The sequence below is a fragment of the Pantoea sp. nfd-35 genome (assembly GCF_056892255.1).
Genome location: NZ_CP122403.1, coordinates 745,318 through 802,988 on the forward strand (window position 1 = coordinate 745,318; position 57,671 = coordinate 802,988).

The following is a 57,671-nucleotide window of genomic DNA, read 5'->3' on the forward strand; positions in this document are numbered from 1 at the left end:
ACAATAATCCGTTCGCCGATGGGTAAACCCTCTTTGGCGTAATTGAGGATAAGGTCACTGTCTCGTGGTCCGAGCTCCTGCTGGGTGAACACCGGTGCCGTGATTTCGGATAGCGAATTCTGCAAAGAAATCAGCGCATTGCGTGGCGAGCGTAGCAGACTTGTTTTATACAAAGGCGCAAGCGCCGGTGGGTGATCACGATAGTCACGATGAACCAGTTCGCGGGCGGGCCAGTCATTTTTCATCCAGGCATCCTTATTATTTTCGGTACAGAGCGGGAAGTGTAGGAAGCGCAACTTGTAAAAGAAAAGTGAAAAATCGTCGGCTTTGTCATAACCAAAAATCATGACCAGTTACACATTGACGAAATGTTCCAACTGGTTCATAACAATTGCCAATCTCCGTTAGCAGAATGCCTCGCTGCTGACCGGCTGCTTTAAGGTCACCCCGTGACCGCTTATCAGGAGGCAACAATGAAACGTTCTGTCGCTACGGTCTCGGTATCGGGCACGCTGCCGGAAAAACTGCGAGCAATTGCCGCCGCAGGCTTCGATGGCGTTGAAATTTTCGATAACGATCTGGTCTATTATCCCGGCTCACCCGTGGAAATCCGCCAGCTGTGTGAAGCGCTCGGGCTGGAAATCTTGCTGTTTCAACCTTTTCGCGACTTCGAAGGCGGTCCCCGTGACAGGCTGGCGCAAAACCTGGCGCGCGCGGCGCGCAAGTTTGAGGTCATGCAACAGCTGGGCTGTCAGCGGATGCTGGTCTGCAGCAATGTCTCACCCGACTGCAGTGACGACTTCGCCACACAGGTCAGCGATCTCACCGCTCTGGCAGAGCTGGCGGCTGAGCACGGTATTACTCTCGGTTATGAGGCGCTGGCCTGGGGACGACACGTCAGCCTGTGGCGCGACGCCTGGGCCCGCGTCAAGGCCGTCAACCATCCCGCGCTGGGGATCGTGCTCGACAGTTTTCATATTCTGTCGCGCGGCGACAGCCTGGACGGGCTGGAAGCAGTCCCGACGGAGAAAATTGTGTTCGTACAGCTGGCGGATGCACCGCTGCTAAAAATGGATGTGCTGTCGTGGAGTCGCCACTTCCGCTGTTTTCCCGGCCAGGGCGAATTCAATCTGACTCAGTTTATGACGCAACTGTCGGCGCATGGCTACCGGGATGCCTGGTCGCTGGAAATTTTCAACGATGGATTCCGCGCCTCGCCGGTGGTGCCTACCGCGCAGGATGGTTACCGATCGCTGCTGTGGCTGGAGGAGCAAACCCGTGACTGGCTGGTCGGACAGCCGCTGCTGCCGAGCGCGCTGGCCTCCCTGGCCGGGGAAGGGCTGTTCCACTCTGCGCCCCAGCCGCCGCTGTTGTCGCTGGAGTTCATTGAGTTTGCCGTCAGCCACAATGACGCTTTGGCACTCGGACAGTGGCTGACGCAGCTTGGCCTGGTTCATGCGGGCGATCATCGCTCCAAGCAGGTGTCGCTGTATCGTAACGGCAAGGTGCATGTGATTCTGAATGCGCAGCCGGAGAGCCAGGCCAGCGGGTATTATCATCAGCACGGTATTTCGCTCTGTGCGGTGGCCTGGCGGGTTCGCGGGGTCGATAAGCTGATCACGCGCGCGCAGGATTACGGTTACGCCATCTGGCAGGGGGAAACCGGCCCCAACGAACGCCAGATCCCGGCGTTATGTGCGCCTGACGGCAGCCTGATTTATCTGGTGGAAGATGAGCCTGCCGGTCAGGACGGCTACCACAGCGACTTCCACTTAACGCACCGCGCCGCGCCCCAGCCTGCGATGCAGACCATCGACCATCTGGCGATTGCCCTGCCGGATGATACGCGCGATAACTGGATTATGTTCCTGCGTAGCGTGCCGGGTTTTGTGCAGGATACCGAGTGGGAACTGCCCGATCCGCTGGGGCTGGTGCGTAGCCGCGTGCTGCGAAGCCCCAACGATGCGATTCGCCTGCCGCTAAACATGTCGGTCAGTCGGGAAACCCAGATAGCCCGCGCTTTAACGACCTATCAGGGCGCAGGGTTGCAGCACGTCGCCTTTGGCTGTGACGATCTGTTCAGTGCGGTAAAGGCCGCGCGCGAACGTGGGCTGAAAACCTTGCACATTCCCGATAACTATTATCAGGACCTGATGGCGCGTTTCGATCTCGACGCCGATTTTCTGGCGCAGCTGCAGCGCTACGATGTGCTGTACGATCGGGACGAACAGGGCGGGGAGCTGCTGCACGTCTATACGCTTCCCTATGAAAAGGGCCGCTTCTTCTTTGAGCTGCTGGAACGACGTGGCGGCTATCGTGGCTTTGGCGCGGCCAATGCTCCCGTGCGGCTGACCGCCATGCGGTAAGACGTTGATGGGCCAGTTTCGCTGGCCCGCTTTTCTGCCCGTTCTCGCCCGCTCAAATCCGCCCGATCCCGCTCACAATCCTTTGCCGATAACGGAACCCATGCTGCCAAAAAAATTGTCTTTTTTAACAATCTGTTAACGCAGATTTGGCGTTTAATTCGCGCATAATCGTGCGATAAACGCACAAAATTTCGATTATCGCCGTTTAACGCATTACAGCGCCTGCATATAGTAACCCCACATTACGTATTTCACCGGAGAGTCACCGTGGCGGAAAGCAAAGCAATTGATGTTCGGGCGTTAATCGACAGCCGCCCGCTGGGGATATGGCAAAAAATGGTGGTGCTGTTTGGCTTCTGCATCATCGCTCTCGATGGGTTTGATATTGCCATCATGGGGTTCATTGCACCTGAACTGAAAGCGGACTGGGGCATCACCAATCGCGAACTGGGGCTGATCATCAGCGCTGCCCTGGTGGGGCTGGCGCTGGGCGCAATGCTCTCCGGCCCGCTGTCAGACAGGCTGGGTCGCAAAGTCGTGATTATTAACAGCGTGTTCTTTTTTGGCGCCTGGACGCTGATAACCGCCTTTTCGCAAAATATGGAACAGATGATCCTGTTCCGTTTTCTGACCGGTCTGGGATTAGGCGCGGCGATGCCCAACGTGGGCACGCTGGTGGCCGAGTTTGCTCCTGCCAGACGACGGGCATTCCTTATCACCGTGGTGTTTTGTGGCTTCACGTTTGGCGCAGCGCTGGGTGGCTTTGCCGCCTCCTGGCTGATGCCGCACTTCGGCTGGCATTCTGTCCTGATGCTGGGCGGGATCCTGCCAATGCTGTTCGTGCCGTTACTGCTCTGGGCGCTGCCGGAATCGGTGTGCTTTTTAGTGGTAAGGCGTGCCGCCAGCAAAAAAATTCACCGTATTCTGGCTAAGCTGGCACCAGATCTGGATCTGCAGCAGTGCAGCGTCGAACTGCCGCCGGTCAGCAAGGCCAGGGCGCAGCCGGTAAAAGTCGTACTCAATGACCAGTACCGGTTTGGCAGCCTGATGCTGTGGGGCGCCTATTTTACCGCACTGTTTTTATTCTATACCCTGGGCAGCTGGCTCCCCATGCTGATCAAGGATAACGGTTTTGACGTGGTGCAGGCCGCCATTATCACGGCTCTGTTCCAGGCGGGCGGAACCTGCGGTTCGCTGTTTTCGGGCTGGCTGATGGACAGGATTGAATCGCACCGGGCGCTGTCGATGATTTACGGCGCGGGCGCGCTGTTCACGGTGGGGATGGGATTTTCGCTGGCGCACCCGGTGCTGCTGGGCGGTTGCGCCATGATGATCGGCTTCTGCATCGGTGGCGCTAACACGGGAATGAATGCGCTTTCGGCCAGCTTTTATCCCACCGAGGCGCGTGCAACGGGCTCCAGCTGGATGCACGGCGTAGGGCGCATCGGGGCCATTCTCAGCGCGCTGGTGGGGGCAGAGATGCTGGCGCTGGGCTGGGGGTTCGCCACTATTTTCGCCGTGCTGGCCATCCCGGCCCTGTTAACGGTGGCGATGATAACGGCCAAGGGGCGCAGTCAGCAGCGCCAGGCGGGCGAAAGAAGCACGCCTTCCCGCTGGGGGATAAGCCCTGGCGATATCCGCTAATCACCCGCCACCGGGCCAGGCTTTGTGGACGTGTCGCCTGCTCAGGGCTGACAGCCCGGGGATGCCGCCAGCGGGTTCTGCGGCGGCGTGATCAACGGAGGAGCGGCGTTGTAGTGCGGAGTGGTACAGGGCGGTAACGATTGCGCCTGCGGCGACCTGAGCAAGGCATCCGGTGAAAACAGAGAGGGCTCTGCCGGGCTGACATGGATGGCTGAGTCTGATTCGGGAGCCGCACGGAACGGCGGGCGCACGTTGCGCCTTCGCGTTTTATCCGACTGATGACCGTAGTGAAAACGCTTTAGTCTGCCCGGCGGCGCCGCATTGCGTGAGGCGTGGATAAAACGAATCAGGGCCACGCTGCGCAACTGGCGACTGAAACACTTCACGATGCCGGATGAGGGTTTACCTGACTCATAACAGCGCCTGAAAAAGTGCAGGGTGATCAGCGTGTTGGTCGCCGCATAACAGGCACCAGAGCAGGATGAGATCATGTTTGAACCCGGCAGCAGCAGCGACACAAATAACAGGCAGCGGGATAGCCACAGCAGCATCGTCCGGTCTGGCGTCGTGATGGGGAGCGGTGACGAGCCGTCTGCAGAACGGGCGGGCGCAGTAAGCGGCCCTGTGGCGTCAGCGCGATGGCCGTCAGGACCAGGCAATATCGAAGCGTGCGCAGCGCGTGATGCGTGATCTTGCGCGCGTGCACGGTTAAAGCCTATACGGCGATCCCGTAATAAGCGCTGCTGTCGTTTCCGACGTAAAAGTGACGTTAGGCTGGTTATGATTGTGTTGCTCATAGGCTGTTTATCGTTATGTTTGCGCACCCACCGTTCGCAGAGGCTAACCGCTGCGCCCGAAAGCGATTTTTCACATACTCGCTTCTCTGACAATCAAAATGCCGATTTATGCTGACTCTCGTGTAATTAATTGGCCCGATAATAAAATACGCTGCCTTGGGCGCTCAGGGTCTTGTAGCTGGCGCAGGATAAGCTCAGCCGCCTGGCGGCCGGTTTCTTCACTGGCGGAGGAAACATAGGTAAAAGAGGGCGAGGTGAGGTTCACGTGCAGCATGTCCTCAAAGCCCATCAGAGCGACCTGTTGGGTCAGAAACACGTCTTTACCCACGGTGCGACCGGTGTGATGAATACCGGACATCGCCCCGATTATCGCATCCGGAGAGTGACAGAGCAGCGCGGTAATGGTGTTGTTTTGCTCCAGTAACTGACGCGTGGCAAAGGCGGCTGAGTGGGTATCGTCACGGCAGGATGGCGTAAATCCTTCCCTTACGGCCAGCCCGTGTTGAGTCAGGGCGCTGCGAAACCCCAGTAAGCGCTGCTGACGGATCAGGTCGCCTTCAATTCCCCCAATATAGGCAATATTGCGGTGACCGCGTTCAATCAGATAGCGGGTCGCCAGGTGGGCGGCCTGGTGGTTGTCACGCATGACCAGATTACACTTCTCCGCCAGCAGCGACTGGGACACCACCACCAGGGGTAAAGGGCAGTGGAGAAGCTGCGACGGCAGGCTGGCATTTCGCCTGTCTGACGCCAGACAGACAACGCCAGCGACGCCCTGCTGTTTAAAGGAGAGCAGGCAGCGCGTCAGCGATTCGCCGTCGTCAGTGGGCTGCCCCAAAAACACCATATAGCCCTGCTTTTCCAGCTGCTGCACAAGGCTTGCCATAACCTTCACGGAGAAACTGTCGCTGAAATCACGCAGAATCAGACCGATAAGGTTAGAGGTGCTGGCGCGCAGGTTGGCGGCTGCCACATTCTGAACGTAGTCGAGCGCATCAATGGCGGCGTGAACTTTCCTGATGGTGGCATCGGATATTTTTCCTTTTTGACGCAGCACCAACGAGACGGTCGAAACCGACACGCCGGCGTGTTTAGCCACATCAGTAATGCTGACTCTCTTCAAACCTGCTCCCTGAAATTCACCTGCTCAGCCTGTTATCGCCTTGCCCGCCATCGTCAGAAAGCCAGGCCTGCATCAGCCTGTCATCCCGGACAGCGTCTGGGCAATAAATTGCGCTCTGGCGCCAAAAATAATTTGTATACCGTTATCGCCGACAAAAACCACGCCGCGGGCGCCAAGATTATTCAGCCCTTCACGGTCAACGTCATGGCTGTTGACGACTTCAAGCCGTAAGCGCGTGATACAGGCGCCCACCGAGCGGATGTTTTTCTCACCTCCCAGCAGGACGATGATTTCGCTAGCCAGCTCTGCATCGGTTTTGTCATCGGTCGTCGCCGTGACGTCCGTTCGTCCCGGTGTTTTTACATTAAACCGACGAATAACGAAGCGGAAGGTGAAATAGTAAATCAATGCCATCGGTACGCCCACGATAACCGCGCTGAGATAGTGAGTCTGGTAACCGTTGAGCGAGGGCACAATGCCAAAGCTAATGTAGTCAATCAATCCGGCGGAAAAAGATTTAGCGATATGGGCATGCAGTAAATACATGGTCATATAGGCCAGGCCCGCCATGATGGCATTAAAGACATACAGCAGGGGCGCGACAAAGATAAAGGTAAACTCCACTGGCTCGGTGATGCCGGTCAAAAAGCAGGTCAACGCCGCTGAAAACAGGATACCGAACGCGATCTTTTTATTCCTGGTATGGGCTTCGTGGTACATCGCCAGACAGGCGGCAGGCAGGGCGAAAAGCATAAGCGGATACTCACCTTGCATAAACTTGCCCGCATTTTGGTAGCCGTTGCTGCTAAAGGATTTCACGCCTTCCTCCAGCATTTTGAACCAGATGGTTTGATCGCCATGAATCACCTGGCCGGTTTTGGTGACGTAATCACCGAAGGAGTACCAGAACGAGGGATACCAGATGTGGTGCAGGCCAAGCGGGATCAGGGCGCGCTCCACCAGCCCAAAAATAAAGGTGGAGGCCGCCTGATTATCGCCGTTGACGATCACCGAAAGCGCATCGATGCCCGCCTGAATATGTTGCCAGACATAGGGCATCAGCAGGCCGAGCAGAAAGGATAAAAATGCCGTCGCAATGGCAACAAAACGCTTACCCGAGAAGAAACCCAGGAACTCAGGGAGCTGCAGGGTATGGAAGCGGTTGTAGCACCAGGCGGCGAGAATGCCGCAGATAAGGCCGCCGAATACGCCCATCTGTAGCGTCGGAATGCCGACGACCATGGCATATTTTCCTCCCTGGGCCGCCATTTCCGGAGTGATATGCAGCATGGTGCCAATGGTGATGTTGGTGACAAAGACGGAAACCGCGGCGGAAAGTGCGGCTATCCCGGATTCGGCGGCCAGTCCCACAGCCGAGCCAATCGCAAACAGCATCGGCAGGTTATCAAAAATCACCCCTCCGGCGTTCATCATCAGCGGTAACTCGAACTTATTACCAAATGCCAGGAGTAAGCCAGCGGCAGGCAGCAACGAAATAGGCAGCATGAGCGCCCGACCAATCATTGATAACTTCGATAACGATTTAACTAACCCTGATAGCAGTGTCATACCGAGTTTTCCCGATGTTGCGCCCCTATTGGCGTTTTTATTGTAAGTAGAACGTTTTAGTAGAACGTTCTACTTATCCTGCTGTAGGCGGTTTTTAGCTGCAACATAATTTTCACATTCATCGAAACGAAAAAGTTATTTTATGAGAGCGATCGCTAATTAACCGTTTTGGGGCAGGATGCCGCCAACAGGGGCGAAACGATCAACGCCAGGCATCCCGACAGGATTGGACTAAAGAAACGGCAGGGCAGACGCGGCGTATTCAGGTGCTGGCTCACCGTCATCAGTGGCTGCAAGATTGTAAATACTAATGAGAACCACTATCAATTCGATTGTTTTTTGCTATCATCGGCACTTCATTCCGCACCCATGTAGTAGATGAAGTTGGAGAAGCAGCGTGGTAGCCAGTGACTTAATGCAAGCAGACCTTTCCGTATGGGGCATGTACCAGCATGCCGATATCGTGGTAAAGGTGGTCATGATTGGTCTGTTATTGGCCTCGGTCGTGACCTGGGCAATTTTCTTCGGTAAATATGCTGAGCTGAGCGCGGCCAAACGTCGCCTCAAGCGCGAGCAGCTGGCGTTAGGTGAAGCCCGCAACCTGAATGATGCCGCGCGCGCTGCCCAGCAGTTCAAAACCGCCAGCCACAGCGCGGTACTTCTTAACGATGCGCAAAATGAGCTGGAACTTTCTGCTGGCGTTGAAGATACCGCCGGGATCAAAGAGCGTACCGCTTTCCGTCTTGAACGTCGGGTGGCTGCCTTCTGCCGTCACGCAGGCCGCGGTAACGGTTTCCTGGCCACGATTGGTTCGGTCGCGCCGTTTGTCGGCCTGTTCGGAACCGTCTGGGGCATCATGAACAGCTTCATTGGTATCGCCAAAACGCAAACCACGAATCTTGCCGTGGTTGCCCCCGGCATTGCCGAAGCCTTGCTGGCTACCGCTATTGGCCTGGTCGCCGCCATTCCGGCCGTGGTGATCTACAACGTGTTTGCCCGCATGATCGCCAACTACAAAGCCTCGCTGGGCGATGTGGCCGCGCAAATCATGCTGCTGCAAAGCCGCGATATCGACCTGGGAAACCTGGCCCAGCCTGACGTTAACCGCCCGGCAGCCGCACAAAAACTGCGTCTGGGGTAAGCGTTATGGCGATGCGATTAAACGACCAGGCCGAAACAGATGGCGAAATGCACGAAATCAACGTCACGCCGTTTATCGACGTGATGCTGGTGTTGTTGATCATCTTTATGGTTGCAGCGCCGCTGGCGACCGTTGATGTCCGTGTTAACCTTCCGGCTTCCACCAGTGCGCCCCAACCGCGTCCGGAAAAACCGGTTTACCTTTCGATCAAAGCCGACAAGCAGTTGTACGTGGGTAACGAGGTGGTGAATAAAGCGTCGTTGATCAACGTGCTGACCCAGCAGACGGAAGGCAACAAGGACACCACGATCTTCTTCCAGGCGGACAAGTCTGTCGATTATGAAACCCTGATGAGCGTGATGGACGAACTGCGCACGGCCGGGTATTTAAAAATCGGCTTGATGGGAATGGAAACGGTCAAGAAATAGCGATTGGAGCCGGTCGGGCTTTCCCGCTTAACGCTCAACGCATTCAGCCAACATTCGGGGCCTTCAGGCGTGGTAAACGCGCCTCGTCAATACGCTATCACGGCTAAAAAGCGCGCATTCCGCCGCGCTTTTTTTATGTCTGTTTTCACAGAATCTTCTTCTGCTCATTCCGCCTGATAACAGGCAAAGATGCTGCTGTAACTCTCCTGTTAATTTCTTGTTACGGAAACTTATAGACTTGTAAACTGCAATGGTGATCGGTGTCACATTAATCTGGCTTGTCGCAGGCTAAAACGGATAAAAACCAAGGAAGCCGTGATGAACCCGAGTGAAACTTTACAAAAGCCGCCAGCCAGCGCGGCCAGAACCATTTTCAACGTTACCAGTGGTAACTTCCTTGAGATGTACGATTTCATGGTGTTTGGCTACTACGCCACGGCCATCGCCAAAACCTTCTTTCCCGGTGACGATCCGTTCTCTTCCCTGATGCTGACGTTGATGACCTTCGGTGCGGGCTTCCTGATGCGTCCGCTGGGGGCCATTATTCTGGGGGCTTACATCGACCACCATGGTCGTCGCAAAGGGCTACTGTTAACGCTTGGCCTGATGGCGCTGGGCACGCTCACGATTGCACTGGTACCGGGTTATGCCACGCTGGGCGCGGCGGCACCGGTTCTGATTCTGCTGGGGCGTTTGCTGCAGGGCTTTTCAGCCGGTGTGGAACTGGGTGGCGTGTCGGTCTATCTGGCCGAAGTCGCACCGAAAGGCCGCAAAGGCTTCTTTGTCAGCTGGCAATCCGGAAGTCAGCAGATTGCGGTGATATTCGCTGCGCTGCTGGGACTGGGCCTGAACCATCTGCTTTCTCATGATGACGTCACCGAGTGGGGCTGGCGCATTCCCTTCGTGGTGGGCTGCCTGATCGTGCCCTTCCTGTTTTATATCCGCCGTATGCTGGAAGAAACCGAAGCCTTCAGTCAGCGTAAACACCACCCGGCCATGACCGAAATTATGCGTTCGGTGGCCAGCAACTGGGCGCTGGTGCTGGCAGGTATGCTGATGGTCGTCACTACCACCGTGATGTTCTATATGATTACCGCCTTTACGCCCACCTTCGGCAAAACGGTGTTGATGATGAGCGACACCCAGGCGTTTATGGTGACGCTGTTTGTCGGGATTTCGAACCTGTTCTGGCTACCGGTGATGGGCGCGCTCTCCGATCGCATAGGTCGTCGCCCGCTGCTGCTGACGTTTACCGTGCTGATGATTGCCACCGCCTGGCCGGTGCTGCACTGGATGGTGGGCTCGCCCAGCTTCGCGCATCTGGTCGAGGCGGAATTATGGCTCTCCTTTCTCTACGCAAGCTATAACGGCGCCATGGTGGTTTATCTGGCGGAAATTATGCCAGCGGAAGTGCGCGCCGCGGGCTTCTCTATGGCCTACAGCCTGGCAACGGCGCTGTTTGGCGGCTTTACGCCAGCAGTATCCAGCTATCTGATTCACGCCACAGGTGACAAGGCGATGCCGGGCGTGTGGCTGACCTTTGCGGCCGTCTGTGGCCTGTTTGGTACGCTGCTCATTGGTCGCATGGTTAAGCAGTATCGCGCTCGTCACGGCAGCACGCCGGTCAGCACATCCCTTTAAAACGCAATATCCACCACCACGCTGTCGCTGTAGTTTCCCGCAGGCGGCGTGTTTTGTGTGGTGAGGACGCGCGCAGTGTAGTTATAGCTGCGCGACAGTCCATCGGTGCTGACGGTATTGGCCGCCGCACTGCCTACCCGTTCTGTGCCACTCGGCCCCCAGCGATCGCTACTGGTTCCTTTGTAGATTTCGTAACTCAAACGGTTGGTTCCGCTCGCCATATTCCGCACGCTGCCTGATGCGTTGTTGCCATTGCTTAAGCCCACGGTATAGGTACTGCCTTTACTGCATAACACACTGATGGTTTGCGAAATTGCCCCAAAGCTGGCGACCAGCGGCGCGCTGCCAAAGCTAATGTTGGGGGCGGTAATCGCTGTACAGTCATTGCTCAGAACGACGGTCACGGTAATGGGGATCACGCCGCTGCCGGTCTGCGGGGTCAGACAAGCGCCCAGGGCGGAAACAGAGGTGCAGATGTTATAGGTGACGGTCATGTTCAGGGTGAGCGTATAGCTGCCCGCCGCCACGGTTTGCCCGGCGACGGTGCGTAAATACACCGGAATCGCGAAGTTCAGGCTGCCGAGTAATCCCGCCAGGTTGATCAATGTGGCCGAGTTATACACAAAAGCCGATCCGCCAATGGTCAGCTCATTAGCGCAGGCGCTGTCGGTACACAGCCGCACCGGAATATTGTCGCTACCGGTATCGCCGCTTCGCTTGAGCGTGCCGCGCGTGCCGTTGGTGTTGCTGGCGCTGGTCAGCTGAAACGTAATCTGATTATTACTCAGCAGAGTCAGGGCCGTGCCTGATCCGCAGTTAACGTTAGCGTTGGTGGAGGTCGTGCTGACGCTGTTATTAGCAACAAACGTGGTTTGTGTGCCAAAGCTGGCGCTGGACGCGGGAAGGGTACAGGCGGCATAGCCCAGCGAGGGTAGCAGCAGCAGGCAAAGCAGCATCAGGTTTTTCATGGTGTTATTCCGGCTGTCGCGTTTTCGGGGTTGGGTACCGGTGCGCCGTCGGGCAGCGGCGGCAGGGGACAGGTCAGCGGACCGTAGGTTTTCAATGCCTGCGGCTGGCCACCCGCCAGGGTCAGTTCGGTTTTACAGGTTCGGCCGTCAGGAGCGATGACCTTAATTGGGTTGTGTTCGCTGAGATCGTCCAGCCAGGCGATACCGTCCCAGCCAACGTAGCCCGTTGCCTGGCCGGGACGGATCACCTGGCTGGATACCGGCAACGGCTGGTTATGGCTGTCATACAGAATCACGCTGGCGGCGCGTAAACGCTCAACCGGAAAATTCAGCAAAAATCCACTCTGGCGCTTCACGGCAAAACGCTGCTCGACTTTGGGCGTGGTCATGTCGGCGGGCAGGTCGAGCGTATCGATATCGTATTTGGCCGCGTAATAGCTGCTGATGGAGGGCACCAGCAGATAGCCCTTGCTGTCGGTACGTCCCATCGACTGGTTTTCATAGCGGACATTGACGTCCGGGTAGTTGGTTTTCACCACCACAAAGGCATCATTGATCGTGTTTGCGGCAAAGACCTGGTTATCCATTAACACCAGCGCGCCGGATAAATCTGCCCACTGCGTAGTGTTGTCATCATCCCCGTAGAATCCGCCAGACGTATCGATTTTATTGTTACGGTAGCGCAGGCTGCCCTGCCGGTAATCACCGCTATTCCCGCCCTGGTTGGCCCAGGAGGCGTCCCAGGCAAAACCGCCGTCGCTGGGCATGGCGCGGGACAGATAAGCCCGTTGATTGTGTCGACCTTGCTGATCGCGCTCAACGCTCAGTGAGGCATTGCTGTTTTCACCAAACGGAATGACCAGCGAGACGGCGCCGCTCCATTCGCCCTGTTGCCTGTCACGGCTGGCGGAAACGTACAGGCTGGCATTGCCCCACAGGTTTTTACTCCAGGAGAGGTTCCACAGGCTGGTGCGTTGGTTATCGCCGCCGGAAATATCAATATAGGCTGCACCCAGGCTGCCATAACGGTTGAGCGATATGCTGGCGCTGTACTGCGCCGTTCGCCGCGCCAGGCTGTAACGGTAATCCGAACCGCCGTTGCGCTGGTTGCTCAGCAGGGCCAGATTACCAAAGCCGGCATTGCGCACCTGGTGCTGCGTACCCAGGCTAAAGCGACTGTTGTTGTACTGATAGCCCCAGCTGTACTGCGCGCCAGACTGCCCGTCCATTTGGCTCTGCGCGGCTGCGCCGTTGATCACGCCCCAACTGCCCACTTTAAACTGCGCGCCTGCTCCGCCCATGCCCAGGTGGTTACTGCCCTCCCCATGGGTTTCCAGGGTGAGCCAGTCTGTCATGCCATAGCGCCATGAGCCGCTCATCGCTGCCGCACCGTAATCCGCGTTTTTAATGCCGTAGTTTTGCCGCATCGCACCGGCGGAAAAGGCGTAATCGGACAGGCCAGGCTTAAGCAGATTACTGGAAACATAAAACGGCAGCGTGGTGACCACCTGACGCCCGACGGCATCCGTGGTGGTAATCACCGCGTTGCCCGCGCCGTTTACAAAGGGCACGTTCGTGAGCGACCAGGGACCGGGCTGAACGTTGGCCTGAGTGGAGCGGTAGCCGTTAACAAACAGATCGACCGTTGAGGGCACCGCCGCCTGACCGGAAAACGCGGGCAGGGGATAGGTCACCAGATCCGGACGTACGCTGAAGTCCCGCGCAACCTGAATGCCGCCAAGCCGGACGCTGCTGGTCCATGCCAGCGCATCGGTCGTGAGGTCGCCGACCCGCCAGCTCAGGATGGCGTTTTCGTTTTCATTGCTCCACCAGGTGTCGTAGCGGATATAGCCATCATCCTGGTAGCGATTTTGTCCTTCCAACTGCTGTTGCCAGACGCCGTTGCTGGAGATGTGTCCGGCATCACCAAACAGGCGCAGTTCGTTCCAGGCCGCCAGACGTGTACCCGCAACGTCGGTGCGCGTGGCGTAGAGATCGTAATTTATCAGCGCCCCAGGGCTGACGCGTCCGGGAAAGCGCGGTCCGGTGTTGCTCTCACCAATCGTCTGTTCGGGCAGCCAGCCGGGCGGTACCGTCAGCAGCAGGCGCTGGCGACGATCGTCATAGTCCACTTTCACCTCTGCGAGCTGATTAACATCAACCTGTTGTTGTCCCTGATACTTTTCCGGCGGGATCCCCGCACGCTGCAGATCGCCTGCCCGCACCAGAAAGTGACCGTTTTGTTGCTCTACCGGCACGATATCGCCCCGTGCCTGCTGATTCACCACCAGCTCTAACATGTAGCGCTGACCGGCGGCGCTGTTGTCCACGGCGGGCGGCGGCGGGAGCGACGTAAAGGTTTCAGCCCAGACAGAACCGGGTGTCAGGCAGCACAGCCCCGCGATAGCCAGCGCAACGGGATGCGGCGAAAACGACATCATTACACTTTACTGAGCCGCAGCGCTGCGCCACTGCCCGTGGTTGGTTTCTGCGCGCAGTTCACCGCTGACCGCGGCTCTCAGAGGAAAACGCTGGGTGCTGTTAGCCAGCACATAACCGTAAAGTCCGTTTCCGAGTCGCTGACCGCCCACGGTGACATTACTGAGACGTGCGTGGCCGTTACCGCGATTAGTCAGCTCCAGATAACGCTGACCGCCAGTGTTGACCTGGCGCCAGCTCAGTACAGACCTGGCGTCATCGCGAACCAGTCCGTTGCCGTAGACAAACAGGGGAACCGAATAGCGCATCTGAAAATTCAGTCCGGCCTGATTATCGCCGACCGACCGTGGGGTGGGGATCTCATCCAGCACGACGCGGTAGGCCATCTCTTTACCTGCCACGGGCGGGACTTGTTTAATCAGGCGAACGAGCTGCTTTTGCCCGGGTTCGATGCGTATCAGCGGCGGGCTGGCGACAACCTGCTGCTGGGTCTGATACTGCTCCTGATTGTGCGTCTGCTGCCAGGCGAAGATGCGCACCTGCATCAGGGTGGTGCTGCTGCCACGGTTTTCCAGCCACAGCTCGCTGGCTTTTTCCTCCGGGTTAATCGCCGGATCGATAGGCCAAATCATGACGGAGTTAGCGCCCTGAGCCTGAGGCAACAGCAGGAATGTGAACAGAAAAAACAGGGCGCGCAGGGATGGCATGGTAAAGCTCCTTTGTCCTTTTATCACCAGGTCAGCGTGACGCTGAGGGTGTCCGAATAAACCCCGGCGCGCGTCGGGCCGGGTAACTGCAGCGAGCCATATATCGGTAACGTGATGTTATTCGCATTGCTGTAGCTCAACGGCACTGCCGTGTTCACCGGAATCGGCGTGGTACGTGCAGCATTGCTGTAGAGGTAATAGGGAACCGTGTTGGTGTTGTTAGCCAGCTTCAAATTACGGGTCGAGGTATAGTTACTGCCGCCATTGATGGTCATGCTCAGCGTGGTGCCCGGTGTGCAGGCAAGGTTAATCGTGGAACTTTGTACATAGCTGGCGCTAACGCTGTTCGTGGCCAGCCCCGACTGGGTACCAAAATTAAGCGTGCCAAAGATCCCCGTATTCGTGCCTGAGACCACGCAACCCGCAACGATTGACGCTGACACCTGGAATGTGGTGGAGCTGGTCGTGATGCCCCACCCATTACCACTCACCCACAGCAGCAGCCCGCCAACGGTGACCGAAACAGGTGACCACTTTGCCGTCATCTGTCGCTACTCAAACACGAGCACTCAATAGTTCACGGCGACGTTAATCGTATCGGTGTAAGTCCCGGCCGGTATCACAGGGTTAAAGCCGCCGCCCACGACGCGCCCGTAGATGGCGTAATTGGTACCAAGCGTCGGATCGGTGGTGCCGCTGGGCGCAATATTGGTGTTATTTGCGATGGCGGTGCTAAAGGAGGCGTCGCTATAGAGGGTATAAGCGATGCCCTGGGTATTATCCGCCCCCAGCACCAGGTAGCGTGGAGCGGATGACACGGTGCCGTAGACGTTTCCCGGTGCCGCATTGCTGCTGGTCACCTGGACGTTAAAGGTTTGACCGGTTGTGCAGCGCACGTAGATACCGTTACCCGCCGCGCCCACTAAGGTGGCATTCAGGGTATCGAAGGTCGCGGCACTGCTGCCAAAGTTTAACGAACCGAAATTTACGCCAGTGGTGGCGGACTGCCCGTTCACCAGACAACCCGTGGTTAATGTTAGCGTCGCGTTAATCGCACCCGTGGTGGTGGCAGCAAACGTCGCGGAAGGCAGCGCCGTAGTCAACCCGACAACGAACAGAAAAAGCTTGAATTTCATAACCATTCCTTACCGATTATTGAGGATCAGTGCTTTTTCACCTGATGGCGTAATACAGAAAAACCAGAAAAATCAGAATATTGTTGTTAGTTATCAGCATCCTGCCAGCGTTTTTGACGATAACCGCGTCATCGGGTTGATCGTTTTATATTAGTTTTTTTTACTATACATCAGCTTATGCGCTGTGGCGAAACTCCGCGTAAAAATTTTTATTATTTTGTTACATCAGCCCCCTTCATCTGCCTCGCCCGTTAATGCATGAAAATAAAAAAGGCGAAACTGCTGGCCCTCTATCCCACTTTCGGTTTCGATGATATGTTTTCGCACCGGTCTGAAACGCTCACCGAAACGCTTCGGTTACGGGCGAACGTCAAGGAAAATATTGGGGTGTTTTCGCCTGTTAAGTTGTTGAAAAAGTATCGTTTTTAGGTGGCTCTATGTCACTGAGACGCATGGGCGGATAGCGGAGAAGGGAAAGCGGCACCCCAGCCGTCCGGGCAAAATCGCGCTGCATGACTATCATGTATTTTGCCTGTAAAGAGGATTGATTGATCCTGACGCTTGGAAGCATAGATATCTTCTATTAAAAAAGCCTAAGTTAGTATTTTTCTGCGCCGATAAACGGTAAACAAGGCAAAACATCTTTTTCAACTCCATTATTACAGCTGCGTATTCGGCGCTGTTCGGAAAACCCTATGTTAGTGGCCTCATATAACGCATTTATTGTCGTCATTTCGGTATTGGTGGCGATGCTGGCTTCATTTACTGCGCTGGATATGGCGGGACGCGTGGCAACCTCAACCGGTAAAGTGGCGCTCGTATGGCTGCTTGGCGGCGGCTTTGCCATGGGCATCGGCATCTGGGCAATGCACTTCATCGGCATGCTGTCTATGGATCTGGACATGATGATGAGTTACGACGCCCGGCTGACGGCACTGTCTGCCGGTATTGCGGTGTGCGCCTCAATATTCGCGCTGTGGCTGGTCTGTCACGGGGAGTTGCCTCTGCCGCGCTTAGCCGGCGGAGCCATCGTGCTGGGCTCCGGCATTGTAGCCATGCACTATACCGGCATGGCCGCGCTGATGCTGTCGCAGGGGATCGTCTGGAACTGGGGCTGGGTGCTGATATCGGTGATCATTGCGCTGGCTGCCTCCGTTGCCGCACTGTGGCTGGCATTTAAACTACGGGAAGGGCATGAGGGACGCGTCGCGACTCTGCGAGTGTGCGCCTCGGTGGTGATGGGCGCCGCGATTGCCGGCATGCACTACACCGGCATGATGGCGGCTGAATTCCCTGCGGGCAGCCATAGCATGGACGCTGGCGTTAACAGCAACTGGTTAGCCATGGTTGTGACCGTGGTGACCCTTGCCATTCTCGGCATTACGCTACTGGTTTCCATGCTGGATGCGCGTATGCAGGCCCGAACGTCGATCCTGGCCAGTTCGCTGGCGGAAGCCAATCGTGAGCTGGCACAGCTGGCGCTGCACGATAACCTGACCCGACTGCCCAACCGTATCCTGTTGGAAGATCGTCTTGAACAGGCCATTAACAAAGCCAACCGGGAGTGCAGTCAGTTTGCCCTGATGTTCATGGATCTTGATGGGTTTAAAGCGGTAAACGATGCTTTTGGTCACCATATTGGCGACAGTCTGCTGATCAGCGTGACGGAAAGGATGAGTGAGCAGATGAAAGGCTACTACACCCTGGCGCGGCTGGGTGGCGATGAGTTTGTTCTGCTGATTGAAATTACCGAACCGAACGATGCGGCAGCGGTGGCCGATCAACTGGTGAAAGCCATCGATCGCCCGTTCTCCATTTCCCGTTACGATCTGGTGGTGTCGTTAAGCATTGGTATCGTGGTGTATCCCGGCGATGGCGAGGATGAACGCGAGCTAATGTTTAATGCCGATGCTGCGATGTATCACACTAAAAACAACGGTCGAAACGGTTACACCTTCTTCCAGCCGTCCATGAATATCCTGGCGCAGAGCCAGCTACAGCTTAATAACGACCTGTGGCATGCGCTGGATAACGATGAGCTGCGCCTGTATTACCAGCCAAAATTCTGTGCCCCGCATGGCCCGATTCTGGGCTTCGAGGCGCTGCTGCGCTGGCAGCATCCAAGGCACGGCTTACTGTCGCCGGACTGCTTTCTGCCGATGGCGGAAAAAACCGGCATGATAGTCAATATTGGTAACTGGGTAATTAATGAGGCCTGCCGCCAACTGCACCAGTGGCACCTGCAGGGCCATCCTGAGTGGTCGGTGGCGGTAAACCTGTCGGCGATGCAGTTTGAGCAGAGTAACCTGGTCGATACCGTTAAGCAGGCGCTGGCGCTGCACCATATTCCGGCCGCGCAGCTAACGCTGGAGGTGACCGAAACCACGGCCATGCGCAATCCTGATGATAGTGTGCGCATTCTGACCGAACTCACCGAACTGGGCGTCAAAGCGTCGATCGATGACTTTGGTACTGGCTATTCCAGCCTGCTGTATCTCAAACGTCTGCCGGCCAGCGAGCTGAAAATCGATCGGGCCTTCGTGAACGAACTTCAGCATCAGTCAGAAGATGCCACCATTGTGTCGGCGATCGTTGCGCTGGCGCAGTCACTGCATTTAAAAGTGGTAGCCGAAGGCGTCGAAACGCCTGAACAGCAGGCGTTTCTTACCGATCTTGGCTGCAACACTCTGCAGGGATATCTGCTCGGTCGCCCCCTTCCACCGGAGCGGATTGAAGAGATGGACGTGTTTGCCCGCGCAGAAACAGACAAACCCGCTGAACTGGAGTGTTAGCGCCACGGCTTTTTTTGTTACAGATGTTCAACATGCTAAAGTGACGCCTCAGCATCAGGAGCAACATGCCGTGGCGAAATATCAGCGATTAATGGACGACATTCAGCAGCAAATAGAAGCCGGTATCTGGCCCCCAGGCACCCGACTGCCTTCGCTGCGCCAGCAGGTCGCCCGGCAGGGGGTGAGCCTGATGACCGTGCTGCATGCCTATGAATTGCTGGAAAGTCAGGGATGGATCGTCTCGCGTCCGCAGTCCGGCTATTACGTGGCGCCGCGGGCGCTGGCGGCCGCGCCGCTCAGCGTGGCCATTAGCGAGCGGGTAGATATCAACGACTTTGTCTTCGACATCCTGCAGGCCACGCGCGATCCGGCCATCGTGCCGTTTGGTTCAGCGTTTCCCGATCCGGCTTTGTTTCCCCAGCGCCAGCTTATGCGCTCGCTGGCGAACGTTTCCCACCAGCTGACGCCTACCGATGCGTTACATAACCTGCCGCCTGGCAATGCGACGCTGCGCCAGCTGCTGGCCCAGCGCTACGCCCGCCAGGGCATGACCTTATCGCCCGATGAAATCGTCATCACCAGCGGTGCGCTGGAGGCGCTGAACCTCAGTCTGCAGTCCCTGACCGAACCCGGCGACTATGTCGTGATTGAGCAGCCCAGCTTTTATGGCGCACTCCAGGCGATTGAACGGCTTAAGCTCAAGGCGCTGGCTATTCCGAGCGATGCCCAGAACGGCATTGATTTACAGCAGCTTGAGGATGCGCTTCAGCGCTGGCCGGTGAAGGCCTGCTGGCTGATGACGACCCTGCAAAATCCGTTAGGCGTTACCTTGACGCCCGCGCGTAAACAGCAGCTGGTGGCGTTACTGGCCCGTCATCAGGTGCCGCTTATTGAAGACGATGTGTACGCAGAGCTGTGGGACGAACGCGCACCGCCCCTGCCGGCCAAAGCCTGGGACCGCGAGGGCAACGTGCTGCACTGTGGATCATTTTCAAAATCACTGGTGGCGGGATTTCGGGTGGGTTGGGTGGCGGCAGGTCAGCATGCACAGCGCATTCAACGTCTGCAGCTGATGAGCACGCTTTCTACCAGCGCACCGATGCAGCTGGCGCTGGCCGATTTTCTGGCAACCCGCCGCTACGATAATCATCTGAAACGGCTGCGGCAAAGCCTGGTCAAGCGCCAGCAGCTGGCCCGCCAGGCACTGATAAAGGTTCTGCCTGCGCAGTCAACGGTAAGTGACGCGGCGGGGGGATATTTTTTATGGGTCACGCTGCCGGACAGCATCAACACCACGCAGCTTTACCAGCGGGCGCTGGCGAAAGGCATCAGTATTGCGCCGGGGCAGATGTTTGCTGCAGGTGAACAGTTCAGCCACTGTTTCCGGCTCAATACCGCCTGGCCCTGGGATTCACGGGCCGAGGCGGCAGTCGTTACGCTGGGTGAAATTATGGCGGAAATGGCCGGCGATTAAACCTGCGCGGCCTGGCGATGTCCCCATGTCAGGTAGTAAACGTCGTAAAAGTCCACTTCGCCTTTCTGTTTCAGCAAACGATCAATCCCTGTTTTCACGCGCTCTGGCGCATCTGGTAAAGACATAATGCGCGAGACCGCCTGTTCAGGCACCGGCTGCACGTAATACCATTCGCCGTTGTAGCAAACCCGCAGGTCCAGCGCATCGATATCTTCGAAGCGGTATTTGGGATTGATGTCCAGCAACATCAGAAAGCTCATCACCAGCACAAAAGCGGTGGCAAACCAAAACGCCGGCCAGCCCAGCATCTCAGTGGAAAAAATCAGAGCCACGCACAGGCCGTAGCACAGGTACATCACCGCCCACAGCCCGGGATGCTTTTTCAAAAAAGAGAAGCTGAAACGCGGCAGGTTATCGCGGCGTTCTTCACGGTTGAGCGTATTAATTTCGTCGATCAAGATCTGTTTAATGGCGTCCATCGTTCCCCTCACTTTCAACTGATAGCAATTAGAACAGATAACAGTCAAGCCGTTCAGACACAGATGACGCCATTTTTTATATAACAGTTTCGCTTTCACGCACGGACTGTGCCGCCACGATGTTCAGGGCGCGCGGTGCCAACTGGGTGAAATAGTCGACAGCAGGCCGCAACAGTGCCTCATCGGGATTAAAAGCTGGATGATGCAGGCCAAACGCGCTGGCACTGCCGATATTCACAAAGGCGCCCGGTACCTGCTGCAGATAAAAAGCAAAATCTTCCCCGCCCATCAGCGGCGTTGCAGCCTCTTCCGCGCAATAGCCGCTTTGGGCGGCCTGGTCCAGCGCAACCTCTGCCCATTCTGGCGTATTGATCAGGGCAGGCGGCCCTGCTATCCACTCCAGTTCTGCCCGCGCGCCGAAGCCTGCTGCGAGGCCCTGAATCAGCGTGGTCATACGCTCAGGTATCTGCTGACGTAGCGCTGCATTATGGGTGCGGACCGTGCCTTCCAGCTCTACCTGCTGCGGGAGGACATTCCAGGTGTTCCCCGCCGTAAAACGCGTGACGCTCAAAACGACTGTGTCCAGAGCGCTAAACACCCGCGCAGGCAGCGTCTGTAGGGCGGTGACGATGTGGCTTGCAATGACGATAGCGTCAATCCCCTCCTGAGGCCGTGCGGCATGGGCGCCCTTGCCGTGCACCCGAATCGTAAAGCGGTCAACGTTGGCGTAAAACGCGCCTGGCCGGGTTCGCAGCGTGCCCAGCGGCAAATCGGGCGCGTTATGCATGCCGAAGATGGCCTTTACGCCGTTCAGCGCGCCTGCGGCAAGCAGCTGGCTGGCCCCTTCAAACGTCTCTTCTGCGGGCTGAAAAAGAAGCCGCACGCGGCCCGGCAGCGTGGCTTCGCGTTGCTTAAGCTGATGTGCCACGCCGAGCATCACCGCGGTATGAATATCGTGCCCGCAGGCGTGCATTACGCCTGACCGCTGGGATTGCCAGGGTACGTTCACCCCTTCATCGATGGGAAGGGCATCAATGTCGGCGCGAAAGGCGATCAACGGTTCTCCCTGGCCGATTTCCGCCACCACGCCGGTCTTCAACGGCAGGGGCAGCAAACGAATGTCACCCTGCTTTAACCAGCGTGTAATACGTTCCGTGGTGGCAAACTCCTGATGAGAGAGTTCGGGATGCTGGTGCAATTCCCGACGCCACTGCACCAGCTGTTCCGTTAATAATGACGTCATGAGTCTCCTTATTTAAACAGGCCAACGCCTTATCTGAGGCTGCTGACGGGTGATTAAAGATGATTCGGTTGCCAGGGGTAATCGCGTAATAACGTCGGGGCGTTTTCATGGGTAAATAAAACCGGCACACCGGCAGGTTGATTATTATCTCGCGACACATGATGGCGGGGGGATAACGCGCTGTCAGAGGCTGAGCCCGCCCGCGCCGTCTGCGCTTTTACTGCGCTGTGCTGGCAGTCTGAACCCTGTTTACCTGAAAAGAGACGGTGTAATAACATGCTGAATTTTGCCATGCTTTTTTTGCCCTGAGATCGTGAGTTTGATGAATCATCATCAGGCGAGATCTTTCGCGGATAAAATAAGGAATTAATCAAAGCTTAGTTAAAATACGCAAATGGTGATTGAGCGATTTTTTACTCTTCTCCGCGATCATGTTTTACGCGCGGAAATAATAATCTCCTCGGTTGATTACTTTATTATTTAAATTCTATTGCCGTTTTTTAACTTCATATTCTCATATTTATTGTTTTACGAAATATATCCTCATCGCCACACTGGCCCATAACGGAAATGAGTGAGGACAGGTGAATGGCATATCAGTTAAGTCTGTTAGACAAAGCCCCCGTAGCGGAAGGTGAAACACCGGCGGCGTCGCTCCAGCGCACGTTGCAGCTGGCGAAACAGGCTGAAAAATGGGGCTATCACCGCTTTTGGCTGGCTGAACACCACAATATTGAGCAGCTGGCGAGCCCGTCACCTGAGGTGTTGATCGCCTGGCTGGTGGCGCAAACTCAACATATTCGTATCGGCTCTGGCGGGGTGATGCTGCAGCACTACAGCCCCTACAAAGTGGCAGAAAACTTTAATTTACTGGCGTCGCTGGCGCCGGGAAGGATCGATCTGGGCATCGGTAAAGCACCGGGCGGCCTGCCGCTTTCAACTCGGGCACTGCAGCTTGGGGTCCATCAGGACGAAAAGGGCAGTTTTGACGAACAGCTTACGCAACTGGACAGCTGGCTGAAGCCTGAGACAGGACCGCGGGACGAGGACGAAGCCGTGCGCGCGACGCCGTTACCGGCCCGTCCGGCACAGCGGTTTCTGTTAGGCGGGAGCGAAGAGAGTGCACGGCTGGCGGCCCGGCTGGGCTGGCAGTTCGTGTTTGCCGCGCATATCAACGGCGATCGTCAGCTTCTGGCGCGATCTCTGCGGGCCTATTCACAAGAGGCACAGGGCAAACGGGCGATGGTGGCGGTGCAGGTGGTCGTAGCTGACTCGCCCGCCGAGGCCGAGCTGCTGGTGGCCGATCTCAGGCATTTTCACGTGCAGGTCAAAAACGGGCCAGGCGTGAACGTCGCCAGCCTGGAACAGGCGGAGCGTTATGTCCGTCAGGGCGGTTTTACGGACTACCTGATTGAGCCACGTACGCCGTCCCTGTTGAAAGGCACCGCTTCACAGGTCCACGCCCAACTGGAGGCCCTGCAGCGCAACTTCAGCATTGACGAGTTTGTTATCGACACGCCGATTGCCGATCCCCGCGCGCGTTACCGATCGCTGGAGCTACTGGCCACCCATCAGTGGGTCGCCGCCTGAGCACGATGTGTTAGCCGAGGTAAACCATGAGTCTGAACGAAGCACAGTTAATTGAATGGCGACGTGAATTACATACCTGGCCTGAACTCTCCGGCCAGGAGTTTGCGACGACCGCGCGGTTACGCCAGTGGCTTCAGAATGCCGGCATTCGCTTGCTGGATTATCCACTGGAAACCGGCGTGGTCGCGGAAATCGGCAGCGGTGAAAACCTGATTGCACTGCGTGCCGATATTGATGCGCTGCCTATCCACGAGGCCAGCGGCGTCAGTTTTCACTCTCGCCAGCCGGGAGTCATGCACGCCTGCGGCCACGATTTACACAGTGCCGTGATGCTTGGGGCGGCGCTCGAACTGCAGGCTCAGCAACATCAGCTTCGTGGACGGGTGCGTATTTTATTTCAGCCAGCCGAAGAGATTGCGTGCGGTGCCAGGCAGTTTATTCAGGCTGGCGTGCTGGATCAGGTACAGGCCATTTTTGGCATGCATAACGAGCCAGGCTTGCCGAGCGGGACCTTCGCCACGCGTGGTGGGGCGTTTTATGCCAATGCCGACAAGTTTGTTATCCACGTGACAGGTAAGGGCGCGCACGCTGCGCATCCCGAGCAGGGCGTTGATGCCATCGTGGTCGCCAGCCAGATCATTCAGGCACTGCAGGCGCTGACCAGTCGCAGCTTTAATGCGCTCGATAGCCTGGTACTCAGTATCACCCGCGTTGACGGCGGCAAGACCTGGAACGTGCTGCCAGAAACGGTGGAGTTTGGCGGTACGGCCCGCACCCACGATCTGCAACTACGGGCGGAACTGGAAAAACGTGTTCGCACGCTGGTGGAGAACATCGCCCTGGCGAATGGCGCTCAGGCCAGTCTGCACTGGCATGCCGGACCGCCCGTACTGGTTAACGACGCGAACTGGGCGCAGTTCAGCAGTGAGGTGGCTCGCCAGGTAGGCTATCAGGTTCAGACTGCCGATCTACACCTGGGTGGGGAAGATTTCGCCTTCTACCTCCAGCAGGTGCCGGGCGCGTTTGTCAGCATTGGCAGCGCCAGCGACTTTGGCCTGCATCATGCCGGTTTCACCCCCGACGAATCTTCGATAGCGCCTGCCGCCCACTATTTTGCGCAACTCGCCCGGCAGGCATTGCACCATCTTCACGACCGATGTCGTGAACCCGCCCTGAATTGATTTCAACCGCCTGAAGTGCCTGTGTGGCTGTCCCGGACAGCTGCCTGGCATCCTGATGCACAAAAGAGAGCACATCATGACCACAAGACAGCTTCGACTGGGTACCATTCTGCATGGCGCCTCTGGAAACATGTCGGCCTGGCGCCACCCGGCAGCCCAGGCAGATGCCAGCATTAACCTTGACTACGCGAAAAAAATCGCGCGTAAAGCGGAGCAGGGCAAACTGGATTTTCTGTTTGTCGCCGACGGCTTATTTATCAACGAAAAATCGATTCCCCACTTTCTGAACCGGTTCGAACCCTTAACGCTGCTGTCGGCTCTGGCTGGCGTCACCGAACATCTGGGGCTGGTAGGCACCGTCTCCACCTCATATAGCGAGCCCTTTACCGTGGCGCGCCAGTTCGCCAGCCTGGATCACCTGAGCGGCGGACGTGCGGGCTGGAACGTGGTCACTTCTCCGCTGGAAGGGTCGGCGAAGAACTTTTCTCGCCAGCAGCACCCTGAACATGCCTTGCGTTACCGTATTGCCGACGAATATCTGCAGGTGGTGAAAGGGCTGTGGGATTCATGGGAACAGGATGCCTTTGTTCGCAATAAAGAGAGTGGTCAGTTTTTCGATCCCGCGAAGCTGCACACGCTTAACCATCACGGCGACTTCTTTCAGGTGCAGGGACCGCTCAATATTTCCCGCACGCCGCAGGGCCGACCGGTCATTTTTCAGGCAGGTGCCTCGGAGGACGGCAAAAAGCTGGCGGCGCGTCATGCCGATGCCATTTTTACGCATCAGCCAACGCGAGAAGAAGCCCAGGCTTTTTACCGGGATGTTAAAGCGCAATTGGTGAAAAACGGCCGTCAGCCACAGGATCTGCATATTTTTCAGGGCGTAAGCGTGATTGTCGGCAGAGATGCAGAGGAGGTGGAGCAGCAATATCAAACCACCGCCGCGCTGGTTTCCATCCAGGATGCGCTCAACTATCTCGGTCGCTTCTTCGACCATCATGATTTTTCACAGTATCCACTCGATGCGCCTTTTCCCGATCTCGGTGAAATCGGCCAGAACAGTTTCCGCAGTACCACCGACGAGATTAAACGCAAAGCCCGCGAGCAGGGGCACACGCTGCGTCAGGCGGCGCTGGAAGCGGCCACGCCACGTCCGCTGTTTCATGGCACGCCGGAGCAGGTCGCCGACGGCCTGCAACTGTGGTTTGAAAGCCAGGCGGCAGACGGTTTCATCATCAACGGCGGTACGCCTGATACCTTTGAGCGTTTTGTTGACCAGGTGGTGCCCGTCTTGCAGGCGCGCGGGTTAGCGCGACGTGACTACCCGGGCCGAACGCTGCGTGACAGCTTTGCCTTGCCACAGCCGGTTAATCAATTCACCTCACAATAAGAGCCTTTGCTATGCATAAAACGAGTTTTATCGCCTTGCTGATGCTTAGCGTCAGCGGTGGCAGCCTGGCGGAAAGCACCAGCGTCGCCGTAAATGGCCAGCGCGTCAGTCTTGAGGCCAACAAAGCCCCGATCCACACGCCGGAAAATGCCAGCGCGGTGGCGCAGCTGCCCGCCAACTATCATTTTGCCGTACCGGGCGCGTTGACCGTGGCGGTAGCGGCGCTGAATTCCCCGCCACTCACTGTTTTTTCGGATGACAATAAAACGCTGCTGGGTAGCGAAGTCGATATTGCCAGGCTGGTGGCCGACAGCCTGGGGCTGAAGCTCAACGTGGTGCCGGCCTCCTGGGAAGACTGGCCGCTCGGCGTGGCCTCGGGAAAATATGATGCCGCCATTACCAACATCACCGTGACGAAGGCGCGCAAAGAGAAGTTTGATTTTGCGACCTACCGTAAAGACTCGCTGGGGTTTTACGTCAAAACCAGCAGCCCAATCCAGTCGCTGACTAAAGCCGAGGATATTGCCGGACTGCGCATCATTGTGGGGTCCGGAACCAATCAGGAGGCGATTTTACTCGCCTGGGATAAAGAAAATCAGGCCAGGGGCCTTAAGCCTTTCACGCCGATTTACACCAAAGATGACGCCGCCCAGACGCTGGCGCTGCAGGCCGGACGAGCGGATGCGTACTTTGGCCCTAACGTGATCGGTGCCTGGAAAGCCGCGCTCAACGGCAAAACCCGCCTGGTTGGCAGCGTTGATGGGGGCTGGCCGAAAGCCGCGCACATTGCCGTCACGGTAAAAAAAGGCAGTGGGTTAGCTGAACCCATCAGCACCGCCCTGAACGGCGTCATTCAAAATGGTGACTATCAGAAGGTGCTGGATCGCTGGGGCGAGGGCGTTGAACGCATCGACCATTCCGAGATTAATCCACCGGGCCTGGGTGACTAAGGAGCGCATGATGAGTGAACTGCAATTCCGCGAGCTGTCACCGGATGCGCCCGAGCTGGTGCCCATCCTGACCGGTTTATTCGGTGAATATGCGGCCCGCTATGGCGATTATTTCAGCCGCCATCAGGAACAGGAGCAGGCCGAATGGTATCTGCCGCCGCACGGCTTATTTATTGTGCTGGAGCGCGACGGCGAGATTATCGCCATGGGCGCGTATAAACCTTACGACGCGCACACGGCAGAGCTGAAGCGCATCTGGACGCGTGGCGACCTGCGCCGTCAGGGGCTGGCGCTGGTGGTGCTAAAAGAGCTGGAGCGACGGGCGCTGCGCGCCGGTTATCAGCGCCTGTTTCTGACCACCGGTTTCCGCCAGCCCGAGGCGGTGCGCTTATATACCGGCCACGGCTATGAGCCGCAGTTCGATCTGAGTGGCGATCTGGAGCGTTTCGGACAGCCACCGCACGATGGACGCTTACGCTTCATCAAAGTCATCGACGTGCACAGCGTTGCGCAGGCAAGTTAAGGAGCGAGCATGCGTCATCAACAACAACTTCATGTGGTGCCTGCCCGCTATCCCGCCCGCACCCTGGGCGCTGTGGTAGCGCTGTTTATCCTGGCGGGCGTGGTGCAGTCGGTAGCGTTTAATCCACGCTGGGAATGGGGCGTGTTTGCCCGCTGGTTCTTTGATCCGGTAATTTTACATGGCCTGGGGCAAACGCTGCTGTTGACCCTGCTGGGCACGGTGTTCAGCCTGCTGTTCGGTGGCGTACTGGCGCTGGCGCGGCTCTCGTCGTCCTGGCTGTTAAGCAGCCTGGCATGGGGATACATCTGGCTGTTTCGATCGCTGCCGCTGATCGTGGTGCTGATCATTCTCTACAACTTCTCCTATCTCTATGACACGCTCTCTCTTGGCGTGCCTTTTACCTCGCTGTCATGGGGCCATTTTCAGACCATCAACGTGCTGGGCCAGTTTCCCGCGGCGGTGATTGGTCTGACGCTGGTACAGGCAGCCTACAGTGCAGAGATCATTCGCGGCGGCTTTCTGGGTGTCGATCATGGTCAGGTGGAAGCGGCTTCCGCCCTCGGGCTGTCCGCGTCGCGTCGCACCTTTCGCATCATTCTGCCTCAGGCGTTACGCGCCATTATTCCGACTGCATTTAACGAGATTATCAGCCTCGCGAAGGGCACGGCGATGGTCTATGTGCTGGCGATGCCGGAACTGTTTTACACCATCCAGATGATCTACAACCGCAACCAGGAAGTGATCCCGTTACTGATGGTCGGCGCGGCCTGGTATCTGATTATCACCACCGTCCTGTCAGTGATTCAGCACAGCGTTGAGCGCTGGCTGGCTCGCAGCGTCAGCCGTGAACCCCAACCGTCGCGCTGGCGACAATGGCGCACTCGCGTCGCACCGCTTAATCCTGTTGAGGAGATCGGCCATGTCCGAAGCCATTGATTACCGCTTATCCCCTACCACCGGAGCCATCAGCATTACCGGCGTCAGCAAACGTTTCGGCAGGCTCAAGGCGCTGGACAACGTCTCGCTGGATCTGGCACCCGGTTCCGTTACGGTGATTCTGGGGCCATCAGGATCGGGAAAATCGACGCTGCTGCGCACCATTAACCACCTGGAACGCGTGGATGAAGGGTTTATCCAGATTGACGGCGATTACATTGGTTATCAGCGTCGGGGTGACAGGCTATATGAGCTGAAGGAGCGGGCGATTCTGCGTCAGCGCATTAACGTGGGCTATGTCTTTCAGAACTTCAATCTGTTTCCCCATCTTACGGTACTGCAAAATTTAATCGAAGCGCCCATCGCGCACCGTCAGCTCTCGAAGCGTGAAGCGATAATCCGTGCCGGTGAGCTACTGGATATCGTCGGCCTGCGTCATAAGGCCGATGCGTGGCCCCGGCATCTCTCTGGCGGGCAGCAGCAGCGCATTGCCATTGCCCGGGCTTTGATGCTGCAACCCCGGGTGATGCTGTTTGATGAGCCAACCTCGGCGCTGGATCCGGAACTGGTCGGCGAAGTGCTGGACGTGATTAAAAAGCTGGCCCGATCGGGCACCACGCTGGTCATCGTGACACACGAAGTGGGATTTGCCCGCGAGGTAGCTGACAACGTGGTGTTTATGGTGGACGGAAAAATTGTCGAGCAGGGCAGCAGTAGCCAGGTGTTAAACCACCCACGACATGAGAGAACGCGCCGCTTTCTGGCGCGCGTACTCTAAGGGGCCAGAATGAGATATGCCTGTGTGACGCTGTGCGCGCTGCTGGTGAGCGGCGCGGTTTTTGCCGAGGAAAAACCGGATGTCGCCCGAAATGAACAGCCGATTCACGCGCCGGTGAACCCTGAGGCGGTTAAAAAAATTCCGGCGGATTTTCATTTTGTTGAGCCCGGCACGTTAACGGTAGCGACTTCAGCCACTCACTCACCGCCGCTGGCGCTGCTGGCGGCGGATAACGTGACCCGCATTGGCAGCGATCCGGATATTGCCCGCCTGCTGGCGGACAGCCTCGGGCTGAAACTTAAACTGGTACCGGCTTCCTGGGAGGACTGGCCGCTGGGGATCAGTGCCGGGCGCTATGACGTGGCCATGTTTAATATCGCGGTGACCGAAGAGCGGAAAAAGAAGTTTGATTTTGCGACCTATCGGGCCGATAACCACGCCTTTGCCGTCAAGGCGGACAGTCCGGTCAGCGCGATAACTTCTCCGCCAGACGTGGCGGGCAAACGCATCATCGTGGCCTCCGGCACCAATCAGGAACGTATTTTACTCAGTTGGGACGCACAGAACCGGGCGAAAGGATTGCCACCGGTCACGCCGATTTACCTAACCGACGATGCCTCGGCCACGCTGTATCTGCTTTCAGGGCGGGCAGATGCGATGTTTGGTCCGCACGCCGTGGCGGCCTGGAAGGTGGCGTCACGCGGCCAGACGAAATTAGTCGGCGAGGGGCCCTACCGCGCCTGGGTAGCGGTGACCACGAAAAAAGGCAATGGCCTGGCCGCGGCGCTGCAAACCGCGCTGGATGGCGCCATTGCCGGCGGGCAGTATCGCCAGGTGTTACAACGCTGGGGCGAGCAGGATGAGGCGATTACCCATTCGATGGTTAATCCACCCGGGATTGTCTACTGAGTGAAACGAGCCTGCCAGGCGCTTCCGTTAAAGCCCATGAATGTGCACCGACCCGTCAGCCCTGACGGGTTTTTTTATTTCCTTGCAACAGCCCGCGCAGCAGATCGGGGCGGTGTCATCGGCCCGTCATTTTCTGGCGGTATTGGTCTTCATCTTCGCGCTGACGGCGGCAAAAAAGCGGGCGGTTCAGCGGGCAACGATGGCCGCCGCACCGTTTACAGATTAATCCTACCAGATAAAAAAGACTTAGCGGGTTAAGGAGATATTGTTAACAACTAATTTGGCTTTGGTTAGCGAGTTAGAGTGATTATGTAAATTGTGATGTATAGCGCACATTCCAACCCTGCGACCTTTGTCACACTAAAGAAAAAAAGGAGACATTGTATGACTGCCCAAACTTCCAGTCTGATGTTGCTGATGTCTTTCGCAGCAGGCACATTTTCAGCTGGGGCATCAAATAACCCACAACATTTGATGTTCGCCAGCCCGTCTGCTGGCGTACCAAACAATCCGCTGCCGCTGATTATCTGGCCACGCGTGGTGCCGGAGGACGAAGAGAATATCGCCACCTGGTTCGAGGAAACCTTTGAAAAAAATGGCTGGCCGCCTGACTGGCGCGATCAGTTGTTTCCCTATATGCACTACCATCCTAATACGCATGAGCTTCTTGGCGTCGCTGAAGGCTGGGCGGAAGTGCTGTTTGGGGGCGACAGTGGCCGCATGATTACCCTGCGGGCAGGGGATGCCGTGCTGATCCCTGCGGGTGTCGGGCATCGACAGGTTTCCGCCAGCGAAGATTTCCTGGCGGTAGGTGCCTATCCTGAAGGGCTGAAGCCTGAAATTCTGCGCGATGAAATCGGCCAGCTCAAACTGTCCCAGGAAAAAGTGAAAAAAGTCCCGTTGCCAAAACGGGATCCCTTTACGGGTAAAGCGGGCGCGATGACCGAGATCTGGACCCCGGTTGCCGCCATGATGCACAACCCGTAGCGCGCACAGGGACCGGCTGCCCAAAAGGGATGAAGACGTGGCTGCAGAGGTTTGGCAGCGGCAACCGGCCCCGCTGCCTCCTACTGAGAGGCGGCCAGGAGACGTTAGCGCCTTTATAGCAACCAGTATTAAGATTTTTCATATCCCGGCGCCGCGCCGAGCCGGCGAAATATCCTGTCTTATCTTGCTGTTTTTCCTGATGAAAACCTGTTTAGGCGCTCATGTGCCGCTGACCGCGCCAACAAATTTGCCTGCCGACCTGCCGTAATTCATAAAAGTGCAAACAATGCGACTTACTTTCGCTGTATCTCCGGGACAGGCACGAAAGGTTAACTATGTTTTCAGTCGATCAGGTCATTGAACGTTTCTGGCCGAACCAGCGTCCTGCCAACTGGCAGAAACGGATATTGAAGTGGATTCTACGTGAAGATGAATTCCAGCGCTTTGCCGCGCGCTATCCCCACCTGAAAGGGCTGGATATGGTCGAGCAGGTACTGGAACATCTTGACGTCCGTTGCGAACTTAGCGAGCGCGATCTGGAGCAGATCCCATCGCACGGACCGGTGGTGATCGTGGCGAACCATCCACTGGGTACCATCGACGGCATGGCGTTACTGCATGCGATATCTCAGGTTCGCCGCGACGTGAAAATCGTGGCGAACCGGCTAATTATGCTGCTGGAACCGCTCAACAGCCTGATGTTACCCGTCGACAATATCGGTAACCGCACCAACCGCCAGCAGCTGCAGCACATGCAACAGCACCTGAGCAATCAGGGCGTCCTGATTATCTTCCCGGCGGGCGAAGTGTCCCGCCTGACCAGCGCCGGCGTGCGCGATCGCGAATGGCATCACAGCTTTCTGCGCCTGGCCGCGAAAGCGCGCGCGCCGCTGGTACCGGTGCATGTCGAAGGTCGAAACAGCTCACTGTTCTATGCCACCGCGAAAGTCGCACCGTCCGTGGCGATGCTGATGCTGGTGCGTGAAATGTTTAAACAACGCGGGATGCGCATCAAACTGCGTATCGGCGCGCAGATCCCCTTCGCGCACTGGCACGATGGCCATACGCCCGGCAAAGAGCTGGCAAAGCGCGTGCGAAAACATGTTTACCGCCTGGGGCAGGGCAAAAAAGGGCTCTTCCAGACAGAATCCGCCATCGCGCTGGCGGAAGATCGTGCCGAACTGAAAAAGGCTCTGCTGCAAAGCGAGTTGCTGGGCAATACGCCTGACGGCAAGAAGATCTATCTGTGGCGGCGTAACGGGGCGACCTGGGTGCCGATACTGCGTGAACTGGGACGACTGCGTGAGATTGCCTTTCGTGCCGTCGGTGAGGGCAGCGGTCGCCGACGGGATCTCGACAGCTACGATGATGACTACTATCACCTGATTCTGTGGGACGACGCAGAGCTGGAAATCGTCGGTGCTTACCGGTTTATCCCCGGTGGCGAACAGCTGGAACGACGCGGCATGGAAGGCCTCTACAGTCACAGCCTGTTCCATTACGACGAACGCATGATCCCTATTCTTCGTCAGGGCATTGAACTGGGCCGCAGCTTTATTCAGCCCGCCTACTGGGGTAAACGCGGGCTGGACTATCTCTGGCTTGGCATCGGGGCTTACGTGGCCAGATATCCTGAGGTGCGCTATCTGTTCGGACCGGTTTCCATCTCTGGCACTATGCCGCTGGCGGCGCGCGATTTGCTGGTCGCGTTCTATCGGATCTATTTCCCAACGGACTTTCCGCTGGCGACCTCGCGCTGTCCTTATCCGGCCTCTCTGCCTGCTGTACTGGCCCAGTTTAGCGGCAATGATTACAAAGAGGATCTTCAGCGGCTGAAGCAGCTGCTCAGTAACCTCGGCGTCGCCATTCCCACGCTCTACAAACAGTATTGCGAAGTCTATGAGCCAGGCGGGGTGCAGTTTATTGATTTCGGCAGCGACCCGGACTTTAACAACTGTATTGATGGGCTGGTATTGGCAGATTTAACCAAAATCAAGCCATCGCGCTACGAGCGCTACGTGGCGGTCCATCTGCCGAAGTAGCCCGGTGTCACGGTCCTGTCATCAAACTGTCGTAACGTCTTGCACAAAACGTACACGGCAAAGGCGACATCAACATGGCCGCAATTTCACTCTCCGGGCTGAATAAAGCCTTCGCGGCGCAGCCGGTCCTTGAGGCGGTCTCGCTGGAGATCCAGCAGGGTGAGTTTATCGCCGTGCTGGGCCCCTCCGGCTGCGGCAAAACGACCTTACTCAGGTTAATCGCCGGATTTGAAACGCTGGATCGCGGCGAGATCTGGGTGAACGACACGTTGTTTGCCTCCCCGGATTTTCATCTGCCTCCCGAAAACCGCGATCTTGGCGTGGTGTTTCAAAACTACGCGCTGTGGCCGCATATGACGGTGGCTGAAAACGTAGGCTACAGCCTGAAAGTCAGCGGCGTAAACCGTGCCGATCGGGAAGAACGTATCCGGCAGGCCCTGGCGCTGGTCGACCTGCTGGCCTTTGCCGATCGCCGCCCGGCCGATCTGTCCGGCGGTCAGCGACAACGCGTAGCCCTGGCCCGCTGCCTGGTGGCAAAGCCCCGGCTGGTCCTGCTTGACGAACCTCTGGCTAACCTTGACGTGCATTTGCGTGCCGCCATGGAAGAGGAGTTTCGCCGTTTTCACCGTCACAGCGGGGCCACCTTAATTTATATCACCCACGATCAGCGCGAAGCGATGGCGCTCGCCGATCGCGTTGTGGTGCTGAATGCGGGGCAGGTCATGCAGTTTGCTTCACCACAAACCCTGTGGCGTGAGCCCGCTAATGAGATGGTCGCCACCTTTATTGATGAGGGGCGCGTGCTGCCGGTAAAAGAGATTGAACCGACAGGCCAGGGGCAGGCATCGGTGATGCTGTTTGGTACACGGATGCGGTTGCGCTGTGCCGCGCATCAGACAGCCTTGCCGCAGGGTAAAGCCAGCTTTCATCGGGCCAGTTTCCGCCTTGCGGCTGACGAAACCGGCCATTTCACCGCCAGGGTTGAACGCCTGATTTACCGCGGCGGCCATTACGATATCCATCTGTCTCCACAGGCAGAGCCTGAGGTTTCCATCACGCTGGCCCTTGACGATGTCTCTGCTCTCAGGGTTAACGACACCGTAAATATTGCCGTGACTGACGGCTGGATTCTTCCCGCATAAAGGACTTCAGACAGTATGAAAAAACTCATGCTTACCTCGGTTACATCTCTGCTCTTCACGGCTGAGCTGGCAGGCCCCACGCTGGCACAGGCGGCAGATAAGCCTTCCGGCACGCTGGTGGTCTACACCTCGCAGGCACCGGAAATTGCGCAGCAAACTATGGACGCGTTCAAAGCGGCCTATCCCGGTATTCAGGTGGAATGGACGCGCAACGGCACCACGCAGTTAATGAACGTGCTGCACACGGAAATGATGAGCGGCAAGGTGAAGCCCGACGTGCTGTTGGTTGCCGACGCCATCAACCTTGGCGCACTGAAGAAAGAGAAGCAGCTCTATGCGTATCAGGATGCGCCCGTCGATCACCTGAAACCCGCCTTTTATGACCGGGATAAAACCTTTTTTGGCACCAAAATTATCGCCACCGTGATTGCCTACAACACGCAGCGCGCTAAACCCGTTAACAGCTGGAAAGCCCTGCTAAACGCGGACAACAAAGGGCAAATTGCCATGCCCAGTCCGCTTTACTCCGGGGCTGCCTTGTATAAGCTGCACACGGATATCACGACGCCTGACATCGGCTGGAACTTCTATAAACAGCTGGCGGCGCTGGGCATCGCGCCGCAGGGCGGTAACGGACCTGCGTTAAAAGCCGTAGCGAGTGGACTGGATAAATATGGTGTGATTACCGATGCCGACATTATCCGGGCCAAAAAGCAGGGATCGCCCATCGACCTGGTCTATCCCGAAGAGGGCGTGTCTTACGTCACGGAACCCGTCGCCATTATGAAATCGGTGCATAACCTGCCTGCCGCGAAAGCCTTTGTGGATTTTCTGCTGTCAGAGCCGGGACAGAAACTGGTGGTTCAGCAGGGTAACCGGCCGGTCGATGACCGCATTGCCGCGCCTGAAGGCTTTGTTCCGGTAGACCAGATCAAACTGCTGACCCCGGACGTGGAGAAGGCGGTGGCCGATGATGCGCAGGTGCGGGAACAGTTTACCGCGCTGTTCGGTGGCTGAGAATGAGCGTGCTGAGTAACGACTGTCAGCCTCGCCGGGTGCATCGCACGCGCTGGCGTTTTCGCGCTGAACCTTGGGTGCTAGGGCTGCTGGTGCTGACGATCGGGCTGCTGTCCGTGGCGCCTTTTACCCGGCTGATCTGGACAGCGATAGCCCCGCAGGGCGTACCGGATTTGACACGGCTGACGCAGCTGTTGATCAGCCGCCGGGTACTCAGCGCCACGTTAACGACCTTAAGCATCGGGCTGAGCGCCACCCTGTTGTCGCTGTTGCTTGGCACGCTCGCCGCCTGGCTGGTTGCGCTGAGCGATATGCGCGCTAAAGCAGCCTGGGTCTTCGCCTTTATCTTACCCCTGATGATTCCGCCACAGGTGACGGCACTTGCCTGGCTGCAGGCGCTGGCGCCAGGCAGCCTGCTGGCATCGCTGTTTCAGCTGCTGGGTTTACCCTGGTTCGCGCCGGGTGAACAACCGCTCTATTCATGGGGCGGAATCGTGCTGCTGCTGGGCCTGCACAATGCGCCGCTGGTGTTCCTGACGGTGCGTGCCGGGCTTCGCCGTTTACCGGCAGAACTGGTGGAAGCCGCGCAGATTAGCGGCGCTTCGCACGGGCAAATCCTGCGCACCATTATTTTACCGCTGGCGCGTCCCGCCATCTTCGCGGGCGCAGCGCTGGCATTTGTGGCAAGCGTGGGTAATTTTGGTATTCAGGCGATGCTGGGCATTCCGGCACGCCTGCCGACCTTAATTACGCTGGTCTATCAGCAACTTAACGCCATTGGCCCCGGTGCGCTGCCGGATACGGCCGTCTATTCTTTGCTGATTGCGCTGATCACCTTAACCGGCATGATGCTGAGCGGCTGGCTGGGTGGACGGCGTGATGTTCGCGTGAGTGGCTCGCCGCGCCCGTTTCAGCAACCGCTTAACGGCGCGCGGCTGCCCACGGAGGTGATGGCCTGGCTGTGGATGGCGGCTACGCTCATCATGCCGGTCAGCGCGCTGCTGACCAGTGCGCTGACGCGCGGCTTTGGTCAGGCCTTGACGTGGCAGACCCTGACGCTGGAAAACTTTTATCAGGCGCTGTGGGGCTATCCCGCAATACGCCATGCTTTCGCGACCAGCCTGTGGCTCACCTCGCTGGCGACGCTGATGCTCACGGTCATGGCGCTGTTTCTGGCTTTCTTCCTGAGCTGGCGACGCACGCGACTGGTGCGCGGCCTGTGGTTTGCCAGCGAGCTGACTTATGCGCTGCCCGGTATCGTGACAGGTGTGGCGGCAATCCTGTTTTTTCTGCCGCCGCTTCCTCTGCTGGCGGTCTCGATTTACGGCACGGTCTGGATCATTCTCGCCGCCTATCTGTCCAACTTCCTGGCCTTAGTCTTGCGCCCCACTCTGGCGGGCTTCGCACAAATTGACCCCTCGCTGGATGAGGCCGCACGTCTGTGTGGGGCGGGGTTTCTGCGCCGCATGGGCGATATTTTACTGCCGCTGGCGGCGCCGTCTGCGCTGGCGGGAAGCCTGTTGGTCTTTCTGACCGCGCTGAACGAAATTCAGGTCTCGGTGCTGCTGGTGACCTCCGATACGCAAACCCTTGGGCCAACCATTATCTTTCTTGATGAGGGCGGCTCTGCACCGCTGGCTGCCGCCGTAGGATGCCTGATGATTCTGGTTGTTCTGACCTTGATGTTGCTGGCGACGCGCCTGACGCGCGCTTTGCCGCAGGGAGTATTGCCATGGCAAGCCTGACCGTGGTGAGCGGTGTGGGGGGAAAGTTGCCCGCCGCTTTCCTGCTTGAGATTCAGGGATACCGCCTGTTGTGGGATCTGGGCGCGGGGCCGGAGCCCGGCGTAAGGCCGGATTTAACGGTCACGGGGCACGTCGATGCCATCTGTCTGACCCATTCTCATGGAGACCATACAGGTGCACTCGACAGCTGGCAGGCGTTGGGATCGCCGCCGGTTTACGCCACGGAGCTGACCTGGCAGCAGTTGGGAGAGTGCCCAGTACCTGGGCGATCGCGGCACGCATTGCCCTTACGCGGGCAGTGCGCGGTTGGCCCGCTTAATCTGTTTACCGGCCGGAGCGGCCACTCACCGGGATCCGTCTGGTTTCACCTGGCGGTCGCGGGCGGCATCACCTATATGGGCGACTGGAGTCGCGAATCACTGCTGCTGCCTTTTGACCGACCACCACGGGCGCGCTGGTTGATTACCGATGCCTCTTACGGCGACCGTCATCAGCGGCTTAATCAGCAGGTTGACGCGCTGATACAGGCTGCCCGCCACGGGGCGGTGGTCACGGCGCCGTTGCACGGCAGAGGCCCGGAGATGGCACTGCGGCTACGAGCAAAAGGATTACCGGTGGTGCTGTGCCCGCAGGTGCGGGAAGACGTGTCACAGCTGCTGGCGCAAAATGCGCTGCCGGCCGCCACGGCGCTGGCGTTGCTGCCGTTGCTGCGTGAGCCGACGCCTGCGCAATGGCGACCTGACAGCGTTATCGTCGCGGCCGATGCGGTGGCGGACAGCGGCCTGGCCGCCTTGCTGAGCCAGCGACACGAGTTCAACCTGATTTTTAGCAGTCATGTCGCTCGCGGTACGCGGGCCTTCGCGATGCTACAAAACGGCTCAGCGCAGTGGTTGCCCTGGAATGTCCATCCCCCGCTGGACGATCAACTGGCGTTGATCAAACACAGCGGAGCGGAACAGGTCATTCCCGCTTTCGTCGAGCCGGCATTGTGCCAGCAGTTAATCGCCCGAGCGTCTGCCACGCTCAGCTGGCAGCGTCACTTTACGCTGTCATCCCGCTGGGAAAGCTTTGCCTGATCGCATTAGCTGTAAAGCCCGTGCTGCTGCACCGGCGCATGACCCGGATTATCCCGGATGCGGCGTACCGAGTCGCGTACCACCAGCTTGCCGTTCAGCAGCAGATTACCGGGCGGCAGGTTTGGATCTAAACGCAGCGCCTGAAGCATTTTGACGGCGGCCTCGCCCAGTTCGTCTCGCGGAACCTGAACCGAGGTTAACGGGATCTCCTGCACGGTGGCCAGGTTGAAACCATCCATGCTCATCACGGATACATCTTCCGGCACCCGCAGGCCCGCTTGCTGTAACGCCTGCACCGTTCCGGCGGCAATATAATCGCCACTCGCCAGAATCGCCGTAGGGCGCTGCGCCTGCGGGCAGCGACGCAAATAGTCGCCCAGACAGGCGCTGGCTTCGCTGCTGCTAAAACTGTTGAGCGTAATCAGGTGCTGGCGGCTGTCGAAGCGCAGATTCATGGCATGCCAGGCATCGCGTACGCCCTGAAGCCGCTGCTCCATGGTGTAACGCCGAAGGCAGTGCAGCGACAGAATTTGCCGATGGCCCTGTTCAAACAGATAGCGCGCGGAAAACTCACCAATAAGCTGATGATCCGGCGAGACCGAGGGCAGGCGCATTCGGCGGTCGCGGGCGTTGATCAGCACGCAGGGTTTGTTCATTTCGGCCGCCAACTGATGAATGTGTTCATCGTCGATACCGATCAACAGCGCGGCTTCCGTCTGCTGCATCTTGTCGATAAACAGCGCGGCATCACTTTCCACTTCTTCCAGCGGGCAGTAGCGCAACCGCACATCGTGCGGTTTAACGGCTTCGCTGATCCCCTGGATCACCTTGTAATAAAAGATATCCGTGCGGATATCGAATGCCCGCGGTGGCGCAAATACCATCAGGTCATTAAGCAACAGCCGACCATGCTGAAGATTATCCAGTACGCCTTGCTGTTGGGCGATGCGTAACACTTTGTCGCGCGTGGCGGCGCGAATATTGGCTTTCCCGGCAAGGACGCGCGAAACCGTGCTGATCGACACGCCGCTCAGGGCGGCAATTTCGCTCACTTTTAAGCTTTGCTTCATTCTGTGATCGCCCTCAAATCTGCAAATGAAAAAATTTTCATAGGGTGCTGAATCGTGTCCCTGCTGGTCTGCAAGGGCATTTTTGTTATTTCCCGATAGTGCCATGAAAAGGGTTGCAAAAAATGGGCTGTACCCACGTTTTCGGCTTTTTTAAGGTCGGATCAGATAAACAGGCTCGCTGCGCGGCAACGCGTCAATCACTGGCTACAGGAGTTTCATCATGAGTCTCGACTCGACCACCCGCACTCACGCGTCGTCGCGCCCGCTGCGGATGATTAAAAATTTGCGCTGGTGGATGCTGGGCATGTTCCTGCTGGGCGTCACGGTGAATTACATCACCCGTAACTCCCTGGGGATTCTGGCACCGGAACTGAAAAGCACCCTGAATATGACCACGGAGCAGTATTCCTGGGTCGTGGCGGCTTTCCAACTGGCCTATACGCTGTTTCAGCCTGTGTGCGGCTGGTTAATTGATGTTATCGGTCTGAAAGTGGGCTTTTTGATCTGCGCCGTTATCTGGTCTGTCACCTGTCTGCTGCACGCCGGGGCAGGAAGCTGGCTGCATCTGGCGCTGTTACGTTTTGTGATGGGTGCATCAGAGGCGGCAGCCACGCCCGCGAATGCCAAGGCCATTGGGGAGTGGTTTCCGAAAAAGGAGCGGCCGGTAGCGGCAGGCTGGGCGGGCGTTGGCTTTTCCGTCGGCGCGATGCTGGCTCCGCCCATTATTTATATCGCGCATATCTCGTTTGGCTGGCAGGGCGCATTCCTGCTCACCGGCGGGCTGGGTTTGATCTGGGTGGCGCTCTGGTGGTGGGGCTATCACTCGCCTGAACGCCATCCGCGCCTCTCGGATGAGGAGCGGGCGTTTATTACCCAGGACAACGAAGTCATCGGCGAAAAGCTGCCGTTTTTCACTGCGATGAAAGTGATTGGGAAAGAGAAGAAGTTTTACGGAATCGCTATTCCGGCTTTTTTAGCCGAGCCCGCCTGGGCGGTCCTGAGCTTCTGGGTGCCGCTCTACCTGGCCAATGAACGCGGCATGGATCTGAAGCAGATCGTGATGTTCGCCTGGCTGCCGTTCCTGGCCGCTGACTTCGGCAGCGTCGCCAGCGGTTACCTGACAAAACTCTACGTGCGCTGGTTTGGCTGCTCCCGCGTGAACTCCATCGTCGCCAGTTCCGTCACCGGGGCCGCGCTGATGATCTCGCTGGCACTGATGACGCTGGTTAAAGATCCCTATCTTGCCATTGCCCTGATCTCCATCGGCGGTTTCGGCCACCAGGTGATTTCCTGCATGTTGAGCGCGCTGGTGGTTGAGCGTTTTGATCGCCGCCAGATGGCGACGGTCAACGGCATGCGCGGGTCCTGCGCCTGGATAGCCAGCTTTATTTTTTCACTGATTATCGGCGTTACCGCCGACACCATTGGCTTCAATCCCTTGTTTATTGCCATGGGCTTTTTTGATCTGATTGGCGCGGTTTTTCTGGTGATGTTTATTGCCGAACGCCGCCAACGTACTGCTAAACAGTGAGGGTAATCTCATGAAAACACTTAAGACATGGACGCTACATCAACAAACGCCGCATTTTGTCGAACTGAAAGTCGAGCAGCGTCACTTTTTACGGATTTACGTATTAGAAAACGGCCTGATGCGCGTGCTGCTGAAACGCGACGGGGAACTGGCGCTGAACCGCACCTGGAGCATTGCCCCGCAGGAGGATGTGCCCTGGGAGGGGCGCGACCGCGAATCGCTGGAAGGTTTTACGCTGCCCGCCTTTACCCTGCAACAGGAGGCGCAACAAATCCGTCTGGCCACGGACCGGCTGCGGGTTACCGTGCATTATCCCCTTTGCCTCAGTTGGGAACATTTTGACGGCACCGACTGGCAGCCGCTGGCGGTCGATCGCCATACCGGGGCTTACCTGCTGAACATGCATGGCGATGGTGTGGAACATTATCAGCGTCGTCAGCCGCAGGACCGGGTTTACGGCCTGGGTGAAAAGAGCGGCGATCTCAACCGGGTCAATCGCCGTTTCGAAATGCGCAATCTGGATGCGATGGGCTATAACGCTGCCAGTACCGATCCGCTCTACAAACATATTCCTTTCACGCTGACCCAGCGTGACGGCGTCAGCTTCGGGCTGTTTTACGATAACCTCACCAGCAGCTGGCTGGACCTGGGGAATGAGTTAGATAATTATCATCTGCCTTATCGCCGTTACCGCGCAGAGGCGGGCGATCTGGATTACTACATGATGCTGGGCCCGACGCTGCTGGAGGTGACCAAGGCATTTGTTCGCCTCACCGGCCGGACGCTCTTTCAACCGAAGTGGAGCCTGGGCTACAGCGGCTCCACCATGCACTACACGGATGCGCCTGATGCGCAGCAACAGCTCCTGTCCTTTATTCAACTGTGCCGCGAGCATGAGATTCCCTGCGATTCGTTTCAACTGTCGTCGGGCTACACCTCCATCAATAACAAGCGCTACGTGTTCAACTGGAACTATGACAAGGTGCCGAATCCCAATGCCATGTGCGCTGCTTTCCATCAGGCCGGGATGAAGCTGGCGGCCAACATCAAGCCCTGCCTGTTACAGGATCATCCACGTTATAAAGAAGTGGCGGATCAGGGGCTGTTTATCCGCGATTCGGAACAGGATCGGCCTGAGCGTTCCGTATTCTGGGATGATGAAGGCTCGCATCTGGATTTCACCCATCCCCAAACGGTGGCGTGGTGGCAACAAAACGTCACTGAGCAGTTGCTGAAAAAAGGGATCGATTCGACCTGGAACGATAATAACGAATATGAAGTCTGGGACGGCGAAGCACGCTGCTATGGCTTTGGCCAACCCATTGCGATTAAGCACATCCGACCGGTGATGCCGCTGCTGATGATGCGCGCCTCGATGGAGGCTCAGCAGCGCTTTGCCCCGGAAAAAAGGCCGTACCTGATTTCCCGTTCAGGCTGCGCAGGCATGCAGCGCTATGTGCAGACGTGGAGCGGGGATAACCGGACAAACTGGCAAACCCTGCGCTATAACATCCGTATGGGGTTGGGAATGAGTCTGTCGGGCCTGTTTAATGTCGGGCACGATGTGGGCGGGTTTGCCGGCGATAAACCGGATGCGGAGCTGTTTGTGCGCTGGGTACAGAATGGCGTGATGCATCCCCGTTTTACTATTCATTCATGGAATGACGATCACACCGTCAACGAGCCCTGGATGTATCCGGAAGCCACATCAATGATTCGTGAGGCTATTCGCCTGCGTTATCGCCTGATGCCGTATCTGTATACGCTGGCCTGGCAGGCCAGCGAGCAGGATGAGCCAATGCTGCGGCCAACCTTCCTCGATCACGAGCACGATCCGCGCACCTATGACGAGTGCGATGATTTCATGCTGGGGCGCGATTTGCTGGTGGCAAGCGTGGTTGAGCAGGGCGCCCGTCAGCGCCAGGTCTATCTGCCAGATAACGCCCACGGCTGGTATGACTGGCACAGCGGTAGCTGGCTGGCGGGGGGCCAGTCGGTAATGCTGGATGCGCCGCTGGATCGTCTGCCGTTACTGGTCCGTGCCGGTGCTGCCATTCCACTGGGACAGTGTGAAAGTACCACCGATGCGCAGCGTGATAACGTACGGGAACTGCAGCTGTGGCCTGCGCCGGGCAATGCGACCACCTCCGGCGAACTGTTTGACGACGACGGAGAAACGCATGGCTGGCAGAAGGGCAATGCGCTTTGGCTGAGCTGGACGTTAACCAGCAGCGCGTCACGGTTGGAGCTGAGCATTGAAAAGCGGGGAGATTATCAGCCAGCGTGGCGTGATATGGCGATTAGCTTACCGCCGGGCGAGAAGCGTCCGTTGTGGGTCAACGGGGAAATGACAACCTGTTACCGACTGGCGTAACCCAGAGCGCAAATCACACTACCGGCCCACCTGCGTGGGCCGGTTTATTTTAGGCGGAGTGGGTTTCGGTGCTCATGCGTCCAAGGTCTTTATCGACCAGGAACAGACCGTTACCGCTATCGCCAACCATCGCCAGTTTATCCAGCACGGTTTTAAACAGCTTCTCTTCTTCATGCTGTTCTGCAACATACCACTGCAGGAAGTTGAAGGTTGAATAGTCCTGCGTTGTCATCGCTGAGTGCGCCAGTTCATTGATTTTACTGGTAATCAGCTTCTCGTGATCCAGCGCCTGAATCAGCACTTCGTTCAGTGAATTGTAGGCAACGGGCGGTGCAGCAATGCTGCCCAGCACCGGCATAGCACCGGTATCGCTCAGATAGTCGAACAGGCGCTGCATGTGTTCCATCTCTTCACGCGAATGCATTTTCAGGAAGGACGCTGCGCCCTCATAGCCTTTATCGCTGCACCACGCACTCATTTGTAAATAGAGATTGGCGGAGAAAAATTCGAGGTTCAGCTGGTCGTTTAAACGTCCAGTCATTTCAGCAGTCAGCATGGCCGCGTCCTTTGAGTGTTAATAAATTAGTGGTGAATTATGCAACAGGCTGGTAACGAATGGGAAGCCTTTTATTGAAAAATTTGCAATTTATCTGGTTGATTTAAAAAGAATTATTTCAACTGTTGAATGCGAGCGATTATCATTGTGGTCAGATTTTCGGGTCGCCAGTTGTCACTCCCTAAGCCGGTGCGCCTGGCTTCCGTGCGGCTTCCTTTACCGGCAGGTCAGGCTGGATGCGGCTTGGCAGGAAGGCAAGGGTGACCCGGCGATGAACTGGCTGCAGCGCATGCGCAAGAAATGCCTGACCAGAGATTTGTGAGGCAAGGCGTGAAGGTGAATCTTATGCGGGTTCATCGCGAAGAAATCGCATAAACTTTTCGTGAAATGCCACCGTTAACCCTCAGGGTGAATATGCAATCTGTCAAAAGCCATGCTGAATTTTACGACGTCCAGTTTTCAAAAGAAGATTTCACCGGTCTGACGATCGCTGAAACGCATTTTGAAGACTGCGAATTCAATAACGCCAACTTTACCTCTGCGGTGTTTTCGGCCTGCAAGTTCATCAACTGTGTGTTTAATCACTGCAATATGAGCCTGCTGAACCCATCCAATAGCCGCTTCTTTGGCGTTCACTTCAATGAGTGCAAGCTGACCGGCATTGACTGGACGACAGCCTACTGGCCCGATTTTTATCTGGATCACGAACTGCATTTTCAGAAATGTATTCTGGCCAGCGGCTCTTTTTTTGGGCTGCGGTTGCAGGGCTTAAAAATGGAGGCATGCAAACTGACAGAGGTGGATTTCAGGGAGTGCGATTTAACCGGCGCAACGCTCACCGAATCGGACCTCACGGGCAGTTTATTCAATCACACCGTGCTACGTGGCGCAGATCTCACAGAATCCTGGAATTACGCCATCAATATCTTCCATAACACGGTCGATAAAGCCAAATTTTCTCGCCTGGAAGCGGTTTGTTTGCTGGAAAGTCTGGGCATCGAACTCGTCGATTAGTCCAGGCCTGGGGAGTAGCAGCCCCCACGGATACGCTTTATGGGGCAGGTTTCGTTCGGGGTAACGCCTGGCCACCCTGACGCGCTACCGGTGCGACGGCCTGCCGTTTCTGACTGACGCCACTTTCTCTTCCGTACGCTGTAGGCCAATAGCACAAAATATTGTATGCTATGCCGCCTTAAAGTTGACCAGGTAACCGGAAGCACGCCAATGTAACTTTGCGCTCACCCCGCGACGACATAAAGTCGCATTTGGCACCGTTTATCCGCCGGTAAGGTTCTGCCGGCCACCGTGATTTATCTGCCGCGCCTGTTAGCGCGTGGCTACGTTGAGAAGAATTCACTCATGTCTAATCCCTTTTTAGAAGAGGTGGCACGCCGCCGCACCTTCGCGATTATCTCGCACCCGGATGCCGGTAAAACCACAATTACCGAAAAAGTCCTGCTGTTCGGACAGGCGATCCAGACCGCCGGTACGGTAAAAGGCCGCGGCTCCAACCAGCATGCGAAGTCTGACTGGATGGAGATGGAAAAGCAGCGTGGTATTTCAATCACGACGTCAGTTATGCAGTTTCCCTATCGTGACAGCCTGGTAAACCTGCTGGATACGCCGGGGCACGAAGACTTCTCTGAAGATACCTATCGTACGCTGACCGCCGTTGACTGCTGCCTGATGGTGATCGACGCAGCGAAAGGCGTTGAAGATCGTACCCGTAAGCTGATGGAAGTGACGCGCCTGCGCGATACGCCGATCCTGACCTTTATGAACAAACTCGACCGTGACATCCGCGATCCGATGGAACTGCTGGATGAAGTGGAAAGTGAGTTAAAAATCGCCTGTGCGCCCATCACCTGGCCAATAGGCTGCGGTAAGTTGTTTAAAGGGGTTTATCACCTTTATAACGATGAAACTTATCTCTATCAGACCGGTAAAGGGCACACCATCCAGGAAGTGCGCATCGTTAAAGGCCTGAATAACCCGGACCTCGACGCGGCCGTCGGCGAAGAGCTGGCCGCACAGCTGCGTGAAGAGCTGGAGCTGGTGCAGGGCGCCTCGCACGAATTCGAAAAAGAGGCTTTCCTTAGCGGTCAGCTCTCTCCGGTGTTCTTTGGTACTGCGCTGGGTAACTTTGGCGTTGATCATATGCTGGATGGCCTGGTGGAGTGGGCGCCGCGCCCCATGCCGCGCCAGACCGATACCCGCCAGGTTGAGGCAAAAGAAGAGAAATTTACCGGTTTCGTGTTCAAGATTCAGGCTAACATGGATCCCAAGCACCGTGACCGCGTGGCGTTTATGCGCGTGGTATCAGGCCGTTATGAAAAAGGCATGAAGCTACGCCAGGTGCGCACCGGCAAAGACGTCGTGATTTCTGATGCGTTAACCTTTATGGCGGGCGACCGTTCGCACGTAGAAGAAGCCTATCCGGGCGATATCATCGGCTTGCACAACCACGGCACGATTCAGATCGGCGACACCTTTACCCAGGGTGAGAACATGAAGTTCACCGGTATTCCGAACTTCGCGCCAGAACTGTTCCGCCGTATTCGCCTGCGCGATCCGCTGAAGCAAAAGCAACTGCTGAAAGGGCTGGTCCAGCTGTCGGAAGAGGGCGCGGTTCAGGTGTTCCGTCCGGTTCACAATAACGACCTGATTGTGGGAGCAGTTGGTGTCCTGCAGTTTGACGTGGTCGTCGCGCGTCTGAAAAGCGAATACAACGTTGAAGCCATCTATGAGGCGATTAACGTTTCTACGGCACGTTGGGTCGAGTGCAGCGATGCCAAAAAGTTCGAAGATTTCCAGCGTAAAAATGAGGTGAACCTCGCGCTGGATGGCGGTGATAACCTGACTTATATCGCTCCCACCATGGTGAATCTGAATATTACTCAGGAACGCTATCCTGATGTGACATTCCGTAAAACCCGCGAGCACTAATTCGTGCTTTCAGGGCCATTCCAGCACGGAATGGCCCTGTTCCAACGGATACAGAACCCTCCTAAAACGCGCCTTTTCCTCTCTTTTGACGCACGATCAACCAGTTACCCGAGCAAAACTCTAAATCCCGACTATGATTACTTCATCGGACGGTTTAAGAGACTTATTCTCCCCGCGTCCAGTGCCGCAGCAGCACTGTTTGCTGCTCTTGCGCCCACAGTTTTGGGCGAGTTAACAGATAGAAGGATGATATCGATGCACACAACTAAGATTACTAAAACATTGATGGCTGCGATGATCGGTACTGCTCTGCTGAGCGGAAGCGCATTTGCAGAGGAATCCGCGTCTCAGAAAGCCTCACAAACGGCTGACAGCGCCGGTGCAAAAATTGACAGCTCAATGAAGAAAGTGGGCGGCTTTATGGATGACAGCGCCGTGACGGCTAAAGCAAAAGCGGCCCTGGTTGATGACGACTCCATCAAAAGCACCGACATTTCTGTCAAAACCCATCAGGGCGTTGTTACCCTGAGCGGCTTTGTGACCTCACAAGATCAGGCTGAGAAAGCCGTGGCCGTGGTGAAAAAAGTTGAAGGCGTTAAATCAGTCAGCGACAAGCTGCACGTGAAAGACGCGAAAAAACAGTCAATGAAAGGTTATGCCGGTGACGCTGCCACAACCAGCGAAATTAAAGCTAAGCTATTAGCAGATGACATGGTTCCTTCACGTAACGTGAAAGTAGAAACCACCGGCGGTGTGGTTCAGCTTTCAGGTGAAGTGGCGAATCAGGCACAGTCTGACCGTGCCGAAAGCATCGCTAAAGCTATCGAAGGCGTAAAAAGTGTTAAAAATGACCTGAAGGTCAAGTCTTAACACGACCCGGTGCGGCTTCTTTTGGAAGCCGCACTGATAAAAATACCCATCGTGGGATGAAACAAGCAGTTCAATATTAAAATGGTTAAGGAGAGGCTTATGTTTCGTTGGGGCATTATTTTTCTGGTGATCGCACTGATCGCTGCTGCATTAGGTTTTGGTGGCCTTGCCGGTACCGCAGCCTGGGCAGCTAAAGTCGTATTCGTGGTGGGTATTATTCTGTTCCTCATCAGCTTGTTCACTGGCCGTAAAAAGCTATAGCGATGACCCAGACTGTTTGATGCTGGCGTAGTCAGCATCAAACGGAGACCAGTTATTTGTGCGAATGTTATTGTGAGGCAAAGGATGCTTCATATTCGCAACGATGTGTTAAACGGCGCAACGCCAATAGCACAATTTATGGACAACGTAGCTGGTTCTCCGTGCTAGTATCCTTTCACAATTCTAATCCCTGCATTCCCTACATTTTCCTATCGGGAACCCAATCTGAGGTCGGTACATTGGGTATACGTATTCCCGTGACGCTCGGGGCGATTGAACCCCTTGCTCTCACACCTTTTAAAGCCAGGAAAATCGCCTTAGTGTGCGAGGGTGGCGGTCAACGCGGCATCTTCACCGCCGGCGTATTAGATGAGTTTCAGCGGGCTAAATTCAACCCTTTCCAGCTTTTGCTTGGCACGTCAGCCGGGGCACAGAATCTGTCTGCCTTTGTCTGCGCGCAGCCGGGCTACGCGCGCCGGGTGATCACCCGCTATACGACCAGCAAGCAGTTTTTCGATCCGCTGCGTTTCTTACGCGGCGGCAATCTTATCGATCTCGACTGGTTAATCGACATCACCCGAAGCGAATTCCCCCTGGCGATGAGCAGTGCCGAAACCCTGTTTTCCAGCGGGCGCGAATTCTATATGTGTGCCTGCCGCAGTGATGACTATGCGCCCAGTTATTTTGCGCCCACCAGTGATAACTGGCTGGAAATTATTAAAGCTTCCAGTGCGATTCCGGGCTTTTATCGCCTGGGAGTGGATCTGGAAGGCATCAGCTATCTGGACGGTGGCGTCAGTGATGCCATTCCCGTGCGTGAGGCGGCCAAACGTGGCGCAGATACGATCGTGGTGATCCGTACCGTGCCCTCTCAGATGTTCGATACGCCACGCTGGATAACGCGTATGGAACGCTGGTTCAGCGGCGGTGCGCTGCAGCCGATGCTCACTATCCTGCATCATCATGAGCAGACCTATCGGGAAACGCAGCAGTTTATCGAGTCACCGCCAGGGGATTTACGCATCATTGAAATTTTCCCACCGCGCGTGCTGGCCAGTAACGCGTTAGGCAGCCGGATCGCCTCGCTTAACCAGGATTACCACCTGGGACGCCGCTGTGGCCGCTATTTTATGGCGACGCTGGGCCAGTGGCTGAGCGATGCCGAGCCGCAAACAGGGCTGGATATCGTTACGCCTGCCGCGCCGGTGGCGAATGAACCCAACAGTGGGGCGATCGTTACGCCGCTGGCGGGCAATGACGACGCCTGGAATGAAGGCTCGCTGGCATGAGGTTTGTGGATACCCATTGCCACTTTGATTTTCCGCCCTTCGTCGGGCAGGCGGCGGAAAGTCTTGCCCGGGCCGCCCAGTCCGGCGTTGAAAAAATTATCGTGCCCTCGGTGGACGCGGGACGCTTTGCAACGGTCTGCCAGCTGGCTCACGCCCATCCCGCCCTTTATGCTGCGCTGGGGCTGCACCCGATTGTTATTGAACATCATCAGGAATCGCATCTTAGCGAGCTGGAAGCCCGGTTGATAAAGTCGCCCGCTAAGCTGGTAGCGTTAGGTGAGATCGGCCTGGATCTTTATCGGGACGATCCGCAGTTCGACAAGCAGAAACATTTTCTGGATGCGCAGCTGAAGCTGGCTAAACGTTACGATCTGCCGGTGATCCTGCACTCGCGTCGAACGCACGATCAGCTGGCGCTGCATCTGCGCCGTCACGATCTCTCGCGCCGTGGCGTGGTTCATGGTTTTGCCGGTAGCCTGCAGCAGGCCCAGGCTTTTATCAAACTTGGCTATGCGATTGGCGTGGGCGGCACCATTACCTATCCGCGCGCCAGTAAAACCCGACAGACCATCGCACAGTTACCGCTTTCATCCTTGTTGCTGGAAACGGATGCCCCCGATATGCCGCTGAACGGTTTTCAGGGCCAGCCCAACCGACCAGAGCGCGCTTTTCAGGTGTGGCAGGTGCTGTGTGAGCTGCGTGAAGAAGCGCCAGAGGTCATTGCCGATGCGCTATGGCACAACAGCCACAGACTTTTTCGCCTTTCCTGATGTCGCCCGTTTACCCTTCTTCTCACAAAATGTTATAATAGTAACATTCCCGTCGTGGGCTTATACGGGCTTCACTTCGCCTGATTTCGTGACTGAATCAACTTTAATTTGAAATATTGCAGTTGTTTCATATTTCGATGTGACGAATGGCACATATTCACCGGCTCCGAATTGTTATTATTATCACATATGGGTGGATAATAATTCACCCCTTGTCCTGGAGATTGTTATGACTGATATCAAACAGCAGGCTCTACGCGCGCTGAAACTGATGGATTTAACCACCCTGAATGAAGATGACACCGATGAGAAAGTGATCGCACTCTGTCACCAGGCGAAATCCCCGGTGGGCAATACCGCCGCCATCTGCATTTATCCGCGTTTTATTCCCATTGCTCGCAAAACGCTGCGTGAGCAGGGCACGCCGGACGTGCGTATTGCCACCGTCACCAACTTCCCCCACGGCAATGACGACATCGAGATCGCACTGGCTGAAACCCGTGCCGCTATCGCCTACGGTGCTGACGAAGTGGACGTGGTTTTCCCTTATCGCGCGCTGATGGCTGGCAATACTCAGGTGGGCTTTGATCTGGTTAAAGCCTGCAAAACAGCCTGTGCGGAAGCGGATGTACTGCTGAAAGTGATTATTGAAACCGGTGAGCTGAAGCAGGAAGCGCTGATCCGTCAGGCCTCTGAAATTGCCATTGATGCCGGAGCGGACTTTATCAAAACCTCAACCGGTAAAGTGCCCGTGAATGCAACGCCCGAAGTGGCGCAGATCATGATGAGCGTGATCCGCGATAAAGGTGTGAAAGCGCAGGTTGGCTTTAAACCGGCTGGCGGCGTGCGTACCGCTGAAGATGCCGCCATCTATCTGCAACTGGCTGAAGATACGCTGGGTGCCGACTGGGCTGACGCACGCCACTTCCGTTTTGGCGCTTCCAGCCTGCTGGCAAACCTGCTGAACACCCTTGGACACAGCAGCGATACCCGTCAGTCAGGCTACTGATATCTCCGGGCGGCATCTTGCCGCCTTTTCTCCTCTTTCCCTGACGTAAGGGGGCGACTTTGTACCTTGCACAAGAAATCATTCGAAAAAAACGTGACGGCCACGCGCTGAGTGAAGACGAGATTCGTTTCTTCATTAACGGCGTGCGTGATAACAGCGTTTCGGAAGGACAAATTGCCGCGCTGGCAATGACCATTTATTTTCACGATATGTCGCTGCCGGAGCGGGTTGCCCTGACGATGGCGATGCGTGACTCAGGCACCGTGCTGAACTGGAAATCCCTGAATCTGAACGGGCCGGTGGTCGATAAGCACTCCACCGGCGGCGTCGGCGATGTCACCTCGTTGATGCTGGGGCCGATGGTGGCCGCCTGTGGCGGCTATATCCCGATGATCTCAGGTCGCGGGCTGGGGCACACCGGCGGCACCCTGGACAAGCTGGAAGCGATTCCCGGGTTTGACATTTTCCCCAGTGATGACCACTTTCGCCAGACCATAAAGCAGGTTGGCGTGGCAATTATTGGCCAAACCAACTCCCTGGCTCCGGCGGACAAACGCTTTTACGCCACGCGCGACATCACGGCCACCGTGGATTCGATTCCGCTGATCACCGCCTCGATTCTGGCGAAAAAGCTGGCCGAAGGGCTGGATGCGCTGGTGATGGATGTCAAAGTCGGCTCCGGGGCATTTATGCCCACGTATGAAGCCTCTGAAAATCTGGCGCAGGCCATTGTTGGCGTCGCCAACGGCGCGGGCTGTCGCACCACGGCGCTGTTAACGGATATGAACCAGGTGCTGGCCTCCACGGCCGGTAACGCGCTGGAAGTGCGCGAAGCAGTGCGCTTCCTGACCGGTGCGCAGCGTAACCCGCGCCTGCTGGAAGTCACTTTGGCGCTGTGCAGCGAAATGCTGATCTCCGGCAAACTGGCGGAAAATGAGGCTGAGGCACGCGAAAAACTCATGACGGTGCTGGATAACGGCAAGGCCGCAGAGGTGTTTGCCCGCATGGTGGCGGCGCAGAAGGGCCCGACCGATTTTGTTGAGCGCTACGACAGCTATTTACCTGCGCCAACGATGAGCAAAGCGGTTTATGCCGACCGGGCAGGCTGTGTTACGCATATGGATACCCGCGCGCTGGGCATGGCGGTGGTGGCGATGGGCGGTGGACGCCAGCGCGCCAGTGATGCCATCGATTACAGCGTGGGCCTGAGCGACATGATCACCCTGGGCGAGCAGGTGGATGCTTCACGTCCGCTGGCGGTCATCCATGCCAGCAGCGAAGCGCACTGGCAACAGGCCGCTGCCGCCGTAAAAGCCGCGATTACCTTGGGTGAACGCGCCCCGGCAGCCACGCCTGTCGTGTATCGCCGCGTCACTGAGGCAGGCTGACGCAGGGAACCCCTTTATACCGTCCCGGATTCAGGTATACTGATCTGATCGCTTTTTTTTGACTTGTCGCGCGCTTTTGGCGCAGGAGACTGGCATGAAACGTGCTTTTATTATGGTGCTGGATTCGTTTGGAATCGGCGCCAGCAAAGATGCCGATAAATTCGGTGATGCAGGTTCAGATACGTTAGGTCATATCGCAGAAGCCTGCTTTAACGGTCAGGCGGATAAGGGCCGTAAAGGGCCGCTGCACTTACCTAATCTGACCGCGCTGGGCCTGGGCAAAGCGGCTGAGCTGTCTACTGGTCGTTTTCCTGCGGGGCTGGATCCTGAGGCGAAGATCACGGGCGCCTATGCTTACGCCAGTGAGCTTTCATCGGGCAAAGATACGCCGTCTGGCCACTGGGAAATCGCCGGCGTGCCTGTTCTGTTTGACTGGGGATACTTCAGCGATAAGCAGAACAGCTTCCCGCAGGCGCTGCTGGACAAACTGGTGGAACGCGCCGGTTTACCCGGCTATCTCGGCAACTGCCACTCATCCGGTACGGTAATCCTCGACCAGTTGGGCGAAGAGCACATGCGCTCTGGCAAGCCGATTTTCTACACCTCGGCGGACTCCGTATTCCAGATCGCCTGCCACGAAGAAACCTTCGGGCTGGAGCGGCTGTATGAACTCTGTGAAATTGCGCGCGAAGAGCTGACCGAAGGCGGCTACAACATTGGTCGCGTGATTGCCCGGCCGTTTGTGGGCGACAAAGCAGGCAGCTTCGAGCGCACCGGCAACCGTCACGATCTGGCCGTTGAGCCGCCATCGCCGACCATGCTGAAGAAGCTGGTGGACGAGAAGGGCGGTCATGTGATTTCGGTTGGTAAAATTGCCGATATCTATGCTGAGCAGGGCATCACTAAAAAAGTGAAAGCCACCGGTCTGGACGCGCTGTTTGATGCGACCATTCAGGAAATGAAAACTGCGCCGGATCAAGCGATTGTGTTCACCAACTTTGTCGACTTCGATTCCACCTGGGGCCATCGCCGCGACGTTGCGGGTTATGCGGGCGGCCTGGAGCTGTTTGACCGCCGTTTGCCAGAGCTCATAGAACTGGTCAAAGAGGATGATATTTTGATCCTCACCGCCGACCACGGCTGTGACCCGACCTGGGAAGGCACGGAACACACACGCGAGCATATTCCGATCCTGATTTACGGACCGAAGGTTGAGCCGGGATCGCTGGGCTATCGCGACACCTTTGCCGATATCGGCCAGACGATCGCGCACTATTTTGACCTGTCCCCCATGGACTACGGCAAGAACATGCTGTAAAAACAGCGAAATTTTTAAAAAGGATAGAGAATTATGGCAACTCCTCACATTAATGCAGAAATGGGTGATTTCGCAGACGTCGTACTGATGCCGGGCGATCCGCTGCGTGCGAAGCACATTGCAGAAACCTTTCTGGAAGATGCCGTTGAGGTGAACAACGTGCGCGGCATGCTGGGCTATACCGGCACTTATAAAGGCCGCAAAATCTCCGTCATGGGCCACGGCATGGGCATTCCCTCCTGCTCCATTTACGCCAAAGAGCTGATCACCGAGTTCGGCGTGAAGAAAATCATCCGCGTGGGTTCCTGTGGTGCCGTGCGTCCCGACGTGAAACTGCGTGATATCGTGATCGGCATGGGCGCATCGACCGATTCCAAAGTGAATCGTATGCGTTTCAAGGATCACGATTTTGCCGCGATTGCGGATTTCGATATGGTGCGCAACGCTGTCGATGCGGCCAAAAATCTGGGTGTTGACGCGCGCGTAGGGAATATCTTCTCTGCCGACCTGTTCTACACGCCCGATCCGCAGATGTTTGACGTAATGGAGAAGTACGGCATTCTCGGTGTGGAAATGGAAGCCGCCGGCATTTACGGCGTGGCTGCTGAATTTGGGGCGAAAGCGCTGACGATCTGCACCGTGTCCGATCATATCCGTACCCATGAGCAGACGACTGCCGCAGAGCGCCAGACAACCTTTAATGACATGATTAAGATTGCGCTGGAATCTGTGCTGCTGGGCGATTAATCTCCACGCTCACTGATGCTCTTGCTCACCCGGCAGCGCGACGTTGCCGGGTGAGCGCGTCAGAAGCTTTACGCTTCCCGCTCATTTCGCAACATTCTCATCAAATGACACACTTTTCATCAGGCTTGTGCATCTTGCTACTGGCAAGGACCGCTTATGCCACTATCATGAAGCCGAACAATAAATAACAACATGCCAGACTGAAAATACCTGCCTGATGAATTTTCGAAATTTCGACGCTGAAGAGAAGTTGTTTGTACGCCGTGCCGCCATGGCATTTGTGCTGGTCTGCATCTGCTTCACCATCCTGGGTTTAAACCTGTATCGCCTGCAGGTACGCGATCACAGCTATTACCAGACGCGCTCAAACCAAAACGATATCAAAATGATCCCTATCGCGCCCACGCGCGGGCTGATTTTCGACCGTAACGGGATTCCGCTGGTGCGCAATGTGACCTGGTACGACATCACTATCACCCCGTATAAAGTGGACGATATGAAGGACGTGCTGCGCCAGCTCACGCCGCTTATCGATCTGACACCGGACGACATTACGCGTTTTCAGCACGATCTCCGGCAGAACAGCCGCTACAAACCGGTTATCCTCAAAGAGGAACTTACCGACGAAGAGGTGGCGCGCTTTTCAGTCAACCAGTTCCGGTTTACCGGCGTCAGCATTGATACCTATCAGGACAGGGAATATCCCTATGGGGCCGATCTGGCGCATGTTGTCGGCTACGTCTCTAAAATCAATGATAACGACTATAAGCGGCTAAATGCCGAAGGCATTGCTGAAAACTACGCGGCTGACCACAACATCGGTAAGCAGGGGATTGAAGGCTATTACGAATCCCTGCTGCACGGTAAGCCGGGCTATCAGGAAGTGGAAGTGGATAACCATGGCCGCATTGTCCGGGTGCTGAAAGAAGTGCCGCCGGTAGCAGGCAAGAACATCACCCTGACGCTGGACCTGCATCTGCAACAGTATGCGGAAAGCCTGCTGGCCGGACAGCGTGCCGCATTGCTGGTGGAAGATCCCCATGACGGATCCGTGCTGGCGATGGTTTCCAGCCCCAGCTACGATCCCAACCCTTTTGTGAAGGGCATCAGCTATAAAGCCTACAAGACGCTGCTGCAGGATAAAAACCTGCCGCTGATTAACCGTGTCACCCAGGGCCTGTATCCCCCGGCCTCCACCGTCAAACCCTATATGGCGATGTCTGCCCTGTTAACCCATGTGATTACGCCGCAAACCACCTTTTTTGGCGGCCCAACATGGACGCTGCCGGGCACCGACCGTCGCTACCGTGACTGGAAAAAAAGCGGCCACGGCACGCTCGATGTCACCAAAGCGATCGAAGAGTCTGCAGATACCTTCTTCTATCAGGTGGCCTTTATGATGGGCATCGATCGCATTCACACCATGCTCAGCAAATTTGGTTACGGCCGCTCCACAGGCATCGACCTGAACGAAGAGTACAGCGGCCTGCTACCCAGCCGCGACTGGAAAATGAAAGTCCATAAAAAGCCCTGGTATCAGGGGGACACGGTGTCGGTGGGGATCGGTCAGGGCTACTGGATTGCGACCCCGATTCAGATGGTGAAGGCGCTGGTAACCTTGATTAATAATGGACGGGTGATTACGCCGCACTTACTGGAAAAATCCCAGCTCGGCACCCGGGTTCAGCTCTATCAGCCTAAGCTGCCACAGGCGCAGATTGGCGATCCGAATTCTCCCTACTGGTCATTAGTGCGCCACGCTATGTTTGGCATGGCCAACGCACCGAACGGAACGGGCTATAAATATTTCCATACCGCGCCTTACGGCATTGCAGCGAAAAGTGGGACATCTCAGGTGTTCAGCCTGAAAGAAAACCAGACCTACAACGCCAAAATGATTCCGGTACGGCTGCGCGATCATACGTTTTATACCGCCTTCGCGCCCTTCAGCGCCCCCAAAGTTGCGGTGGCGTTGATTCTGGAAAACGGCGGAAGTGAAGGCGTGGTTGCCGCGCCGGTGATGCGCAAGCTGCTTGACCATATCTTCCTGCCGCCGACCACCCCGCCGCCCGTTGAGGTGGCACAGCATCAGGCAGGCTAGCGGAAGAATACCCGGTTACGCCCGTGCTTTTTGGCATCGTACAGCGCGGCATCTGCCTGGGTGTAAAGCGTTTCGAACCGGGTGCCTGCTGCGCCCCAGCTGACGCCGAGGCTGGCCGTGACCAGCCGCTCCGGCAGTGCATTTAACGGCGAAGCGTTCAGCGAGGCGAGAATGGCTCCGGCGACGATAACCGCATCGCCCAGCCAGGTATTGGGCAGCATGATGGTGAACTCTTCACCGCCGATTCGACCGATGCTGGCGATGGCAGGCGTATTACGCTGAATACGTTGTACCAGTTCGCAAATCACCTTATCCCCGACGGGATGACCGTATTCATCATTGATGCGTTTAAAGAAGTCGATATCAAGAATGATTAAGGCCGCCGGCGCCTGGTCCAGCGTATCGCTGATGCGTTGAATAATGGCGCTGCGGTTCCAGACATCCGTCAGGGGATCGTGCGTGGCTTTGTACTCCAGTTCCGTTGCCAGCTCGTTCAGTTGCTCATTTACCCGGTTCAGCTCACGCTCTGCCCGATCGCTGCGTGAGATTAACCGATAGGTTTCACGCATCAGCCGCTGGTAGTGTCCGTTGAGCTGTAGCAGCGCCTGCCGATACTCTTCAGCCTGCAGGCTATGCTGCGCCGCGACATGGCTGGCCTGATTGAGTGCCTGGGTTTCTTCCAGAAACAGCTCATTGAGGTGCGTCATTGGCGCTGTTCCGCATGCAGCTTCACGGTTAACGCGGTGAAATCCAGAGACAGCTCTTCGCCAAACTCTTCTGACACGTCATCTTCGGCATCGTAAAACCAGTTCAGTACGATCGTGCAGCCGCTCTGCGCGAGCCTGTTGAACTGATCAAACAGCCCAAACAGCATCTTGGTGCTTGAGCTGTTGAAATAGCTCAGGTCGATATTCACCTCTGCCGCTTGGCTGGCCTGAGGCTGCCAGCTTTCCAGCGCGCTTTGCAGCGGACGGTAAAAGGCGGCGGCATTCTCTGGCCAGGATTCTCCCCGCAGGGAGAATCGGTGGGCCACAAAGTCAAACTCTACGGCGGGCGTACATTCAGTGGCGGTAAGTTGAATGATTTGCATAGGGGCTTCTTCAGTCATGGCAGATAGTGGCCTTAAGCCAAAAGGCAGAGAGCTCGCTGGCCTCCAGTGGCTGGAAACAATACTCCAGCGGTTCACTGACGTCGCGCGCCAGGGTAAGCAAGCCGATATTGGCGCCTT

The 57,671-nt window shown here is 56.7% G+C and carries 51 protein-coding genes (2 of these 51 only partly in view); 34 read left to right on the plus strand and 17 right to left on the minus strand.

What is annotated here, in order from left to right; genetic code table 11:
* Positions 1–245, minus strand: the start of a protein-coding gene (pcaH, locus tag P9J57_RS03605; protein ID WP_210476236.1) for a protocatechuate 3,4-dioxygenase subunit beta. The gene continues 496 nt to the left of window position 1, outside the view; the window shows 245 of its 741 coding nt (coding positions 1–245); the start codon lies at positions 243–245; its stop codon lies beyond the left edge, outside the window.
* A 228-nt stretch (positions 246–473) separates the two neighbouring features.
* Between pcaH and P9J57_RS03610 the strand changes: the two genes are divergently transcribed.
* Together P9J57_RS03610 and P9J57_RS03615 are read left to right on the plus strand one after the other, a co-directional pair.
* Positions 474–2,366, plus strand: a complete 1,893-nt coding sequence (locus P9J57_RS03610) for a bifunctional sugar phosphate isomerase/epimerase/4-hydroxyphenylpyruvate dioxygenase family protein (protein ID WP_014594619.1) — start codon at positions 474–476, stop codon at positions 2,364–2,366.
* 267 nt (positions 2,367–2,633) lie between these two features.
* A complete protein-coding gene (locus P9J57_RS03615) occupies positions 2,634–4,010 on the plus strand; it encodes an MFS transporter (protein ID WP_013027211.1) in 1,377 nt (458 codons plus the stop codon).
* Positions 4,011–4,051: 41 nt separating this feature from the next.
* Here P9J57_RS03615 and P9J57_RS03620 read toward each other — a convergent pair whose 3' ends face one another.
* From P9J57_RS03620 to P9J57_RS03630, 3 genes are all read right to left on the minus strand, one after another.
* Positions 4,052–4,669 carry a hypothetical protein gene (locus P9J57_RS03620; RefSeq protein ID WP_231858597.1) on the minus strand — a complete coding sequence of 206 codons (618 nt, stop codon included), beginning with the start codon at positions 4,667–4,669 and terminating at the stop codon, positions 4,052–4,054.
* Positions 4,670–4,913: 244 nt separating this feature from the next.
* On the minus strand, positions 4,914–5,930 hold the full coding sequence (gene malI, locus P9J57_RS03625; RefSeq protein WP_013027209.1) for a Mal regulon transcriptional regulator MalI: 1,017 nt from the start codon (positions 5,928–5,930) through the stop codon (positions 4,914–4,916).
* A gap of 72 nt (positions 5,931–6,002) precedes the next feature.
* Positions 6,003–7,499 (minus strand): PTS transporter subunit EIIC, encoded by a 1,497-nt coding sequence (locus P9J57_RS03630; RefSeq protein ID WP_013027208.1) that lies wholly within the window; start codon positions 7,497–7,499, stop codon positions 6,003–6,005.
* Between the two features lie 415 nt (positions 7,500–7,914).
* Between P9J57_RS03630 and exbB the strand changes: the two genes are divergently transcribed.
* The 3 genes from exbB (at position 7,915) to tcuC (ending at position 10,709) form a co-directional block, all read left to right on the plus strand.
* A complete protein-coding gene (exbB, locus tag P9J57_RS03635; RefSeq protein WP_014594615.1) occupies positions 7,915–8,640 on the plus strand; it encodes a tol-pal system-associated acyl-CoA thioesterase in 726 nt (241 codons plus the stop codon).
* A 5-nt stretch (positions 8,641–8,645) separates the two neighbouring features.
* Entirely contained in the window at positions 8,646–9,068 is a 423-nt protein-coding gene (gene exbD / locus P9J57_RS03640; protein WP_013027206.1) for a TonB system transport protein ExbD, read from the plus strand.
* 318 nt (positions 9,069–9,386) lie between these two features.
* Positions 9,387–10,709, plus strand: a complete 1,323-nt coding sequence (tcuC, locus tag P9J57_RS03645) for an MFS transporter (protein ID WP_014594614.1) — start codon at positions 9,387–9,389, stop codon at positions 10,707–10,709.
* On the opposite strand, the gene P9J57_RS03650 is transcribed toward tcuC, so the two are convergent.
* The 5 genes from P9J57_RS03650 to P9J57_RS03670 are packed head-to-tail and all read right to left on the minus strand — an operon-like array spanning position 10,706 to position 15,959.
* Complete coding sequence (locus tag P9J57_RS03650) at positions 10,706–11,677, minus strand: Csu type fimbrial protein (RefSeq protein ID WP_022623171.1); 972 nt, start codon at positions 11,675–11,677, stop codon at positions 10,706–10,708. The two genes, tcuC and P9J57_RS03650, sit on opposite strands and share 4 nt — an antisense overlap.
* Positions 11,674–14,118 carry a fimbria/pilus outer membrane usher protein gene (locus P9J57_RS03655; RefSeq protein ID WP_263751818.1) on the minus strand — a complete coding sequence of 815 codons (2,445 nt, stop codon included), beginning with the start codon at positions 14,116–14,118 and terminating at the stop codon, positions 11,674–11,676. Before P9J57_RS03655 ends, P9J57_RS03650 begins: the two co-directional genes overlap by 4 nt.
* A gap of 6 nt (positions 14,119–14,124) precedes the next feature.
* A complete protein-coding gene (locus P9J57_RS03660) occupies positions 14,125–14,823 on the minus strand; it encodes a fimbrial biogenesis chaperone (RefSeq protein WP_014594611.1) in 699 nt (232 codons plus the stop codon).
* A gap of 23 nt (positions 14,824–14,846) precedes the next feature.
* Positions 14,847–15,368 carry a Csu type fimbrial protein gene (locus tag P9J57_RS03665; RefSeq protein ID WP_013027201.1) on the minus strand — a complete coding sequence of 174 codons (522 nt, stop codon included), beginning with the start codon at positions 15,366–15,368 and terminating at the stop codon, positions 14,847–14,849.
* A 24-nt stretch (positions 15,369–15,392) separates the two neighbouring features.
* Entirely contained in the window at positions 15,393–15,959 is a 567-nt protein-coding gene (locus P9J57_RS03670; RefSeq protein WP_483279392.1) for a spore coat protein U domain-containing protein, read from the minus strand.
* A 695-nt stretch (positions 15,960–16,654) separates the two neighbouring features.
* Between P9J57_RS03670 and P9J57_RS03675 the strand changes: the two genes are divergently transcribed.
* Both P9J57_RS03675 and P9J57_RS03680 read left to right on the plus strand, forming a co-directional pair.
* The gene (locus P9J57_RS03675; protein WP_022623167.1) at positions 16,655–18,751 is read left to right on the plus strand and encodes a putative bifunctional diguanylate cyclase/phosphodiesterase; all 2,097 of its coding nucleotides are present in this window, start codon (positions 16,655–16,657) and stop codon (positions 18,749–18,751) included.
* 70 nt (positions 18,752–18,821) lie between these two features.
* Entirely contained in the window at positions 18,822–20,225 is a 1,404-nt protein-coding gene (locus tag P9J57_RS03680; RefSeq protein WP_024471042.1) for an aminotransferase-like domain-containing protein, read from the plus strand.
* Here P9J57_RS03680 and P9J57_RS03685 read toward each other — a convergent pair.
* The 3 genes from P9J57_RS03685 to P9J57_RS03695 form a co-directional block, all read right to left on the minus strand.
* Complete coding sequence (locus tag P9J57_RS03685) at positions 20,222–20,704, minus strand: YlaC family protein (protein ID WP_014594608.1); 483 nt, start codon at positions 20,702–20,704, stop codon at positions 20,222–20,224. The two genes, P9J57_RS03680 and P9J57_RS03685, sit on opposite strands and share 4 nt — an antisense overlap.
* Positions 20,705–20,780: 76 nt before the next feature.
* On the minus strand, positions 20,781–21,947 hold the full coding sequence (locus P9J57_RS03690; RefSeq protein ID WP_013027197.1) for an amidohydrolase: 1,167 nt from the start codon (positions 21,945–21,947) through the stop codon (positions 20,781–20,783).
* 53 nt (positions 21,948–22,000) lie between these two features.
* Positions 22,001–22,240, minus strand: a complete 240-nt coding sequence (locus tag P9J57_RS03695) for a hypothetical protein (RefSeq protein WP_022623165.1) — start codon at positions 22,238–22,240, stop codon at positions 22,001–22,003.
* A gap of 295 nt (positions 22,241–22,535) precedes the next feature.
* Here P9J57_RS03695 and P9J57_RS03700 point away from each other — a divergent pair, with 295 nt between their 5' ends.
* From P9J57_RS03700 to P9J57_RS03765, 14 genes are all read left to right on the plus strand, one after another.
* Positions 22,536–23,537, plus strand: coding sequence for an LLM class flavin-dependent oxidoreductase (locus tag P9J57_RS03700; protein WP_029570659.1), 1,002 nt, complete (start codon positions 22,536–22,538; stop codon positions 23,535–23,537).
* A gap of 26 nt (positions 23,538–23,563) precedes the next feature.
* Positions 23,564–24,718, plus strand: a complete 1,155-nt coding sequence (locus P9J57_RS03705) for an amidohydrolase (protein WP_014605053.1) — start codon at positions 23,564–23,566, stop codon at positions 24,716–24,718.
* Between the two features lie 76 nt (positions 24,719–24,794).
* Positions 24,795–26,108, plus strand: a complete 1,314-nt coding sequence (locus tag P9J57_RS03710) for an LLM class flavin-dependent oxidoreductase (protein WP_033776602.1) — start codon at positions 24,795–24,797, stop codon at positions 26,106–26,108.
* An 11-nt stretch (positions 26,109–26,119) separates the two neighbouring features.
* Positions 26,120–27,058, plus strand: coding sequence for an ABC transporter substrate-binding protein (locus P9J57_RS03715; protein WP_029570656.1), 939 nt, complete (start codon positions 26,120–26,122; stop codon positions 27,056–27,058).
* Positions 27,059–27,068: 10 nt separating this feature from the next.
* Entirely contained in the window at positions 27,069–27,581 is a 513-nt protein-coding gene (locus P9J57_RS03720) for a GNAT family N-acetyltransferase (RefSeq protein ID WP_014605056.1), read from the plus strand.
* Between the two features lie 9 nt (positions 27,582–27,590).
* A complete protein-coding gene (locus tag P9J57_RS03725; RefSeq protein WP_014594602.1) occupies positions 27,591–28,517 on the plus strand; it encodes an amino acid ABC transporter permease in 927 nt (308 codons plus the stop codon).
* Positions 28,501–29,295, plus strand: coding sequence for an amino acid ABC transporter ATP-binding protein (locus P9J57_RS03730; RefSeq protein ID WP_015699521.1), 795 nt, complete (start codon positions 28,501–28,503; stop codon positions 29,293–29,295). Before P9J57_RS03725 ends, P9J57_RS03730 begins: the two co-directional genes overlap by 17 nt.
* A 9-nt stretch (positions 29,296–29,304) precedes the next feature.
* Positions 29,305–30,204 (plus strand): ABC transporter substrate-binding protein, encoded by a 900-nt coding sequence (locus tag P9J57_RS03735; RefSeq protein WP_029570655.1) that lies wholly within the window; start codon positions 29,305–29,307, stop codon positions 30,202–30,204.
* A gap of 384 nt (positions 30,205–30,588) precedes the next feature.
* A complete protein-coding gene (locus P9J57_RS03740; protein WP_013027187.1) occupies positions 30,589–31,191 on the plus strand; it encodes a cupin domain-containing protein in 603 nt (200 codons plus the stop codon).
* 335 nt (positions 31,192–31,526) lie between these two features.
* The gene (olsF, locus tag P9J57_RS03745; RefSeq protein WP_013027186.1) at positions 31,527–33,233 is read left to right on the plus strand and encodes a bifunctional ornithine lipid synthase OlsF; all 1,707 of its coding nucleotides are present in this window, start codon (positions 31,527–31,529) and stop codon (positions 33,231–33,233) included.
* A gap of 74 nt (positions 33,234–33,307) precedes the next feature.
* On the plus strand, positions 33,308–34,375 hold the full coding sequence (locus tag P9J57_RS03750; protein WP_029570654.1) for an ABC transporter ATP-binding protein: 1,068 nt from the start codon (positions 33,308–33,310) through the stop codon (positions 34,373–34,375).
* A 15-nt stretch (positions 34,376–34,390) separates the two neighbouring features.
* Positions 34,391–35,392, plus strand: coding sequence for an ABC transporter substrate-binding protein (locus P9J57_RS03755; protein WP_483279393.1), 1,002 nt, complete (start codon positions 34,391–34,393; stop codon positions 35,390–35,392).
* A gap of 2 nt (positions 35,393–35,394) precedes the next feature.
* On the plus strand, positions 35,395–37,137 hold the full coding sequence (locus P9J57_RS03760) for an ABC transporter permease (RefSeq protein WP_014594595.1): 1,743 nt from the start codon (positions 35,395–35,397) through the stop codon (positions 37,135–37,137).
* Positions 37,125–38,213: an MBL fold metallo-hydrolase gene (locus P9J57_RS03765; protein WP_105078911.1), complete on the plus strand. Its 1,089-nt coding sequence runs from the start codon at positions 37,125–37,127 to the stop codon at positions 38,211–38,213. The genes P9J57_RS03760 and P9J57_RS03765 overlap by 13 nt, the downstream gene beginning before the upstream one ends.
* A gap of 5 nt (positions 38,214–38,218) precedes the next feature.
* Here P9J57_RS03765 and P9J57_RS03770 read toward each other — a convergent pair whose 3' ends face one another.
* Entirely contained in the window at positions 38,219–39,283 is a 1,065-nt protein-coding gene (locus tag P9J57_RS03770; protein WP_015699526.1) for a LacI family DNA-binding transcriptional regulator, read from the minus strand.
* A 220-nt stretch (positions 39,284–39,503) separates the two neighbouring features.
* Here P9J57_RS03770 and P9J57_RS03775 point away from each other — a divergent pair, with 220 nt between their 5' ends.
* Together P9J57_RS03775 and P9J57_RS03780 are read left to right on the plus strand one after the other, a co-directional pair.
* Entirely contained in the window at positions 39,504–40,814 is a 1,311-nt protein-coding gene (locus tag P9J57_RS03775) for an MFS transporter (protein ID WP_013027180.1), read from the plus strand.
* Positions 40,815–40,824: 10 nt separating this feature from the next.
* Positions 40,825–43,188 carry a glycoside hydrolase family 31 protein gene (locus P9J57_RS03780; protein ID WP_014594592.1) on the plus strand — a complete coding sequence of 788 codons (2,364 nt, stop codon included), beginning with the start codon at positions 40,825–40,827 and terminating at the stop codon, positions 43,186–43,188.
* A 49-nt stretch (positions 43,189–43,237) separates the two neighbouring features.
* On the opposite strand, the gene ftnA is transcribed toward P9J57_RS03780, so the two are convergent.
* On the minus strand, positions 43,238–43,744 hold the full coding sequence (ftnA, locus tag P9J57_RS03785) for a non-heme ferritin (protein WP_013027178.1): 507 nt from the start codon (positions 43,742–43,744) through the stop codon (positions 43,238–43,240).
* 414 nt (positions 43,745–44,158) lie between these two features.
* Here ftnA and P9J57_RS03790 point away from each other — a divergent pair, with 414 nt between their 5' ends.
* The 11 genes from P9J57_RS03790 to mrdA all read left to right on the plus strand — a co-directional run bounded on the left by P9J57_RS03790 (position 44,159) and on the right by mrdA (position 56,443).
* Positions 44,159–44,758, plus strand: coding sequence for a pentapeptide repeat-containing protein (locus P9J57_RS03790; RefSeq protein WP_014605062.1), 600 nt, complete (start codon positions 44,159–44,161; stop codon positions 44,756–44,758).
* 345 nt (positions 44,759–45,103) lie between these two features.
* The gene (prfC, locus tag P9J57_RS03795; protein ID WP_014594591.1) at positions 45,104–46,690 is read left to right on the plus strand and encodes a peptide chain release factor 3; all 1,587 of its coding nucleotides are present in this window, start codon (positions 45,104–45,106) and stop codon (positions 46,688–46,690) included.
* A 255-nt stretch (positions 46,691–46,945) separates the two neighbouring features.
* The gene (gene osmY, locus P9J57_RS03800; protein ID WP_041457804.1) at positions 46,946–47,560 is read left to right on the plus strand and encodes a molecular chaperone OsmY; all 615 of its coding nucleotides are present in this window, start codon (positions 46,946–46,948) and stop codon (positions 47,558–47,560) included.
* Positions 47,561–47,659: 99 nt separating this feature from the next.
* On the plus strand, positions 47,660–47,821 hold the full coding sequence (locus tag P9J57_RS03805; RefSeq protein WP_003848537.1) for a DUF1328 domain-containing protein: 162 nt from the start codon (positions 47,660–47,662) through the stop codon (positions 47,819–47,821).
* A gap of 239 nt (positions 47,822–48,060) precedes the next feature.
* Positions 48,061–49,110 carry a patatin-like phospholipase family protein gene (locus P9J57_RS03810; protein ID WP_014605064.1) on the plus strand — a complete coding sequence of 350 codons (1,050 nt, stop codon included), beginning with the start codon at positions 48,061–48,063 and terminating at the stop codon, positions 49,108–49,110.
* A complete protein-coding gene (locus P9J57_RS03815) occupies positions 49,107–49,880 on the plus strand; it encodes a TatD family hydrolase (protein WP_028715793.1) in 774 nt (257 codons plus the stop codon). The genes P9J57_RS03810 and P9J57_RS03815 overlap by 4 nt, the downstream gene beginning before the upstream one ends.
* A 229-nt stretch (positions 49,881–50,109) precedes the next feature.
* Positions 50,110–50,889, plus strand: coding sequence for a deoxyribose-phosphate aldolase (deoC, locus tag P9J57_RS03820; RefSeq protein ID WP_014605066.1), 780 nt, complete (start codon positions 50,110–50,112; stop codon positions 50,887–50,889).
* Positions 50,890–50,948: 59 nt separating this feature from the next.
* Positions 50,949–52,277, plus strand: a complete 1,329-nt coding sequence (gene deoA / locus P9J57_RS03825) for a thymidine phosphorylase (protein ID WP_015699531.1) — start codon at positions 50,949–50,951, stop codon at positions 52,275–52,277.
* 94 nt (positions 52,278–52,371) lie between these two features.
* Complete coding sequence (gene deoB, locus P9J57_RS03830) at positions 52,372–53,595, plus strand: phosphopentomutase (protein WP_029569146.1); 1,224 nt, start codon at positions 52,372–52,374, stop codon at positions 53,593–53,595.
* Between the two features lie 33 nt (positions 53,596–53,628).
* Complete coding sequence (gene deoD, locus P9J57_RS03835; RefSeq protein WP_014594584.1) at positions 53,629–54,342, plus strand: purine-nucleoside phosphorylase; 714 nt, start codon at positions 53,629–53,631, stop codon at positions 54,340–54,342.
* A 217-nt stretch (positions 54,343–54,559) separates the two neighbouring features.
* Entirely contained in the window at positions 54,560–56,443 is a 1,884-nt protein-coding gene (gene mrdA, locus P9J57_RS03840) for a penicillin-binding protein 2 (RefSeq protein ID WP_015699534.1), read from the plus strand.
* Here mrdA and P9J57_RS03845 read toward each other — a convergent pair.
* The 3 genes in view from P9J57_RS03845 to P9J57_RS03855 are tightly spaced (at most 10 nt apart) and all read right to left on the minus strand, a layout consistent with a single transcriptional unit that may run on beyond the window.
* Positions 56,440–57,150 (minus strand): GGDEF domain-containing protein, encoded by a 711-nt coding sequence (locus tag P9J57_RS03845; protein ID WP_013027166.1) that lies wholly within the window; start codon positions 57,148–57,150, stop codon positions 56,440–56,442. The two genes, mrdA and P9J57_RS03845, sit on opposite strands and share 4 nt — an antisense overlap.
* A complete protein-coding gene (locus P9J57_RS03850; RefSeq protein WP_202631168.1) occupies positions 57,147–57,533 on the minus strand; it encodes a DUF1987 domain-containing protein in 387 nt (128 codons plus the stop codon). Before P9J57_RS03850 ends, P9J57_RS03845 begins: the two co-directional genes overlap by 4 nt.
* 10 nt (positions 57,534–57,543) lie before the next feature.
* Positions 57,544–57,671 carry the 3' end of a SiaB family protein kinase gene (locus tag P9J57_RS03855; RefSeq protein WP_014605071.1) on the minus strand. The gene runs 439 nt beyond the window's last position, so the window shows 128 of its 567 coding nt (coding positions 440–567); its start codon lies beyond the right edge, outside the window — the gene reads right to left on this strand; the stop codon is at positions 57,544–57,546.

Coding starts and splice junctions, on each gene's coding strand:
- deoB (WP_029569146.1), top strand. CDS start 52,372: ATGAAACGTGCTTTTATTATGGTGCTGGATTCGTTTGGAATCGGCGCC.
- P9J57_RS03675 (WP_022623167.1), top strand. CDS start 16,655: ATGTTAGTGGCCTCATATAACGCATTTATTGTCGTCATTTCGGTATTG.
- P9J57_RS03650 (WP_022623171.1), bottom strand. CDS start 11,677: ATGAAAAACCTGATGCTGCTTTGCCTGCTGCTGCTACCCTCGCTGGGC.
- P9J57_RS03735 (WP_029570655.1), top strand. CDS start 29,305: ATGAGATATGCCTGTGTGACGCTGTGCGCGCTGCTGGTGAGCGGCGCG.
- prfC (WP_014594591.1), top strand. CDS start 45,104: ATGTCTAATCCCTTTTTAGAAGAGGTGGCACGCCGCCGCACCTTCGCG.
- mrdA (WP_015699534.1), top strand. CDS start 54,560: ATGAATTTTCGAAATTTCGACGCTGAAGAGAAGTTGTTTGTACGCCGT.
- P9J57_RS03805 (WP_003848537.1), top strand. CDS start 47,660: ATGTTTCGTTGGGGCATTATTTTTCTGGTGATCGCACTGATCGCTGCT.
- osmY (WP_041457804.1), top strand. CDS start 46,946: ATGCACACAACTAAGATTACTAAAACATTGATGGCTGCGATGATCGGT.
- P9J57_RS03710 (WP_033776602.1), top strand. CDS start 24,795: ATGACCACAAGACAGCTTCGACTGGGTACCATTCTGCATGGCGCCTCT.
- P9J57_RS03750 (WP_029570654.1), top strand. CDS start 33,308: ATGGCCGCAATTTCACTCTCCGGGCTGAATAAAGCCTTCGCGGCGCAG.
- P9J57_RS03705 (WP_014605053.1), top strand. CDS start 23,564: ATGAGTCTGAACGAAGCACAGTTAATTGAATGGCGACGTGAATTACAT.
- P9J57_RS03780 (WP_014594592.1), top strand. CDS start 40,825: ATGAAAACACTTAAGACATGGACGCTACATCAACAAACGCCGCATTTT.
- P9J57_RS03730 (WP_015699521.1), top strand. CDS start 28,501: ATGTCCGAAGCCATTGATTACCGCTTATCCCCTACCACCGGAGCCATC.
- P9J57_RS03660 (WP_014594611.1), bottom strand. CDS start 14,823: ATGCCATCCCTGCGCGCCCTGTTTTTTCTGTTCACATTCCTGCTGTTG.
- P9J57_RS03790 (WP_014605062.1), top strand. CDS start 44,159: ATGCAATCTGTCAAAAGCCATGCTGAATTTTACGACGTCCAGTTTTCA.
- deoC (WP_014605066.1), top strand. CDS start 50,110: ATGACTGATATCAAACAGCAGGCTCTACGCGCGCTGAAACTGATGGAT.
- ftnA (WP_013027178.1), bottom strand. CDS start 43,744: ATGCTGACTGCTGAAATGACTGGACGTTTAAACGACCAGCTGAACCTC.
- P9J57_RS03630 (WP_013027208.1), bottom strand. CDS start 7,499: ATGACACTGCTATCAGGGTTAGTTAAATCGTTATCGAAGTTATCAATG.
- P9J57_RS03655 (WP_263751818.1), bottom strand. CDS start 14,118: ATGATGTCGTTTTCGCCGCATCCCGTTGCGCTGGCTATCGCGGGGCTG.
- P9J57_RS03845 (WP_013027166.1), bottom strand. CDS start 57,150: ATGACGCACCTCAATGAGCTGTTTCTGGAAGAAACCCAGGCACTCAAT.
- P9J57_RS03685 (WP_014594608.1), bottom strand. CDS start 20,704: ATGGACGCCATTAAACAGATCTTGATCGACGAAATTAATACGCTCAAC.
- P9J57_RS03670 (WP_483279392.1), bottom strand. CDS start 15,959: ATGAAATTCAAGCTTTTTCTGTTCGTTGTCGGGTTGACTACGGCGCTG.
- P9J57_RS03765 (WP_105078911.1), top strand. CDS start 37,125: ATGGCAAGCCTGACCGTGGTGAGCGGTGTGGGGGGAAAGTTGCCCGCC.
- P9J57_RS03760 (WP_014594595.1), top strand. CDS start 35,395: ATGAGCGTGCTGAGTAACGACTGTCAGCCTCGCCGGGTGCATCGCACG.
- P9J57_RS03770 (WP_015699526.1), bottom strand. CDS start 39,283: ATGAAGCAAAGCTTAAAAGTGAGCGAAATTGCCGCCCTGAGCGGCGTG.
- P9J57_RS03775 (WP_013027180.1), top strand. CDS start 39,504: ATGAGTCTCGACTCGACCACCCGCACTCACGCGTCGTCGCGCCCGCTG.
- P9J57_RS03690 (WP_013027197.1), bottom strand. CDS start 21,947: ATGACGTCATTATTAACGGAACAGCTGGTGCAGTGGCGTCGGGAATTG.
- tcuC (WP_014594614.1), top strand. CDS start 9,387: ATGAACCCGAGTGAAACTTTACAAAAGCCGCCAGCCAGCGCGGCCAGA.
- exbD (WP_013027206.1), top strand. CDS start 8,646: ATGGCGATGCGATTAAACGACCAGGCCGAAACAGATGGCGAAATGCAC.
- P9J57_RS03755 (WP_483279393.1), top strand. CDS start 34,391: ATGAAAAAACTCATGCTTACCTCGGTTACATCTCTGCTCTTCACGGCT.
- P9J57_RS03700 (WP_029570659.1), top strand. CDS start 22,536: ATGGCATATCAGTTAAGTCTGTTAGACAAAGCCCCCGTAGCGGAAGGT.
- P9J57_RS03610 (WP_014594619.1), top strand. CDS start 474: ATGAAACGTTCTGTCGCTACGGTCTCGGTATCGGGCACGCTGCCGGAA.
- P9J57_RS03715 (WP_029570656.1), top strand. CDS start 26,120: ATGCATAAAACGAGTTTTATCGCCTTGCTGATGCTTAGCGTCAGCGGT.
- P9J57_RS03665 (WP_013027201.1), bottom strand. CDS start 15,368: ATGACGGCAAAGTGGTCACCTGTTTCGGTCACCGTTGGCGGGCTGCTG.
- P9J57_RS03815 (WP_028715793.1), top strand. CDS start 49,107: ATGAGGTTTGTGGATACCCATTGCCACTTTGATTTTCCGCCCTTCGTC.
- P9J57_RS03740 (WP_013027187.1), top strand. CDS start 30,589: ATGACTGCCCAAACTTCCAGTCTGATGTTGCTGATGTCTTTCGCAGCA.
- P9J57_RS03720 (WP_014605056.1), top strand. CDS start 27,069: ATGAGTGAACTGCAATTCCGCGAGCTGTCACCGGATGCGCCCGAGCTG.
- P9J57_RS03850 (WP_202631168.1), bottom strand. CDS start 57,533: ATGCAAATCATTCAACTTACCGCCACTGAATGTACGCCCGCCGTAGAG.
- P9J57_RS03725 (WP_014594602.1), top strand. CDS start 27,591: ATGCGTCATCAACAACAACTTCATGTGGTGCCTGCCCGCTATCCCGCC.
- deoD (WP_014594584.1), top strand. CDS start 53,629: ATGGCAACTCCTCACATTAATGCAGAAATGGGTGATTTCGCAGACGTC.
- P9J57_RS03695 (WP_022623165.1), bottom strand. CDS start 22,240: ATGGCAAAATTCAGCATGTTATTACACCGTCTCTTTTCAGGTAAACAG.
- exbB (WP_014594615.1), top strand. CDS start 7,915: ATGCAAGCAGACCTTTCCGTATGGGGCATGTACCAGCATGCCGATATC.
- olsF (WP_013027186.1), top strand. CDS start 31,527: ATGTTTTCAGTCGATCAGGTCATTGAACGTTTCTGGCCGAACCAGCGT.